Origin of the sequence: Cellulomonas sp. RIT-PI-Y (assembly GCF_025642745.1) — a bacterium.
In the GTDB taxonomy this organism is placed as follows: Bacteria; Actinomycetota; Actinomycetes; order Actinomycetales; family Cellulomonadaceae; genus Cellulomonas.
In genome coordinates, this window is the sequence record NZ_JANZKP010000029.1 from 1 (window position 1) to 43,592 (window position 43,592).

Here is a 43,592-nt window from a genome sequence, read left to right on the forward strand (position 1 = left end):
CTCGTCCTCGTGCTGGAGGGTCAGGCCGATGTCGTCCAACCCCTCCATCAGGCGCCAGCGGGTGTAGTCGTCGACGTGGAACGGCACCACGATGTCCTCGCAGCTGGCGGTGCGGGTCGCCAGGTCGACCGTGACCTCGGTGCCGGGATGGGTCTCCAGCACCTTCCAGATCAGCTCGATGTCCTCCTGCGAGACCTGCGCGGCCAGCAGCCCCTGCTTGCCCGAGTTGCCGCGGAAGATGTCCGCGAACCGGGCGGACAGCACCGCCTTGAAGCCGTAGTCCTTCAGGGCCCAGACCGCGTGCTCACGCGAGGAGCCGGTGCCGAAGTCCGGACCGGCCACCAGCACCGAGCCGGAGCGGTAGGCGTCCTGGTTCAGCACGAACTCCGGATCGTTGCGCCAGGCCGAGAACAGCGCGTCCTCGAACCCGGTCCGGGTGACCCGCTTGAGGTAGACCGCCGGGATGATCTGGTCGGTGTCGACGTTGCTGCGGCGCAGCGGGACCCCGACGCCGGTGTGCGAAGTGAACTTTTCCATCAGAGTGCTCGATTCGGGTCGGTCGGGATCAGGCGGGCTGCAGGTCGGTGAGCGGGGAGCCGTCCGGCACCTCGATGCCCTCACCGAGGTCGGACACCGACGACAGCGTGCCGCGGATCGCGGTCGCCGCGGCGACCAGCGGCGACACCAGGTGGGTGCGGCCGCCCTTGCCCTGCCGCCCCTCGAAGTTGCGGTTCGACGTGGAGGCCGACCGCTCCCCCGGCGCCAGCTGGTCCGGGTTCATGCCCAGGCACATCGAGCATCCGGCGTTGCGCCACTCGGCCCCGAACTCCAGGAAGATCCGGTCCAGGCCCTCCTCCTCGGCCTGGATGCGCACCCGGGCGGAGGACGGCACCACCAGCACCCGCACCGAGTCCGCCTTGTGCGCGCCGCGCATCAGCTTGGCCGCGGCCCGCAGGTCCTCGATCCGGCCGTTGGTGCACGACCCGATGAACACGGTGTCCACCGCGATCTCCCGCAGCGGGCGACCCGGGGTCAGGCCCATGTACTCGATGGCGCGCTCGGCGGCGATCCGCTCGTTGGCGTCCGCGATCTCCTCCGGCACCGGGACGTTGGCGGACAGCGGCAGACCCTGACCCGGGTTGGTGCCCCAGGTGACGAAGGGCTCCAGCTCGGCGGCCTCGATGATCACCTCGGTGTCGAAGGTGGCGTCGTCGTCGCTGCGCAGGGTCGACCAGTACTCCACCGCCGCGTCCCAGTCCTCGCCCTCGGGGGCGTGCGGACGGCCCTTGAGGTAGTCGAAGGTGGTCTGGTCGGGGGCGATCATGCCCGCCCGGGCGCCGGCCTCGATCGACATGTTGCAGATCGTCATCCGGCCCTCCATCGACAGGGAGCGGATGGCCTCGCCGCGGTACTCCAGCACGTAGCCCTGGCCACCACCGGTGCCGATCTTGGCGATCACCGCCAGGATGATGTCCTTCGCGGTGGCCCCCAGGGGCAGCGCACCGTTCACCGTGATCGCCATCGTCTTGAACGGCGCGAGCGGCAGGGTCTGGGTCGCCATCACGTGCTCGACCTCGCTGGTGCCGATCCCGAACGCCAACGCGCCGAACGCCCCGTGGGTCGAGGTGTGCGAGTCGCCGCAGACCACGGTCAGGCCGGGCATGGTCAGCCCCAGCTGCGGGCCGACCTGGTGCACGATCCCCTGGTCGGCGTCGCCCAGCGAGTGGAGTCGGACCCCGAACTCCCGCGCGTTGTTGCGCAGCGTGTCGATCTGGGTCCGGCTGGTCTCGTCCGCGATCGGCAGGTCGATGTCCAGGGTGGGGGTGTTGTGGTCCTCGGTGGCGAGCGTGAGGTCCGGGCGTCGCACCTGCCGGCCGGCCAGCCGCAGGCCCTCGAACGCCTGGGGGCTGGTGACCTCGTGCACCAGGTGCAGGTCGATGTAGAGCAGGTCCGGGGCGCCGTCCGTGCCTCGTCGCACGATGTGGTCGTTCCACACCTTCTCTGCCAGGGTGCCGGCCATGTCTGGTCTCCTCGCGTGGGGGCTCGCTGAGATGCTTCTCGGGTGTCGTCGTAGCGTCTCAGCGAATGAGACGCTAGTATCGACCTATGGACAACTCTAGCGGAGTCGGCGTTCTGGACAAGGCCGCGGCCGTCCTCAACGCCCTCGAGGCGGGCCCCGCCACCCTCGCGCAGCTGGTCAACGCCACTCACCTGGCCCGGCCGACCGCCCACCGACTGGCCGTCGCGCTGGAGCACCACCGCCTGGTCGGCCGGGACATGCAGGGCCGATTCGTCCTCGGGCCGCGCCTGAGCGAGCTCGCCAGCGCCGCCGGCGAGGACCGGCTGCTCGCCGCCGCCGGCCCCGTGCTCACCGCGCTGCGCGACCACACCGGGGAGAGCGCCCAGCTGTACCGCCGCCAGGGCGACCAGCGGATCTGCGTGGCCGCCGCCGAGCGTCCGATCGGCCTGCGGGACTCGATCCCGGTCGGTGCCACCCTGACGATGGCCGCCGGCTCCGCGGCGCAGATCCTGCTCGCCTGGGAGGAGCCCGACCGGCTGCACCGCGGCCTGCAGGGCTCGAAGTTCACTGCGACCATCCTGTCCGGCGTCCGGCGCCGGGGCTGGGCGCAGTCCGTCTCCGAGCGCGAGGTCGGTGTCGCGTCCGTCTCCGCTCCGGTGCGCGGCCAGTCCGGCCGCGTCGTGGCCGCGGTGTCGATCTCCGGGCCCGTCGAGCGGCTCTCCCGTCAGCCCGGTCGCCTACACGCCGCCGCGGTGGTCTCGGCGGCGAACCGGCTCACCGAGGTGCTGCGCCGCACCGCGGAGTGACGTCACGCCCGATCGCATCCGGCGGGGCCGGGCCCACCACGGGTCCGGCCCCGCCGGACGTCCGGCACAGATCGGGCGACCGCAACAGATCGGACGGCCGGAAGGGATCGGGAGACCGATCGGGCCGCGGCGGGACGACCGCACCCTTTCGCCTGGACATGAGAAAAGCCCGACCGCATTGCTGCGATCGGGCCTTTCCGTTGTACCCCCAAGGGGATTTGAACCCCTGTTACCGCCGTGAGAGGGCGGCGTCCTAGGCCGCTAGACGATGGGGGCCTGGGTGATCAGGTCCTTGCGGGCTGACCGGGAACTACTCTACCTCACTGTGCCTGTCCTGCGAAATCCGCTCGTCCGAGCCTCTCTCGCGGGTCATGCGCTGGGGTACCAGGACTCGAACCTAGACTAAGTGAACCAGAATCACTCGTGCTGCCAATTACACCATACCCCAATGCATTGCGTTCTCCCTGATCCGGCCCGCATTCCACCGCGACGAGCAACGTCACGAGGGAGGAGGACCGGCGCCGGAGTGGACGCCTTGCCGAACGAGAACATTACCGGACCATCAGGCCCGGTACCAAACCGGCCGCCCTGTGCCGCCCGTCACGCCGTGGCGAGCAGCCCCGGCAGCTCCGCCAACGAGCGGATCACCCGGTCCCGCTCCCCCGCCGCGAGCAGCTCCCCGGCGTGCACGGCGGACCCCGCGCCGGCCCGGTCCAGCCACACCCCGTGCAGCCCCGCGGCCGTCGCCGCGCGGGCGTCCACGTCCAGCTCGTCCCCGACGTAGACCGTGCGGGACGGCTCGGTGCCCAACCGCGCACAGGCCTCGGTGAACACCCGCGGATCGGGCTTGCCGAAGCCCAGGGTGTCGACGCCGACCAGCATCGGCACCCGGTCGATCAGCCCGGCGGCAGTCAGCTTGCGCACCTGGTAGGCGGTGGCGGCGTTGGACAGCGCACCGACCTTCAGCCCGTCGGCGAGCAGCCGGTCCACCACGTCGGGCGCATCGGCGTGCGCGGCCCAGGACGCGGTGAACGTCCGCTCGAACAGCCCGTTCCACTCGGCGTAGTCGGATTCGTCCAGCTCGGGTCCGCCGAAGTCGCGGTGCAGGTCGTTGGCGCGCGCCATCCGCTGCGCCTCGTAGCCGACCTCTCCCCGGGTGTACCGGCGGTACCGGCCGTTCGCGTCCGCGCGCCAGTGCGCCAGCACCTCGGGAGCGCGTTCCGGCGCCAGGTCGGGCAGCCACACCGCGGAGACCGCGGCCAGGGCCAGGGCGAAGGCGCCCCGGGTGTCGACCAGGGTGTCGTCGATGTCGAACAGGACGCCCTCGATCGCGCTCACAGGGTGGCGCGCAGGGCGGCGATCCGGGCCAGGGAGGACTCCTTGCCCAGCAGTTCCAGCGACTCGAACAGCGGCGGGGAGACCCGGCGGCCGGAGACCGCGACCCGCAGCGGGGTGAAGGCGAACCGGGGCTTGAGGCCCAGCCCGTCCACCAGGGCGCCCTGCAGGGCGGCCTCGACCGCGGCGGCGCTGAAGTCGGTCAGCGGCTCCAGGGCGGCCGTGGCGGCGTCCAGGGCCGCGGCGGGCTCGCCCTTGAGAGCCCCGGTCGCGTCGTCCTCGATCACCAGGTCCGCATCGGCGACGAACAGGAAGCCGAGCATGCCGGGCGCCTCGCCGAGCAGCTTGATCCGGGTCTGGATCAGCGGGGCGGCGGCGTCCAGCAGCGCGCGGTGGGCGGGCTCCAGGTAGGCGTAGGAGTCGGCGGGCACCAGACCGGCACGGTGCAGGTAGGGCACCACGCGGTCACGGAAGTCGTCGGCCTCCAGCAGGCGGATGTGGTCGGCGTTGATCGCCTCGGCCTTCTTCAGGTCGAAGCGCGCCGGGTTCGGGTTCACGTCGTGGATGTCGAAGGCCTCGACCAGCTCCGGGACGGTGAAGATGTCGCGGTCCGGGCCGATCGACCAGCCGAGCAGCGAGAGGTAGTTGAGCAGCCCCTCGGGGGTGAAGCCGCGTTCCCGGTGCAGGAACAGGTTCGACTCGGGGTCGCGCTTGGACAGCTTCTTGTTGCCCTCGCCCATCACGTAGGGCAGGTGGCCGAACTCCGGCATCACGGTGGCGACACCGAGCTCCAGCAGGGCGCGGTACAGCACCACCTGACGCGGCGTGCTGGAGAGCAGGTCCTCGCCGCGCAGCACGTGCGTGATGTTCATCAGCGCGTCGTCGATCGGGTTGACCAGGGTGTAGAGCGGGTGGCCGTTGGCACGCACGATCACGTAGTCCGGCACGGATCCGGCCTTGAAGGTCACGTCGCCGCGCACCAGGTCGGTGAAGGTGACGTCCTCGTCCGGCATCCGCAGCCGCAGCACCGGCTCGCGGCCCTCGGCGCGGTACGCGGCCTTCTCCTCGTCGGTCAGCGCGCGGTCGAACCCGTCGTAGCCCAGCTTGGGGTCACGGCCGGCGGCACGGTGCCGGGCCTCGATCTCCTCCGCCGTGGCGAAGGACTCGTAGGCGTAGCCGCCCTCGACCAGCCGGCGCGCGACGTCCCGGTACAGGTCCATCCGCTGCGACTGCCGGTAGGGCTCGTGCGGGCCGCCGACCTCGACGCCCTCGTCCCAGTCCAGGCCCAGCCAGCGCAGCGCGTCCAGCAGCTGCTGGTAGCTCTCCTCCGAGTCGCGTGCCGGGTCGGTGTCCTCGATCCGGAACACGAACGTGCCGCCGACGTGCCGGGCGTAGGCCCAGTTGAACAGCGCGGTCCGGATCAGGCCGACGTGCGGTGTTCCGGTCGGGGACGGGCAGAAGCGAACACGGACGGGGCTCGGAGAAGTCACGGCCGACAGCCTAGTCAGTCCGGGCGGGCTCAGTTCCGGCGCAGCACCGGGTTGCGCAGCGTGCCGATCTCCTCGACCTCGACCTCGACCACGTCGCGGGACTCCAGAAGCCCGACGCCCGCCGGGGTGCCGGTCAGGATGATGTCCCCGGGCAGCAGGGTGAGGACCTCGGAGATGTACGAGATCAGGGTCGGCACGTCGAAGATCATCTGCGAGGTGCGACCGTCCTGCTTGGTCTCCCCGTTGACCCGCGAGCGCACGGCCAGGTCCTCGACGTCCAGGCCCGGCACCACCCACGGACCGATCGGGCAGGCCCCGTCGAACCCCTTCGCACGCACCCACTGGCCGTCGGTGCGCTGGGCGTCCCGGGCGGTGATGTCGTTGGCCACGGTGAAGCCGAAGACGTAGTGCAGCGCGTTCTCCGGGGTGACGTTCTTGGTCACCTTGCCGATCACGACCGCGAGCTCGGCCTCGTAGGAGACCTCCTCGGTCCACTCCGGCAGCACGATCGGGTCGTCCGGGCCGATCACCGAGGTGTTCGGCTTGAAGAACAGCAGCGGGGCGACCGGGACGTCGTTGCCCATCTCCGCGGCGTGGTCGGCGTAGTTGCGGCCGACGCCCACGATCTTGGAGCGCGGGATCACCGGGGCCAGCAGCCGGACGCCGTCGCCCAGCGGGATCCGCTCGCCGGTGGGCTGCACCGGGGTGTAGATCGGGTCGCCGGAGATGACGACCAGCTGTTCCTGACCGGGCTCCCCCTCGACGATGGCGTAGCGGGGGTCGTCTCCGGTGGTGAATCTCGCGATGCGCACGGGCGTCAGCCTAGACCGTGCGCCGTGATCAGACCCGTGCCAGCACCTCGCCGTGCAGCACCGCGAACCAGCCACCCGGCTGCTCGCCCCACTCCCGCCAGCCCGCGGCGAGCTGCTCCAGACCGACCTCGTCCGCGAGGCCGTGGGCGACGGCCTGCCGGGCGAAGTCGGACTCGGTGCAGCGCTCCGCCCAGAGCCCGGCCCACCAGCGGCGGTCCTCCTCGGAGGCGTAGCACCAGACGCCGGCGGTGGCGACCACGGTGTCCTCGGTGAACCCCGCGGCCAGCGCCCAGGAGTGCAGCCGACGACCGGCATCGGCCTCGGCCCCGTTGGCCTGGGTGACCTCGTGGTACAGCGCGGACCACTCGTCGAGGGCGGGGTCCTGCGGGAACCAGGTCATCCCGGCGTAGTCCGCGTCCCGGACCGCGACCAGCCCGCCCGGACGGACCACGCGGCGCAGCTCGGCCAGCGCGGCGACCGGGTCCTGCAGGTGCTGCAGCAGCTGGTGGGCGTGGGCGACGTCGACGCTGTCGTCCTCGAAGGGCAGTGCGTAGGCGTCCCCGGTGGTGAAGGTGACGTTCTCGGCGCCGGCCCGACGGGCCTCGTCCCGCGCGAGCTCGATCACGGCCTCGGAGCGGTCGACCCCGATCACCTCCCCCGGCGCGACCCGTGCGGCGAGCCCGAGGGTCAGGGTGCCGGGACCGCAGCCGACGTCGAGCAGCCGCTGACCTGGCTCCAGTCCCGGGAGCAGATAGGCGGCGGAGTTCTCGGCGGTGCGCCAGCGGTGCGAGCGCAGCACGCTCTCGTGGTGTCCGTGGGTGTAGACCTCGGATGCGGGAGTGGTCACGGGCCCACGCTAGGACGTCCGCCCACGGTACGGGACCCGGCGTCTTGCCCTCTGAGACCAGGGGCGCGCACTACCGTGACGGCATGCGACGCATCGAGGGGATCGACCTGGCCCGCGGGCTGGCCGTGCTCGGCATGGTGACCGCGCACGTCGGACCGGACACCCCTCTGCTGGAGATCGCGGACGGCCGGTCGGCGGCGCTGTTCGTGGTGCTGTCCGGGGTGTCGATCGCCCTGATGTCCGGCGGCGCCCGTCCGGTCCAGGGCGTGCGACGGGTGCAGGCACGGGTGACGATCCTGGCGCGGGCCTTCGTGCTGCTGGGGGTCGGGGTGGCCCTCGCGACGCTGAACGTCCCGGTGGTGGTGATCCTGCCGACCTACGCCCTGCTGTTCGCGGTGGCGGCCTGCCTGCTGCGGACCCCGGTCCGGACCCTGCTGATCGGCGCCGGGCTGGTGGTGCTGGTCGCACCGCCGCTGCGGGTGCTGCTGGAGCGCCGGATCACCGCGACCTGGAACGGCGGCGGGATCGTCGACCTGGTGCTGGGCGAGTACTACCCCGCGCTGGTCTGGATCGGGTACCTGCTGGTCGGGCTCGCCGTGACCCGGGCCGACCTGGGTGCCGCCCGTACCCGCACCCGCCTGCTGGTCGGCGGTGCGCTCGCGACCGTGCTGGGCTACGGCTCGGCCGCGGTGCTGACCCGGGTGCTGGACGCCGGGCCGACCCTGGCCCGGCTGATCACGTCGGAGCCGCACAGCTCCAGCACCCCGGAGGTGCTCGGCAACATCGGCGTCGCGCTGCTCACCCTGGTGGCCTGCCTGTGGATCGCCGAACGGTGGCCGCGGGCCGTCTCGCCGCTGGCCGCCACCGGCGCCCTGGCGCTGACGGCCTACATCGGTCACCTCCTGGTGATCAAGGCTGTCGGCTCCCAGGTGGTCTGGCAGCCGACCACCGCGGGTTGGCTGGCGTTCCTGATCGTGATCGTCGGCGGCTGCTGGGCCTGGCGGTCCACGGTCGGCCGGGGACCGGCGGAGTGGGCGCTGCACCGGATCGCGGCCCGCGCGGCGGACACCGGTGTCACGGAGCGATCAGCCGTCGATCCCACCTGACGCCGTCCCAGCGGTAGTGCAGCCGCATGTGCCCCCGGTCCGAGACGCCCTGCCAGAACTCGACCTCCTCGGCGCGGACCGACCAGACCTGCCAGTCGTCCGCGACCAGGCCGGGTTCGCGGTCCACCCGGTCCCGGGCCCGGCGGACCTGCTGCTGCATCTGGTCCACCGAGGACAGCGACGCGCCGGGCACCCCGGCCAGCAGCGAGGCCCGGGCGCTCGGCGACCGGGCGAGGAAGTCCGCCCGGCGCTCCGCCTCGGACACCTGCTCGGCCCGCCCGACGATCCGGACCTGACGGCCGAGCGGCTGCCAGTACATGGTCAGCGCGCACCGCGGCTCGCCCTGGAGGTCCTGAGCCTTCCCCGAGCGACCGTCGGTGGCGAACCGCCAGCAGCCGTCGGCCACGTCGGTCAGCAGGACGATCCGCGAGCGGGGTTGACCGTCGGCGTCGACCGTGGACACCCCGAGCGCGTGCGGCTCGGGGGCGCCCACGTCGATCGCGGCCAGCAACCAGTCGACGAAGGCCTGCGCCGGATCGGCGGACAGGCTGAACGGATCGACGTCGGGCAGGTCGCCGGTCAGGGCGGGAAGGGTGCGCAGCTGCGCGGCGATCGAGGGCACGTGATCAGTATCACGTCGACCGGCGCCCGCCGCCCGGGACCTCAGCCGACGGTCAGCAGCGGATCGCCGGGGAGGATCGCCGTCCCGGGCACGGCCAGCCGCTCGATCGTCGAGGGGTCCGCGTCCAGCGCGATCACCGGGCAGACCGCCGGGCGGCCGGAGGCGGTGACGGCGGCCGGGTCCCACTCGACCAGCAGCTGACCCGGCTCGACCCGGTCCTGCTCGGTGGCGTGCAGGGTGAACCCCTCCCCGCCGAGCTGCACGGTGTTGATCCCCAGGTGCACCAGGACGCCCTTGCCGTCGTCGGTGGCCAGCACGAAGGCGTGCGGGTGCATCTTGACCACGGTCCCGGCGACCGGCGCCAGCACCCGGCCTCCCTCGGTGGGGTGCGGCTCGATGGCCAGACCCGGGCCGACGATCTCCTGGGCGAACACCGGGTCGTCGACGTCCTGGAGCGCGACGACGGTGCCGGCCACCGGGGCCAGCACCGAGAGCGCCGCCATCAGCGCAGGTCCTCGATGTCCGAGGCCAGGGTGTCCGCCTCGGGGCCGACGATCACCTGCACGCCGTCACCGCCGAAGACGACCGCGATCGCCCCTGCGGCCTTGAGCCCGGCCTCGTCGACCTGCCCCGGGTCGTTGACCTCCACCCGCAGTCGGGTGATGCACGGCTCGAGGTCGACGATGTTGTCGTCGCCGCCGAGCGCGGCGAGGATCTGGGCTGCCTTGCTCATGGTGTCTCCTTCGTGGGTGGTGCAGGTTCTAGAGCAGGTCGTCCAGGTCGGACGCCAGGGTGTCGACCTGGGGGCCGACCACCACCTGGACCACCCGTCCCTGGGTCATCACGCCGAAGGTGCCGGCGGCTCGCAGGCCGGGCACGTCCACCAGCGCGGGGTCGGTGACCAGACAGCGCAGCCGGGTGGTGCACGGCTCGATCTCCACGATGTTCGCCACCCCGCCGAGTCCGGCGAGGATGGCGGCGGCCTGGCCGCCGGGCGCGGGAGCGACCCGGAGTCGACGGCTGTTCATGCGCTCACCTGTTCGTCGTTGCGCTGTCGGGGGGTCAGCACCTCGCCGGGGGCACGCAGCGGCACCCAGACGCTGTACCGGTCGCCGCGGTAGGAGGCGGTCGAGTACATGCACGGACCGATGTCGGCGTAGGTGCGGCGTTCGGCGCGCATCACCACCCGGTTGCCCACCGGCAGGCCGAGCAGCCGGCTCTCGTGCTCGGTCGCCTCGCTGGCGGTCAGGGTGTCCTCGCCCCAGGACGGTGCGCACCCGGCGCCCCGCAGCGCGGCGTAGACGCTGTCCGGGGTGCCGCCGTCCAGGAGACCGGGCACCAGGGCCACCGGCACCCAGAGCCGCTCGACGCTCATCGGCAGACCGTCGGCGGTGCGCACCCGCTCCAGGTGGTGCAGGAGATCGCCGGGCGCGATCTGCAGCGCCTCGGCGATCGGCACGGTGGCGGGCACCCGTCCGGCGAACAGGACCCGGGAGTCGGGCTCCAGGCCGCGCGAGCGCATCTCCTCGCCGAAGGTGGTCAGGCGCATCTCGAAGTCGATGCGGCGCGGCGCCACGAAGGTGCCCCGGCCCTGCTCGCGGCGCAGCGCGCCCTCGGCCACCAGCGCGTCCACCGCCTGCCGGACGGTCATCCGGGAGACGCCGAACCGCTCGCACAGCACCCGCTCGGACGGGATCGGATCCCCGACACCCAGCTCGCCGACCAGCTCCGCCAGGTAGGCGCGCACGGTCTCGTGCTTGAAGCCGGACGGCTGCGTCATCGCGAGTGCTCCCGTCGTGCCGGAGTGGTCTTGACACATCCTGCTGGTCCAGACCACTCTGGCGCAACTGGTCCAGACAAGTTACCCGCGTCACACCGTGAGCGCACAGCGCACGCAACGAGGAGTGCCATGACCACCACCACACCAGACGTGAAGCGCAAGCGCGGGTTCCCCGGCTTCGCCCAGCTCCAGCGGATCGGCCGCTCGCTGATGCTGCCGATCGCCTCCCTGCCCGCCGCGGCCCTGCTGCTGCGCCTGGGACAGCCCGACATGCTCGGCGCCGACGGCGTCGCCGGATCCTGGTCCTGGGTCCAGCCGGTCGCCGACGTGTTCGCCGCGGCCGGCAACGCGCTGATCGGCAACCTGCCGATTCTGTTCGCGCTGGGTGTCGCCATCGGCTACGCCCGCAAGTCCGACGGCTCCACCGGCCTGGCCGCCCTGGTCGGCTACCTGGTGTTCAAGGGCGTCACCGACGCGCTGTCGCCGACCATCCTCGGTGCGGCCGCGGAGGGCGAGACCCAGGAGCTGATCAACTACGGCGTCCTCGGCGGCATCGTGATCGGCCTGACCGCCGCCCTGCTGTTCCAGAAGTACTCCCGGATCAAGCTGCCCGCCTATCTCGCGTTCTTCGGCGGGCGCCGGTTCGTGCCGATCGTCACCGCGGGGGCCGCGGTCATCATCGGCGTGGTCTTCGCCCTGATCTACCCATGGTTCAACAGCGGCTTCAACGCCGTCGGCGAGTGGGTGACCGGCTCCGCCGTGCTCGGCGGCTTCATCTTCGGCACCCTGAACCGCCTGCTGCTGCCCTTCGGCCTGCACCACCTGCTGAACTCGCTGCCCTGGTTCCAGTTCGGCGAGTACACCAACGCGGCGGGCGTGGTCGCTCACGGCGACATCCCGCGCTTCCTGGCGGGCGACCCGACCGCGGGCACCTTCACCACCGGATTCTTCCCGATCATGATGTTCGCACTGCCCGCCGCGGCGCTGGCCATCGTGCACACCGCCAAGAAGAAGAACCGCAAGGTGATCGCGGGTGTCATGGGCTCGGCGGCGCTGGTCGCGTTCGTCACCGGGGTGACCGAGCCGCTGGAGTTCAGCTTCGTCTACGTCGCCTACCCGCTGTACGCGATCCACGCCGTGCTGACCGGCACGTCGCTGGCCCTGGTCAACGCGCTGGGGATCCGGGACGGCTTCGGCTTCTCCGCCGGGGCGATCGACTACGTGCTGAACTTCCGGATCGCGGAGCAGCCGCTCTGGCTGATCGCGATCGGGCTCGGCTACGCGCTCGTGTACTACTTCCTGTTCCGCTGGGCGATCGTCCGGTTCAACATGAAGACGCCCGGCCGCGAGGACGACCCGGCCACCGAGGTGGCCGACGAGCAGCGGGTGGAGACCGCGGCCGCGGTCTCCGGGGACACCGGCGTCAGCGGGACGACGGTGGTCGAGCCGAAGGGCTGACCCACCGATCCGGGCGGGCGTTCAGCGAGCGCCCGCCCGGATCCGGTCGACGCCCCTGTTGGCCAGCTGGTCAGCGCGCTCGTTGCCCGGGTCCCCGGCGTGCCCCTTCACCCACTGCCAGCTGACCGCGTGCCGGGCGACCTCGGCGTCCAGCTCCTGCCAGAGGTCCTGGTTCTTCACCGGCTTCTTGTCCGCGGTGCGCCAGTCGTTGCGCTTCCAGCCCGCGATCCACTTGGTCACGCCCTGCATCACGTACTGCGAGTCGACGTGCAGCGTGACCCGGCACGGCGTGTTCAGCGCCCGGAGCCCCTCGATCACCGCGGTGAGCTCCATCCGGTTGTTGGTGGTCAGCTCCTCACCGCCGAACAGCTCCCGCTCGTGGCTGCCCGACCGCAGCAGCGCACCCCACCCGCCGACGCCGGGGTTGCCCTTGCAGGCGCCGTCGGTCCACATCTCGACCGTGGGGGTGTCCTCGCTCATGGGCTGCACCCTAATCGCCGTGCCGGGCATGACAGGATCGCTCGGTGTCCTCCCTCGCCGATCGCCTCCCCGCCGACCCGACCGACCCCGACGCGTTGTTCGAGGCCTTCGCCGGGTGGGCGGAGGAGCGCGGGCTCGCCCTGTACCCGCATCAGGAGGAGGCGATCCTGGAGCTGGTCACGAACCAGCACGTGATCCTGGCCACCCCCACCGGCTCCGGGAAGTCCCTGGTCGCGATCGCCGCGCACTTCGTGGCCCTGGCGCAGGGCCGGCGCACCTACTACACCGCCCCGCTCAAGGCCCTGGTGTCGGAGAAGTTCTTCGCGCTCGTGGAGGCATTCGGCTCGGCCAACGTCGGCATGATGACCGGCGATTCCGCGGTGAACCCGGACGCGCCGATCATCTGCTGCACGGCGGAGATCGTGGCCAACCAGGCGCTGCGCCAGGGGCCGACCGCCGACATCGGCCAGGTCGTGATGGACGAGTTCCACTTCTACGCCGACCCGCAGCGCGGCTGGGCCTGGCAAGTCCCCCTGCTGGAGCTGCCGCGCACCCAGTTCCTGCTGATGAGCGCGACCCTCGGCGACGTGTCGTTCTTCGTCGACGACCTCGAGCGCCGGACCGGGACCGGCGTCGCGGTGGTCGCCGGTGCCGAGCGACCGGTGCCGCTGACGTTCTCCTACGTGGTCGAACCGCTGCACGAACTGGTCGAGGAGCTGGTCAGCACCCACCGCTCACCGGTCTACATCGTGCACTTCACCCAGAAGGAGGCGGTGGAACGGGCCCAGGCGCTGCTGTCCATGACCCTGACCTCCAAGGAGCAGAAGGCCGCGATCGCCGAGGAGCTGGGCGACTTCCGGTTCGCCAGCGGATTCGGCCGGACGCTGTCCCGGCTGCTCCGGCACGGCGTCGGCGTGCACCACGCCGGGATGCTGCCCAAGTACCGGCGGGTGGTGGAGCGGCTCACCCAGAAGGGGCTGCTCCGGGTGGTCTGCGGCACCGACACCCTGGGCGTCGGGATCAACGTGCCGATCCGCACCGTGCTGCTCACCAGCCTGGTCAAGTACGACGGCGTGAAGATGCGTCACCTCACCGCCCGCGAGTTCCACCAGATCGCCGGGCGGGCCGGTCGCGCGGGCTACGACACCATCGGCGAGGTCCTGGTGCTCGCGCCGGAGCACGTGATCGAGAACCGCCGGGCGCTGGCCAAAGCCGGAGACGACCCGAAGAAGCTGAAGAAGATCGTCCGCAAGCAGGCCCCCGCCGGATCGGTGAACTGGACCGACAAGACCTTCGAACGCCTGCGCGACGCCGACCCGGAGCCGCTGACCTCCTCGTTCTCGGTCTCGCACGCCATGGTGCTCAACGTGCTGGCCCGCCCGGAGGGCGACCCGGTCGCGGCCATGCGGCACCTGCTGCTGGACAACCACGAGCCGGAGGCCGCCCGCGGTCGGCTGGTCCGCCAGGCGATCGCGATCTACCGGTCGCTGCGCACCGCCGGGGTCGTCGAGCGGGTCACCCTGCCGGACGGCCGGCGCTCGGTGCGGCTGACCCTGGACATCCCGGCGACCTTCGCGCTCAACCAGCCGCTGTCCCCGTTCGCCTACGCCGCCCTCGACCTGCTGGACACCGAGGACCCCGGCTACGCGCACGACGTGGTCAGCATCATCGAGGCCACCCTGGACGAGCCGCGCCAGGTGCTCGCCGCCCAGCTGAACAAGGCCAAGGGCGAGGCGGTCGCCCAGATGAAGGCGGACGGCCTGGAGTACGACCAGCGGATGGCCCTGCTGGAGGAGATCAGCTACCCGCAGCCGCTGGCCGAGCTGCTGACCGCCGCCTTCCTCACCTACCGCCGCAGCAACCCGTGGGTCGCCGACCACGAGCTGTCCCCCAAGTCCGTGGTCCGGGACATGCACGAGCGTGCCGCGACCTTCGCCGAGTACGTCTCGCTCTACCAGCTGGACCGTACCGAGGGCGTGCTGCTGCGCTACCTGGCCGACGCCTTCCGCGCCCTGCGCCAGATCGTGCCCGAGGACGCCCGGACCGAGGACCTGCGCGACCTGATCGAGTGGCTGGGCGAACTGGTCCGTGGCACCGACTCCTCGCTGCTGGACGAGTGGGAGCGCCTGGCGCACCCGGAGGATCTGGACGACGCCACCGTCACCGAGTCCCGCCCCGAGGACGACGCTCCCCCGCCGATCACCACCAACCGTCGCGCGTTCCGCGCCCTGGTCCGCGGCGCACTGTTCCGCCGGGTGGACCTGGCCTCCCGGGAGGAGTACCGCGCGCTGGGCGCCCTCGGTGATCTGGACGCCGAGGACACCCCGTGGGACGAGGACCGCTGGGGCGACGCCCTCGACCCGTTCTACGACGACCACGACGAGATCCTCACCGGCCCGCCCGCCCGCGGTCCGCAGCTGTTCCAGGTGGACGAGAAGCCCGAGTCCCACGGTGCGCGGGGCGATCTCTGGACCGTCCGGCAGATCCTGGACGACCCGGAGGGCGACCACGACTGGCGGATCGACGCGCTGGTCGACCTGCCGGCCTCGGACGCCGCCGGCGAGGTCCGGCTGCGGGTGCTGGCGGTCGGACCGCTCTGACCTGCGGCTACATGCCGCCCACCCTGGCGAGCCTTACCTGAGATAGGCCAGGCTCGCCTACGTTTGCGCAGGTCAGGCAAGGTTTTCCTTCGGTGACAGCTCGCGATTCGCGGCCTACCGTGGCGGGATGAGCACCCTGTCCGAGCACCTGATCGCCCCCGTGCTGTCCCGCCCGTCGGCCCCGACCGTGCCCACGGTCCCGTCGGCGGAACGCCTCAACTGGCTGCGGGCCGGAGTGCTCGGCGCGAACGACGGCATCGTCTCGGTCGCCGCCACCGTGGTCGGCGTCGCGGGTGCCACCGTGGGCAGCGGCGTGCTGGTGGTCGCCGGGATCGCCGCCCTGGTCGCCGGGGCGCTGTCGATGGCCGCGGGCGAGTACGTCTCGGTCAGCAGCCAGCGCGACGCCGAGCGGACCATGCGTGCGCACGGCGTCGTGCCGGAGGACACCGCGCTGACCAATCCGTGGCACGCCGCGCTCGCCTCGCTGCTGTCCTTCCTGGTCGGTGGCGTGATCCCGCTGCTGGTGGTGCTCGCCCCGCTCGGCGCCGCCCGGGTGCCCGCCACCTTCGGCGCCGTCGTGCTGGCACTCGTGCTCACCGGCGCCGTGTCCGCCCGGCTCGGCGGCTCCCCCACCGGACGGGCCGTGCTGCGCAACGTGCTCGGCGGATCGCTGGCCATGGCGATCACCTACGGGATCGGCAGCCTGGTCGGCCTCGCGGTCTGAGCGTGCCGGGCTGACTACGCTGACGGGGTGAGCCGCGCCAAGCACACCCCCTCGGGCACCCCGGCCCTGGTCGCGCTGACCACCGCCGGGGTCGACCACACCGCCCACGCCTACGAGCACGACCCGGGCTCGACCCTCGGCTACGGCCTGGAGGCGGCCGCCGTGCTCGGCGTGGAACCCGAGCGGGTGTTCAAGACCCTGATGGCCGACGTCGACGGCACGCTCACGGTCGCGGTGGTCCCGGTGACCGGCCGACTCGACCTCAAGGCGCTGGCCCACGCCGTCGGCGGGAAGAAGGCGGCGATGGCCGATCCCGCCGCCGCGGAACGCGCCACCGGCTACGTGGTCGGCGGCATCTCCCCGCTCGGCCAGAAGTCTCCGCACCCCACCGTGCTGGACGAGACCGTCTGGCTGTTCGACACCGTGCTGGTCTCCGGCGGGCGCCGCGGCCTGGACGTCGAGCTGGCCCCCGGCGACCTGGCGCGGCTCACCGACGCCGTCGTCGCCGCGATCGCCCGGGACTGAGCCCGATGACCCTCGACGCCCGGCTGGCCCGGGTGCGTGCGCGGATCGCCGCAGCCGAGGCCGCCGCCGGTCGCCCGGCCGGGTCGGTCCGCCTGCTGCTGGCCACCAAGACCCAGGACGCCGCCGCCGTGCGCGCCGCTCTCCAGGCCGACGCTGCCGCCTCCGCCACCACGGCGGGCACCGCCCACCGGGTGCTGCTGGGCGAGAACCGGGTCCAGGAACTGGTCGCCAAGGCCCCGGAGCTGACCGACCTCGCTCCGGAACTGCACCTGATCGGTCCGTTGCAGTCCAACAAGATCAACGCCGCCCTGCGCTGGGCCACCTGCGTGCAGAGCGTCGACACCCTCGAGCTCGCCGAGCGTCTCGACCGGCGGTGCGCCGCGATCGACCGCACCCTGGACGTCATGGTCCAGGTGAACGTCTCCGGCGAATCGACCAAGGGCGGTGTCGCCCCCGAGGACGCGATCGAACTGGCCCGCGCCGTCCGTGCACTGGACCGGCTCCGGCTGACCGGGGTCATGACCATCGGCGCGAACAGCCCGGACTCCGCGCTGGTCCGCGCCGGTTTCGCCCGGCTGCGGTCCGTGGCCGCAGAACTCGGCACGGTCGAGCTGTCGATGGGGATGAGCCGGGACCTGGAGGCAGCGGTGGCGGAGGGCGCGACGATCGTCCGGGTCGGCACCGCGGTGTTCGGAGCGCGGGCATGAGCGACCCGGGCCCCCGTGCCGACCGGCGCTTCCCGCGTGCGGTCTTCGCCCGGGGCGGTGAACCCGACGCCCGGTTCTCCCTGACCAACGAGCGCACCTTCCTCGCCTGGATCCGCACCGCGCTGGCACTGCTCGCGGGCGGTGTCGCCCTGGAGGCGCTCAGCCTCCCGGTCGAGCCGCACTGGCGGCTGGCCGCGTCGGTCCTGCTGATCGTGCTGGGCATCGTCGCGCCGGTCCAGGCCTGGCTCGGCTGGGCCCGCGCGGAACGCGCCCTCCGCGAACGGCTCCCGCTGCCGGCGCCCGGGTTCGGCGGACCGCTCGCGGCCGGGGTGCTGATCGCCGGGGTGCTGGTGCTGATCGGGCTGCTGCTGCGGTGACCGCGGACATGCCGGCGCCGGACGGCCGCAGGGCCCGCTCCGGTCCGGTGGCGTCGGGCGGACCCGATCCGGCGGCATCGAGCGGACCGGATCAGGCGGCGCCGAGCGGACCGGATCCGGCGACTGCGGCAGCACCGAGCGGACCGGATCCGGCGACCGCCGCCGCATTGCCGCCCGGGGTCCAACCGGAGCGGACCGCGCTGGCCTGGCGCCGGACCGCCCTGGCCCTCGCCGCCGGGTCCCTGGTCGCGGGCCGGGTCGCGGAGCCGTTGACCGGCCCCCTGATCTGGTTGTCGGCGATCACCGGCGCGGTCGCCGCGCTCGGCCTGGCCCGTGCCGGATCACGCCGGGCGGCACGCTGGGCCGCGGTCCTGGCCGACGAGCCCGCCCGGGTTCCCGGCCCCGGCGGCCGCACCCTGGCGCTCTGCGCGGCCGGCGCCCTCGTGATCGGGTGTGCCGCACTGGCGGTCGTCCTCACCCGCTGACCGGCTCACCCCACCCGCTGGTGCCGGGACCGAGGTCGGCAGCCCGCACCGAGATCGGCAGTTCGCCCCGACGTCGGCAGCCCGCCCCGAGGCCGCCAGCCCGCACCGAAGTCGGCAGTCCTCGCCGAGATCGGCAGTTCGCCCCGAGGTCGGCAGTCCGCCGCGCGTCATCTGGCCCGAACTGCCGCGTTCGGCGATCCGCTGACAGCACTCCCATCCCGCCGGGACCGGTGGGGCCGGTGGCGCGGGTCACGGGACCCGGGCGGTCCACTCCGGGTTGCCGAACTTCTCCGCCACCAGCTGTTCCGCCCGGGCGAGCTCCTCCGGCCGCAGCGCGGAGTCCACCGCGCGGTACCGGGCCCGGAACGAGGCGTCGAAGGACGCGATCACGTCCGCGCGGGCCATGCCGGTCTGCGAGCGCACCGGGTCGACCCGCTTGTTCGCGCTGGTCGTTCCCTTGTCGGACAGCTTCTCCCGGCCGATCCGGAGCACCTCGAGCATCTTGTCCGAGTCGATGTCGTAGGCCATCGTCATGTGGTGCAGCACCGCGCCGCCCGCCAGTCGCTTCTGCGCGGACCCGGCGATCTTGCCCGCGGGTGACGCGACGTCGTTGAGACCGGCGAAGGTGGCCCGCACCCCGACGTCGCCGAGCGCGCCGATCACCCAGTCGTCCAGGAACCGGTAGCTCTGCTCGAACGACAGCCCGTCGACCAGCGAGGCGGGCACGACCAGGGAGAAGGTGATGCAGTTCCCGGCCTCCATGAACATCGCCCCGCCGCCGGAGATCCGCCTGACCACGGTGACGTCGTGCTTCGCGACGCCCGCCGGGTCGACCTCGTTGCGCAGCGACTGGAACGAGCCGATGAACACCGCGCGCTCGTTCCACTCCCAGAACCGCAGGGTGGGGCCGCGTCGACCGGCGGCGAGCTCCTCGGTGAGCACCTGGTCCAGGGCGCCGAGCATGGCGGGGGGCAGCGGTCCGGGGTGGATCACCTCGAAGGTGTGGTCCTGCCACCCGGTCGCGTGCCCGAGCGCCCGGCGGACCGCAATCGCGACCGACTCGGCGCCGAAGCCGACCATCGCGACCGGCTCGTCCAGGGTGCCGTCCGACTCGGCGCGGCGCAGCGCGGACTCGATCGCCTCGGTGAGCTCGGCGACCCGCGCGTCGGCGGGCTGACCGGTCAACGCCCGGTCGATCACCTCCAGCGCGGAGTCGGGCTCCAGGAAGAAGTCTCCGCTGAGATGGACGGTGGACAGGACACCATCGGTGACCTCGACCTCTGCCGCCACGAGCTTGCCGCCGGGAACCTTGTACTCGCCTCGCACGGGATCGATCCTAGGCCCGTGGCGCCCGCGGCGGGATGCCTTCCCGGTCACATCAGCGCGGTGTGATCCCCCGGTTCCGCAGTCCCCAGATCGCGGAGTCGGTCAGTGCCTCCCACGAGGCCTCGATCAGGTTCGGCCCCACCCCGACCGTGCTCCACGCCGTGTTGCCGTCGGTGGTCTCGATCAGCACCCGGGTGATGGCGTCCGAGCCGTGCGTGGTGTCGAGGATCCGGACCTTGAAGTCGATCAGCTCGAAGTCGGCCAGCTCGGGGTACACCCGCAGCAGGGCCAGCCGCAGCGCGGCGTCCAGCGCGTTGACCGGGCCGTTCCCCTCCCCGGTGGCGACGATCCGCTCGCCCCCGGCGTGCAGCTTCACGGTGGCCTCGGCGGTGGCCTCGGTGCCCCGGGAGCCCGCCCGCTCGACGATGGTGCGCCAGCTCTCCACCCGGAAGTACCCGGGACGACGACCCTCGACCTCCTCGACCAGCAGCAGCTCGAAGGACGCGTCGGCGGCGTCGTAGGTGTAGCCCTGGGCCTCGGCGTCCTTGACCCGCTGGGTGACCCGGCCGAGCAGGTCGTGCTGCCCGGTCAGGTCCAGGCCGAACTCACGGCCCTTGAGCTCGATGGACGCGCGCCCGGCCATGTCCGAGACCAGCATCCGCATGTCGTTGCCGACCGCGGTGGGGTCGATGTGCTGGTACAGGTCCGGGTCGACCTTGATCGCCGAGGCGTGCAGGCCGGCCTTGTGCGCGAACGCGCTGGCGCCGACGTAAGGCTGCCGGGCGAACGGCGCGATGTTGGTGATCTCGCTGATCTGATAGGCGATCCGGGTCATCTCCGACAGCCCGCCGGAGCCGTCCGGCGGCGGGGCGAGCACGGCGCGCCCGGTCTTCAGCTCCAGGTTGGCGACGGTGGCCAGCAGGTCGGCGTTGCCGGTGCGCTCGCCGTACCCGTTCACCGTGCCCTGCAGGTGCACCGCACCGGCCTCGACCGCGGCGATGCTGTTGGCGACAGCGCAGCCGGAGTCGTTGTGCGCGTGGATGCCCAGCCGCACGTCCGGCAGCGCCTCGCGGACCGCGGCGACCGTGGCGAACACCCCGGTGGGCAGCATCCCGCCGTTGGTGTCGCACAGCACGACGGTCTCCGCGCCGGCCTCGACAGCGGCCCGGACCGCGCTCACGGTGTAGTCCGGGTCGTACGCGTAGCCGTCGAAGAAGTGCTCCGCGTCCACCACCACCCGGCGGCCCTCGGCGCGCAGCGCGGCCACGGTGTCGGCGATCATCGCCAGGTTCTCGGGGCCGTCGGTGCGCAGCGCGCGCACCACGTGCCGGATGTCGCTCTTGGCCACCAGCGTGACGACCGGCGCCTCGGAGTCCAGCAGCGCGCGGACCTGCGGGTCGTCCCAGGCCCGGACCCCGGGCTTGCGCGTCGCACCGAAGGCCGCGAGCACCGCGTGGCGCAGGGTGAGCTCCTTGGCGGCGCGGGCGAAGAACTCGGTGTCCTTCGGGATCGCCCCCGGCCAGCCGCCCTCGATGTAGCCGACACCGAGCTCGTCCAGCAAGGGCGCGATGGCCAGCTTGTCGGACACCGAGAGGTTCATCCCCTCCTGCTGGGCGCCGTCGCGCAGCGTGGTGTCGTAGACGTCGAAGGCGCCGGGGCGCTCACCGGCGCCGCGGGGGGCGTGCGCCCAACCGGAGGGGTTCGTGCTCACGATGACTCTTCTCGGCGAGGAGATGTGCGGCAACAAAAAAACCTCCCGGGTTCGGGAGGTCGGCGCGTCCGCGGGGGTGATGCGGACGCGCTACACGATGACGATGAGCGACGGTGTGGTCACCAGCACATCGTGGCACACCCCCCGCCCCCCGTCACGCATGTCCGCACCCCGGACACCTCTCACGCCGAGAAGCCACGACACGCCGTCGGCAAGGCGTGCACCGACGGCGGGTCGTGGCTTCTCGGCGGAGAGCGGGGAACGTGAGCTGGGCTCAGGCGAGGCGGTGCAGCCAGGAGTGGGTGTCGGCGGCCCGGCCGTACTGGATGTCGGTGAGCTGCTGACGGACGGACGTGGTGACCGGCCCGGCGGTGCCGTCGCCGATCGTCTGGTCGAAGCCCTCGCCGGCCAGGCGGCCGATCGGGGTGACCACCGCCGCCGTGCCGCAGGCGAAGACCTCCGCGACGCTGCCGTCGGCCAGTCCGGCCAGCAGCTCGGTCAGCGGGATGTCCTGCTCCTCGATGGCGTGCCCCTGCTCGGACAGCAGGGTGAGGATCGAGGACCGGGTGACGCCCTCCAGGATGGTGCCGGTCAGCCGCGGGGTGACCACGGTGCCGTCCGCCCGCACCGTGAACACGTTCATCCCGCCGAGCTCCTCGAGCAGGGTGTTCGTCTTCGCGTCCAGGAAGCAGACCTGCTCGCAGCCCTTGGCGTAGGCCTCCTGCTGCGGGAGCAGGCTGGCCGCGTAGTTGCCGCCGCACTTGGCGTTGCCGGTGCCACCGGGTCCGGCGCGGTGGTAGTCCTCCGCGACCCAGATCGACACCGGGCGCACTCCCCCGGCGAAGTACGAGCCGACCGGGCTGGCGATCACCAGGTACTCGGCCTCGAGGCTGGCGCGCACGCCGAGGAACGGCTCCGAAGCGTACATGAACGGCCGCAGGTAGAGGCTGGTCTCCTCACCGCCGGGCACCCAGTCCAGATCGGTGCGGACCAGGGCCTGGATCGATCCGAGGAAGTCCTCGACGCTCAGCTCGGGCAGCGCGAGCCGCCGCGCGGATCGCTGCAACCGCTCGGCGTTCGCCCAGGGGCGGAAGGTCCAGACCGAGCCGTCGTCGTGGCGGTACGCCTTGAGGCCCTCGAAGATCTCCTGGGCGTAGTGCAGCACCGCGGTGGCCGGGTCCAGTTGGAGCGGGCCGTACTTCTCGACGCGATGGTCGTGCCAGCCCGCGTCCTGGGTCCAGGAGATCCGGGCCATGTGGTCGGTGAACACCGAGCCGAACCGGGGTGCCGCGAGCAGTGCCTCGAGGTCGGCGCCGGTGGTGGGGGTGTCGGTGGGGTGCACCTGGAAGGTGCGGGGGGTCGTGTCGGAGATGCTCATCGCGAGGGCCTTTCACCTGGGAACGGAATGACGGTACCCGGGGCGACGGCCGGACGGACAGGCGGCGTCCCTCAGCCCGCGATGCGCGCGGCGAGGTCCTTGCCCACCTCGGCCGTCGTGCGTACTCGGCCGGCACGCTCCAGCACGTCCGCGGCGACGGCGGCCTCGACCGTAGCAGCGGCGTCCGGCAGGCCCAGGTGGTCCAGCAGCAGCGCGACCGACAGCACGGTGGCGGTCGGGTCGGCCTTGCCCTGCCCGGCGATGTCCGGCGCGGAGCCGTGCACCGGCTCGAACATGCTCGGAGCGGTCCGGTCCGGGTTGATGTTGGCGGAGGCGGCCAGCCCGATCCCGCCGACCACGGCACCCGCGAGGTCGGTGAGGATGTCGCCGAACAGGTTGTCGGTGACGATCACGTCGAACCGGGACGGGTCGGTGACCAGGAAGATGGTCGCGGCGTCCACGTGCAGGTAGTCCACGGTCACGTCCGGGAACTCGGCGTTGACGGCCTCGACGGTCCGGCGCCAGAGGTGCCCGGCGTGCACCAGCACGTTGTGCTTGTGCACCAGGGTGAGCTTCTTGCGCGGGCGGGCGGACGCCCGGGCGAAGGCGTCCCGCACCACCCGCTCGACGCCATAGGCGGTGTTCACGCTGACCTCGTTGGCGACCTCGTGCGGCGTGCCGACCCGGATCGCGCCGCCGTTGCCGACGTAGGGACCCTCGGTGCCCTCGCGGACCACCACGAAGTCGATCGGGCCAGGGGCCGCCAGCGGGGAGTCGACCCCCGGGAACAGCTTGGCCGGGCGCAGGTTCACGTAGTGGTCCAGCGCGAACCGGAGCTTGAGCAGCAGACCGCGCTCCAGCACGCCGGACGGCACGCTCGGGTCGCCGATCGCGCCGAGCAGGATCGCGTCGTGGGTGCGGATCGCGGCCAGGTCCTCGTCCGTGAGTGTCTCGCCGGTGGCATGCCAGCGCCGGGCACCGAGGTCGAAGTCGGTGGTCACCAGGGTGTGGCCGGTACCGGAGAGCGCGGCCTCCAGGGCCAGGAGCCCCTGCTCCACCACTTCGGTGCCGATGCCGTCACCCGCGACGACTGCCAGGTCGATCTGCTGCGCCATGCCGACGACCCTAGCCGCGCGTCCCATTCTGCGGGACCAGGTGATCACATGATGGACGGATCAGAATCCGGTGACCGGGGCTCCCAGCGCGGACATCGCCCGGGCGAGATCGGCCTGCGAGCCGCTCATGGTGGCCCGCACGGCGGAGTACGCGGGCACCACGGTGACCCGGGAGCTTCCGTCGGTGAGGTGCAGCGCGGGCGGCCGACGCACGCCGACCGCGCCCCGGACCGCGGTCGGCGGGAACTGCGCCCGGCGCATGACCGCCCAGCGCGGCCGGTCCTCGCGCAGCGCCCAGACCTCTACCCGGTCCGGCAGCGCGGCCAGCACCACCGGGGTGCCACCCCTCTCGTTCCAGCGCCGGTTCGATCCGCCGGAGGCGATCGCGTCCAGCGAGGTCTCCACCGTGGTGTAGGCCGGGATGACCACCGCGCCGGGCCGCAGCCGCTCGACCCGCTCGGCCAGGGCGCGGACCCGGCGGGCGACACCGAGCATCACGCCGCCGATCAGCACCGCCGACAGCGCCAGCCCCGCACCGAGGTAGACCCGGTCCTCGGGATCGAGGGCGAGGCCGATCAGACGGATCGCCGCCAGCACGCCGGTGATGAGGGCGACGGTCCGGATCACCCGGACGGTCCGCGTGGGAGTCATGCCGGCATCCCGATCTGGATCAGCGCCCGCTGCACGTCCACCGCCGCCCGCTGCGGGGAGCTCCCCCGCACCGAGTACACCGGCACCACGGTCACCCGCGACCTCCCGTCGGTGAACAGCAGCGCGGGGGTGGGCACGACGCCGACAGCGCCGCGGACCGGCAGCGTTCCCAGCACCGCGGCCGGCGGCAGCTCGGGACGGCGCAGCACCGCCCAACGCGGCCGGTCCTCGCCCACCGCCCAGACCTCCACCCGGTCGGGCAGCACCGCGAGCGCCACCGGCGAGCCGCCGAGCTCGTCCCAGCGCCGTTCCACCGCGCCGGACAGCCGCGCGTCCGCACGGGTCTCGATCGTGGTGTGCGCCGCGATCACCACGGCGCCCGGTCGCAGCCGTGACACCCGGGCGGCGAGCAGCAGCGGCCGACCCGCCAGCCCCGCGACCAGGGCCCCGGCGATCAGCACCGCCAGCGGCACCCCGATGAACAACCAGATCTGGTGCTCCGGCCCCACCACGCCACGCAGCAGGACGATCGCGAACAGCGAGCCGGCCAGGACGCTCAGAACGCGCAGCGCGACGCCGAGCCCGTGGTTCATCGGTCGCCGGTGCGCGGGTAGAGCAGCTCGAAGCGCTCGGTCACCACCGGCAGGTCGTGGGTGAACTCCACCCCCAGGGGCGCGAGCACCCGGCGCCAGTACGTCTCGTGCTCGACTCGCCAGGTGTCCAGCGTGCGGTCGTCCTCGCCCTCGGCGACCGCGTGCGCGGCCGGCACCTCGGAGAACGGCACCGTCACCACCTCGGTGGTCCGCAGCAGGGCACGGGGGTGGCCGCCGGAGTCCAGCACGATGGACAGGTCGCCCCGGACCGGCATCGGCTCGTCGGAGTGCTCGAACTCGACCAGGGCGGTGGAGGTGCCGGTCTTCTCACCCGCCAGCACCAGGGCCAGCAGCTGGTCGGCGAGCACGGCGCTGTCCCCGAACGACCAGGTCGGGGGCACCATCGCGCCGTTCACGCCCAGACCGGTCACCACCGACGTCCGCACCACGCCGGCCCGGTGCCGGGCCGCCTCCCAGAACGTCAGGATCTCGTCGGCGGCCTCGAAGTCGTCGGTCATGGACCCGATCCTGCCAGGGAACGCGGCAGGGGCCGCACCCCGGATCGGGATGCGGCCCCTGGCGGACGACGCGTCGCGGACGGTTCAGCGCGCGGCCGACCCCTCGACGTAGTCGGTGTCCGAGGGCTTGACCCAGGCGAAGAGCTTGCGCAGCTCGCGGCCCACCGGCTCGATCGGGTGGTTCTGGCCCTTGGCCCGCAGCTCCTGGAACTCCGGCGCGCCGGCGTCCTGGTCGCCGATGAACCGCTCGGCGAAGGCGCCGTTCTGGATGTCGGTCAGCACGGCCTTCATGTTCTCCTTCACCCGCGGGTCGATCACCCGGGGGCCGGACACGTAGTCGCCGTACTCGGCGGTGTCGGAGACCGACCAGCGCTGCTTGGTGATGCCGCCCTCGAAGATCAGGTCGACGATCAGCTTCAGCTCGTGCAGCACCTCGAAGTACGCGACCTCCGGCTGGTAGCCGGCCTCGGTCAGGGTCTCGAAGCCGTACTGGACCAGCTGGGAGACACCGCCGCAGAGCACAGCCTGCTCGCCGAACAGGTCGGTCTCGGTCTCCTCGGTGAAGGTCGTCTTGATCCCGGCGGCGCGCAGACCGCCGATGCCCTTGGCGTAGGACAGCGCCAGCGCCCAGGCGGAGCCGGAGGCGTCCTGCTCCACGGCGACGATCACCGGCACGCCGCGGCCGTCGACGTACTCGCGACGGACCAGGTGGCCCGGGCCCTTCGGCGCGATCATCACGATGTCGTGACCGGCCTCGGGCTTGATGTAGCCGTAACGGATGTTGAAGCCGTGCCCGAAGACCAGGGCGGCGCCCTCGTTCAGGTTCGGCTCGATGTCGTCGCGGTACAGGTGACGCTGCACCTGGTCCGGGGCCAGGATGACGACGACGTCGGCCTCCTTCACCGCCTCGGCGACCGGGAGCACCCGCAGGCCCTCGTTCTCGGCCTTGACCGCGGAGGCGGAGCCCTCACGCAGGCCGATGCGGACGTCGACGCCGGAGTCGCGCAGGTTCAGGGCGTGGGCGTGCCCCTGGCTGCCGTAGCCGATCACGGCGACCTTCTTGGACTGGATGACGGACAGGTCGGCGTCGTCGTCGTAGAACAGCTCGGCCACGATGGTTCTCCTCTGGGTTGGCGGGCGTCGTTGTCGGAAAGATCAGGCGGTGCGGGCGACCCGCTCCAGGGCGCGGTCGGTGATCGAGCGGGGACCGCGGCCGATGGCCACGATGCCGGACTGCACGATCTCCCGGACACCGTAGGGCTCCAGCGCCGCGAGCAGGGCGCTGAGCTTGGCCGGACTGCCGATGGCCTCGATGGTCACGGTGTCCGGCACGACATCCACCACGTGGGCCCGGAACAGGTCGACCACCTCGAGCACCTGGGTGCGCATCGCGCCCTCGGCCCGGACCTTGATCAGGGCGAGCTCGCGCTGCACGGAGGCGGCGTCCTCGAGCTCGACGATCTTGATCACGTTGATCAGCTTGTTCAGCTGCTTGGTGACCTGCTCCAGGGACAGCGAGTCCACGTCGACCACGACGGTGATCCGGGAGATCTCCTCGTGCTCGGTCGGGCCCACCGCCAGGGAGTGGATGTTGAAGGATCGGCGGGCGAACAGTCCGGCGACGCGAGTGAGCACGCCGGGCTTGTTCTCCACCAGGACGGAGAGGGTGTGTCGGGTCATGGTGATCAGTCCTCACGGTCCCAGGCCGGGCTGATACCCCGGGCGTACTGGATGTCGTCGTTGCTGACGCCGGCGGCCACCATCGGCCACACCATCGCGTCGCGGGAGACGGTGAAGTCGACGACGACCGGCTGGTCGTCGATCTCCATCGCGCGCTTGATCGTCGCGTCCAGGTCGGCCGGCGACTCGCACCGCAGACCCACCGCGCCGTAGGCGTCCGCCAGCTTCACGAAGTCCGGGACCCGCCGGGTGCCGTGGCCGGTGTGCAGGTCGGTGTTCGAGTAGCGCTGGTCGTAGAACAGGGTCTGCCACTGCCGGACCATGCCCAGCGAGGAGTTGTTGATCACCGCCACCTTGATCGGGATGTCGTTGATCGTGCAGGTGGCCAGCTCCTGGTTGGTCATCTGGAAGCAGCCGTCGCCGTCGATCGCCCACACCGTGCGGTCCGGCTCGCCGACCTTGGCGCCCATCGCGGCCGGCACCGCGAAGCCCATCGTGCCCAGGCCGCCGGAGTTGATCCACGAGTTCGGGCGCTGGTAGCGGATGAACTGCGCGGCCCACATCTGGTGCTGGCCGACCCCGGAGACGAAGATCGACTCCGGCCCGGAGATCTCCCCGATCCGGCTGATCACCCGCTGCGGGGCCATCAGGCCGTCCGCGGTCTCGTCGTAGCCCAGCCCGAAGGTCTCCCGCCAGGAGTCCAGCTGGTGCCACCAGGCGGCCAGGTCCGGCTTGCCGTGCTGGGCGTGCGCGGCCTCCAGCTCGGGCAGCAGGTCGGCGATCACCTCGCGCAGATCGCCGACGATCGGCACGTCCGCGACCTTGTTCTTGCCGATCTCCGCCGGGTCGATGTCCGCGTGCACGATGGCCGCGTTCGGGGCGAAGGAGTCCAGCCGGCCGGTCACGCGGTCGTCGAACCGGGCGCCCAGGGCCACCACCAGGTCGGCCTTCTGCAGCGCGGCCACGGCGGCGACCGTGCCGTGCATGCCGGGCATGCCCAGGTGCTGCGGATGGGTGTCGGGCAGAGCGCCCCGGGCCATCAGGGTGGTGGTCACCGCCGCACCGGAGGCGTCGACCAGGCGGCGCAGCGCGTCGGCAGCACCGGCCCGGATGATCCCGCCACCGGCCAGGATCACCGGACGGCGGGCGGTGGCCAGCAGCCGGGCCGCCTCACGGATCTGCTTGGCGTGCGGCTTGGTCACCGGGTGGTAGCCGGGCAGGTCGAGCTGCTGCGGCCAGCTGAACGTGGTGTCCGCCTGCATCGCGGACTTGGCGATGTCCACCAGCACCGGACCGGGACGACCGGTGCTGGCGATGTGGAACGCCTCGGCGATGGTCCGCGGGATCTCCGCCGGGTCGGTGACCAGGAAGTTGTGCTTGGTCACCGGCAGCGTGATCCCGACGATGTCCGCCTCCTGGAAGGCGTCCGTCCCGATCAGCGGCGCTGCCACCTGCCCGGTGATCGCGACCAGCGGGATCGAGTCCATGTTCGCGTCGGCGATCGGGGTGACCAGGTTGGTCGCGCCCGGGCCCGAGGTGGCCATGCAGACGCCGACCTTGCCGGTGGCGTGCGCGTAGCCCTGCGCCGCGTGGCCGCCGCCCTGCTCGTGCCGGACCAGGATGTGCCGGATCCGGGTGGAGTCCATCAGCGGGTCGTAGGTCGGCAGGATCGCGCCACCCGGGATGCCGAAGACCACCTCGGCGCCGGCCTCCTCGAGCGAGCGGACGATCGACTGGGCACCGGTCACCTGCTCGGTGATCGTGTGCGGCGTGCTCGGGGACGGTGCGGCGGCGAGTCGCGACTCCGCGGAGCTGCCGGCAGCGGGGGCTGCCGGTCGGCGGGGCGGTGCCGGGTGGGGGCCCTGGACCATCAATCTCTCCTGGCGTCGGGGGGTGGAGCGGTGGATCGGGTGCTGCCGCCGGGGGTCCGTCGGCAACAAAAAACCCCCCGGATCCTCGGATGAGGACCGATCGAGGGGTGCGCGCTGACGAGACCTCGCGGGGCTTCAGCCAGCGCGCCCGGGAAGTACTACGAGGGAGATCGTCTGCATGTCCGGCACGTTACGCCCCTGCTCGACGGGTGTCACGCCGCGGGCCGAGCCGTCTCACATCGTGGTTCGCGGGTCCGTTTCATGGACGGACCGCGACACCCGAGCAGGTTCGACGACGCGTCCCCCGCGCGGGGGATACCGTCGGCGGATGGGAGCCCACCGTCGCATCTCCGCCCTCCGGATCCTGGCCGGCACGGCAGCGGCCATGACACTGCTGGCCGCGTGCGCCACGGGTGAGTCCGTGCCCGTGGCCTCGGATGCCTCCACCGCCCCGGTCCCCACGACCACGGCGACGGAGACCGCTGCCCCGAGCGCGTCGCCGACCGCCCCCGCCGAAGACTCCGCCGAGAGCGACGTCCCCTGGGACAGTCCCACCGACGGGGTCGCGGCCTCCGCGGACGCCGCGCTGACCGCCACCGATCTGCGGATCGGTTCGCAGCTCGGCTACGACCGGATCGTGGTCGAGTTCTCCGGCACCGGCACCCCCGGGTGGCTGTCCGCGCGCAGCGCCACGGCGGTCGAGGACCCCACCGGCCAGTCCGTCGACCTCGAGAGCGAGGGCTACCTGGCGGTCATCGCGTCCGGTCTCACCACGCCGCCGGACGGCGGGATCGACCCGGGCACGACCACGCCGGGCAACAGCGTCGTCACCGGCAGCGAGTTCACCGGGGTGTTCGAGGGCGAGGCCCAGATCTGGCTCGGCCTCGCCGACCCGGAGGCGCCCTACCGGGTGTTCACGCTGGAGAACCCGACCCGCCTGGTGATCGACGTCCAGCGCTCCATGGCCTGAGACCGAGGCCGGGTCACACGGCGCGGACGACCCGGGCCTCCCACGGACGCAGCACGGTCGGCTCCTCGCCGTCCCGCGGGTGCGTGCCGAGCACCAGCTCGCCCCAGCCGCCGTCGACCAGGGGCCAGTCGTCGCCCAGATCGACCGCGCGCGTCCCACCGGAGACGTTGACCACGACCAGCAGCGCGTCCTCGCCCAAGGAGCGGGTGAAGGCGTAGACCTGCTCGTCCTCGGGCAGCAGCATCCGGAAGTCGCCGAGCGCCACGGTCGGGTCCTCGTGCCGGAGCGCGATCAGCCGGCGGTAGTGGTGGAAGACCGAGTCGTCATCCGCCCGCTCGGCTGCGGCGTTGATCTCGACGTGGTTCGGGTTGACCGCCAGCCACGGGGTGCCGGTGGTGAAGCCCGCCTGCGGGCCGGCGTCCCACTGCACCGGGGTGCGCGCGTTGTCGCGGCTCATCCAGGCCAGACCGGCCAGCAGCTGCTCGTCGGTGGCCAGGCCCAGGGTGCGTGCCTCCGCGACGTGCCGGATCGACTCGATGTCCCGGTACTGGTCGAAGCGGTCGAAGTGGGCGTTGGTCATGCCCAGTTCCTCGCCCTGGTAGACGTAGGGCGTGCCGCGGTGCAGGTGCAGCAGGGTCGCGAGCGCCTTGGCCGACTCCCGGCGGAACATCCCGTCGTCGCCGAACCGGCTGACGACCCGCGGCTGGTCGTGGTTGTCCCAGTAGAGGCTGTTCCACCCCGCGTCCGCGAGCCCGGTCTGCCACCGCCCGAAGGTGGCCTTCAGGTCGGTCAGCCGCAGCGGTCGCGGGTCGAACTTCCCACCCGGCCCGTGGTCCAGCCCGACGTGCTCGAACTGGAAGACCATGTCCACCTCGGCTCGGGACGGGTCGGTGTACAGGAGCGCCTCGTCCAGCGTCACCCCGGGGGTCTCCCCCACCGTGAGCAGCTGCGCGTCACGTCCGGCGAACACCTCCCGGTGCATCTCCTGCAGGAACTCGTGCACCCGCGGACCGTCGGTGTAGTGCGGGCTGCCGTCGCCCCAGACCCCGGCCACCACCGCACCGTCCGGCAGGGTGGTGTCCTTGGAGATCAGGTTGATCACGTCCATCCGGAACCCGTCCACCCCCCGGTCCAGCCACCAGCGCATCATGGCGTAGACCGCCTGGCGGACCTCCGGGTTCTCCCAGTTCAGATCCGGCTGCTTCACGCTGAACAGGTGCAGGTAGTACTCGCCCGTGGCCGGGTCCGGCTCCCAGGATCCGCCGGAGAAGAACGAGTGCCAGTTGGTCGGCTCCGCACCCGGCTGGCCCAGCGCCATCCCGGCCCGCGGCGGACGCCACCAGTACCAGTCGCGCTTCGGATCGTCCGCGCCCGACCGGCTGGCGACGAACCACGGGTGCTCGTCGGAGGTGTGGTTCACCACCAGGTCCATCACCAGCTTGATCCCGCGCTCGTGCACCGCGGCGATCAGCTCGTCCAGGTCCGCCAGCGTGCCGAAGCTCGGGTCGACGTCCTGGTAATCGCTGATGTCGTAGCCGTTGTCGTCCTGCGGGGACCGGTAGATCGGCGACAGCCAGACCACGTCCACGCCCAGGGCGCTCAGATGGTCCAGGTGCTCGATGATCCCGCGCAGGTCCCCGACGCCGTCGCCGTTCGAGTCGGCGAAGGACCGGGGGTAGATCTGGTAGACGGTGGCGCGGGTCCACCAGGGGGCGTCGTCGACGGTGAAGGCCATGGTCACGAGCGTGCCACGGGTCCGGCGTCGCAGAAAGCCCTCAGATCAGCACCGCCCCCGTCGAGGCCGACTGCACCAGCTTCGCGTACTTGGCGAGCACTCCCCGGGTGTACTTCGGCGTCAGCGGCGCCCAGCCCTCCCGGCGCGCGGCCAGCTCCTCGGCGTCCACCAGCACGTCGATGGTCGCGTGCGCGACGTCCAGCCGGATCCGGTCGCCGTCCCGGACGAACGCGATCGGTCCGCCGTCCACCGCCTCGGGGGCGATGTGCCCGACGCACAGTCCGGTCGTGCCACCGGAGAACCGGCCGTCGGTGAGCAGCAGGACGTCCTTGCCCAGGCCGGCGCCCTTGATCGCACCGGTGATCGCGAGCATCTCCCGCATGCCCGGGCCGCCCTTCGGGCCCTCGTAGCGGATGACCACCACGTCCCCCGCGGTGATCGTGCCGTCCTCCAGCGCGTCCAGCGCGGCCCGCTCGCGCTCGAACACCCGGGCGGTGCCCTCGAACACGTCGGAGTCGAAGCCCGCGGACTTCACCACGGCGCCGTCGGGCGCGAGGCTGCCGGACAGGATGGTGATGCCGCCCGTGCGGTGGATCGGGTTGTCCAGGGCGCGCAGGATCTTGCCGTCCGGGTCCGGCGGGTCGATGTCGGCCAGGTTCTCCGCCACGGTCCTCCCGGTCACGGTCAGGCAGTCGCCGTGCAGCAGCCCCGCGTCGAGCAGCGCCTTCATCACCACCGGCACCCCGCCGATCCGGTCGACGTCGTTCATCACGTAGCGGCCGAACGGCTTGAGGTCGCCCAGGTGCGGGACCTTGGCGGCGACCCGCTTGAAGTCGTCGAGGGTGAGATCGACCTCGGCCTCGTGCGCGATCGCCAGCAGATGCAGCACCGCGTTCGTCGACCCGCCGAAGGCCATCACCACCGCGATGGCGTTCTCGAACGCCTCCTTGGTCATGATCTGCCGGGCGGTGATCCCCTGCCGGAGCAGCTCGACGACCGCCTCGCCGGACTTGTGCGCGAAGTGGTCCCGGCGGCGGTCGGCACTGGGCGGGGCGGCCGACCCGGGGACGGACATGCCCATCGCCTCGGCCACCGACGCCATGGTGTTCGCGGTGTACATCCCGCCGCAGGCACCCTCGCCCGGACAGATGGCCCGCTCGATCCGGTCCAGGTCGCCCTTGCTCATCAGGCCACGGGAACAGGCGCCGACCGCCTCGAAGGCGTCGATCAGCGTCACGTCCTTCTCGGTGCCGTCCTCCAGCTTCACCCAGCCGGGCATGATCGATCCGGCGTAGAGGAAGACGCTCGCCAGGTCCAGTCGTGCGGCGGCCATCAGCATGCCGGGCAGGGACTTGTCGCAGCCCGCCAGCAGCACCGAGCCGTCCAGCCGTTCGGCCGACATCACGGTCTCCACCGAGTCGGCGATGATGTCCCGGCTGACCAGGGAGAAGTGCATCCCCTCGTGGCCCATCGAGATGCCGTCGCTGACCGAGATCGTGCCGAACTCCAGCGGGTAGCCGCCGGCGGCGTGCACCCCGCCCTTGACCGCCTGCGCCAGGCGTTGCAGGGACAGGTTGCACGGCGTGATCTCGTTCCAGGAGGAGGCGACGCCGATCTGGGGCTTGACCCAGTCGTCGTCGCCCATGCCGACGGCACGGAGCATGCCCCGGGAGGCGGTGGCTTCGATGCCGTCGGTGACCTGGCGGGAACGCGGCTTGATGTCCGGCTGGTCGCTCATGGGCCGACTGTAGGCGCGTCGGCACTGTTCAGCGATGGGACCGGTCAGTACATCTCGTACCACTCGATGAACTCCGGCGGGTGGAACGGACCCACCGTCGGGGCGGCCCCCGGGCCGAAGTACGCGTCCGGGTCGTCCGGGTCGAAGTCCGCCAGGTCGTCCGGGGATTCCAGGCACGGGGAATCCGCGCCGATCTGCAGCCGAGACCACCCCGCGCCGGCGGCCGCCTCCTCGGTGTTGGCGATCACCGCCAGGTCGAAGCCGTCCTTGGACAGGTAGACATGCGGACGGGTGGAGGAATCGAGGCGATCCGACGTGACCGTCCACCCGTCGTCGATGAACGACTGCAGAATCGGCCAGACCAGGTCGATCGTGCCGTCAACCGAATCGATCGCGATCTCCCGATGCGCGTGCCACGCGATGTGCGGCGGGATCTCTTCGGCACTGGGCGAGAAGTAGTCGCCCCCACACTCCGCCCAGGAGTCATCACGACCGGCGTCATAGTTCAGCGAGAAGTCGATCTCCGGGAACACCGCACGAGCATGGCTGAGCACCGCATCCACCGTGGACGTCGTCAGGGTGTACGACACCCGGGCGTCGCTGTACCGGACCTCCTGACTCTCGGTGGGCACGCCCGGGTCACCACAGCCGACCAACAGCAACGCCGCCCCAACAGCCCACACACCACGACGCATCACGATCACCGCACAGCCGCCATCGGCGGCCTGAAGGCAGGGTCCGACATCGGGTAGTGCGTGGCTGTGGGAATCCCGTTGACCACGTCGTACGTCGGCGCGGTCCACAAGCTCACCTCACCACCGGTCATGACCTCGAGCATGTTGGTCCAGGCATCCGGTCGCCGCTCCTCTTCCGGATCGCCAAACACGCCGCTGTGCGAGTCGCCGCCCTGGACCACCGGACTGTTCGGGTCGTTGGCGTCCGCCCGTCCGGTCTCCAACTGGATGAATCCCGGCAGCGTGTCCGGATCGGCACCGTGCGGGGCGAGTATCCGGCCGGATCCGCCCTGCACCATGCCAATGATGTCGCCGGGCGCCGTCATCGTGTACCGCGGCGTGTCCGGTCGCGCGTAGTCGTTCACCGAGTCCACCCCGGGCCCGGCACCGGCCGACTCGATGTGCAGGATCCGGTCGGCGATCAAGCCCGCCACCTCGGCCCGGCCGACCACCGAACCACCGTAGGAGTGACCACCCACCGTGATGGTCGCCCCGGTGTCGGCCCGCACACCGTTCACGAAGGCGGCCAGCGTCGGTGCGATGTTCTTCGCGTAGGCCGAGTCCACCGCCTGGGCGAGGGCCTGCGGCATCCGCCCACCGAGGTAGGTGATCACCGCCAGGGTGTTCTGTTCGGCACCCGTGACGAAGTCCCACGCCCGGGAGAACTGCCCGGACATCGCGGGGAGGTTCGTCCCGGTCCCGCCGACCAGCACACCGATGCTCGGCGCATCCAGTCGACCGACCAGTTCCCCGAACACATTCGCCCCGGGATCGAAGGCCACCACGTGGTGGCCCCGCACCGTGGTCGGCATTCCGTCCGGCCCGATCGCGGGCGTCTCGCCGAACAACAGGTCCTCGCACCACGCGATCGAGGTCCGCCACCCGTCGATCAACGTCTGTTGCAGCGGCGCCGGTCCCGCCTCCTGTCCGGCCACCAGCTCGTCCATGGCCGCGAGCGCCTCCCTCGATTCGACCAGGTGCGCGCTGATCGCCACTCGGTTGGCCGCGATCCGGACGGCGAGCGGTGCACCGTCCAGGTTGTGCACCACCCCGGGATAGCAGCGGGCCAGCACGGTCAGTTCCGTCGCGGTCAGCTCCGCGCACGCCGCTACCACCGCGCCGATCCGCTGATCCGGGTCGCTGAGGGCCAGTGCGGCGTCCAGCGTGGGGAACCGCGCGGCGAACGTCGCCGAGGTGTCCGCCCGCATCAACCGGACCGCGATCTCCGGGTGCTCGGCGAGCAGGGCGTCGTAGTCCGCCGCCGACAGGTGCTCGACCAGCCATCGGGTGGCGGCATCGCCGTCCCCACCCTCCGGCAGACCTGCCAGCCAGAGCGCGAGTCCGTCGGGTCCTCGATCGAAGGCCGTGACGGGCAACGTCGACGTCAACGGCCCGGTGCGCTGCCAGGCTGACGGCATCCCCTGAGCGAGAGTCGAAGCGAGGTAACTGTCCGCGCTCTGGCGCTCCATGGCCAGCCAGGACACGACGCGAGAGGCGGTCTGGCGGTCTTCCTCGGCGATCTGCACGGCGGAATGCGCCGCCATCAGATCCAGCGTGTCGTGGTCGGGGTCCGCCAGCACCTGGGTCAGTCGTCGCTGCGCGCGCTGCAGCGCGCTGCCCGCCTCGGCGAGGCCCTCGATGGCGCGGTCGGCCCTGGTCGCGATGTCCCGCACCGCCCACAGATACGCGTTCACCGCCTCTGCCCCGGGCCGCGCCTGGTGTGCGAAGGTCCGGAGGTCCGCGACGACGCCCGACACGTCGGCCTGCCATTGGTCGGACGCCGCGCCGGACCAGGCCCCGGCCAGCTCCGCGGCGGCGCGCTCGATCTCGACGGCGTCGCAGGCCAGCGTGTCGAGGTACGGCGCGAGCCGGTGGATCAGCTCGTCCAACTCGTCGGTGTCCCCGCGTCCCGGTGCGCTCTCGTCCCAGTCCCTCACCGGGCCACCTGCACCCCGGTGACGGCGCCGCCGTGCGCCCGGGCCGCCGCGCGGTCCGCCTCGACGAGCAGCCCGGCCGCCTCCGCCGCTCGGTCGCCGGAGGAGGACACCCGTGCCGCGAGCGCGCCGGACGTCATCGCCACCCAGGACAACCACTGCTCCAGCGCGACGCGGGCTGTCGGCGACCCACCATGCGGACTCACCGCGCGCAGGTCCAGCACCAGCCGGTCCGCAGCCGTCGCGCAGCGTGCCCGCGCGCGCTCAGCGGCGTCCGTGGACACCTCCAACTCCGACATCCGCATCCCCATCGCCGGTCATATCGATGCGGGAGACAGTTCCCGATGGGGATGCTCAACGGAAGATCGACGACGCAGGTTGAGTGGAGATCCGGGCCGCTCAGGGCACGTTGCCGGGCGGTATGAGTGCCGAGATCAGCCCGCTGAGTAGGAACGCTCAGCGACGGATGCGGCTCACATCGCGGACAGCGCCCCGGTCGGCGCTGGTGGCCATCGCGGCGTAGGCCTGGAGCGCGGGCGAGACGTAGCGGTCCCGGTCCCTCGGCTGCCAGGGGTTCTCGCTGGCCTCCATCTTGGCGCGGCGCTCGGCGAGCACCTGGTCCGGGACGTTGATCCGGATCAGCCGGGTCTCGACGTCGATCTCGATCTCGTCGCCGTCCTCGATCAGGCCGATGGTGCCGCCCGCGGCCGCCTCGGGGCTGACGTGTCCGACCGAGATGCCGCTGGAGCCGCCGGAGAAGCGTCCGTCGGTGATCAGCGCGCAGACCTTGCCCAGGCCACGGCCTTTGATGAACGAGGTCGGGTAGAGCATCTCCTGCATGCCGGGACCACCGGCCGGGCCCTCGTAGCGGACGACCACCACGTGACCGGGCTCGACCAGCTTGGTGAGGATCTTCTCCACCGCCTCGTCCTGCGACTCGCAGACCAGGGCCCTCCCGACGAAGTGGAAGACGTCCGGGTCGATGCCCGCGGTCTTGAGGATCGCGCCGTCCTCGGCCAGGTTGCCGCGCAGCACGGCCAGGCCGCCCTCGACGGTGTAGGCGTGCTCGACGTCCCGGATGCAGCCACCCGCGCCGTCGGTGTCCAGGGACTCCCAGACGTTGGAGGTGGAGAACGCCTGGGTGGTGCGGACCCCGCCGGGCGCGGCGTGGAACAGCTGCTGTGCGCGCTCGGTGGCCTTGCCGCCGCGGATGTCCCAGTCGTCCAGCCAGGCGCGCAGGGTCGGGGTGTGCACGCTGGTCACGTCGTGGTCCAGCAGCCCGCCGCGGTCCAGCTCGCCGAGCAGCGCGGGGATGCCGCCCGCCCGGTGCACGTCCTCCATGTGGTAGTCCGGGTGGTTCGGCGCGACCTTGGCCAGGCAGGGCACCCGGCGGCTCAGCGCGTCGATGTCGGCCAGGGTGAAGTCGACCCCGGCCTCCTGCGCGGCGGCCAGGATGTGCAGCACCGTGTTGGTGGACCCGCCCATCGCCACGTCCAGCGCCATCGCGTTGCTGAACGCGGCCCGGGTGGCGATCCCGCGCGGGGCGGCGGTGTCGTCCTCGTCGTCGTAGTACCGGCGGGCCAGGTCGACGATGGTGCGCCCCGCCTCCAGGAACAGGTCACGACGGGCGGAGTGGGTGGCCAGGGTCGAGCCGTTGCCCGGCAGGGACAGGCCGAGCGCCTCGGTCAGGCAGTTCATCGAGTTGGCGGTGAACATGCCCGAACACGACCCGCAGGTCGGGCAGGCGTTCTCCTCGACGCTGGCCAGCGCCTGGTCGGAGACGTTGTCGTCCGCGGAGTAGTTGATCGCGTTGATCAGGTTCAGGGGGGTCTTCGCGACGCCGTCCGCGATCACCGCCTTGCCGGCCTCCATCGGGCCGCCGGAGACGAAGATGACCGGGATGTTCAGCCGCAGCGCCGCGTTGAGCATGCCCGGGGTGATCTTGTCGCAGTTGGAGATGCAGACCAGGGCGTCGGCGCAGTGCGCCTGCACCATGTACTCGACCGAGTCGGCGATCAGGTCCCGGCTGGGCAGCGAGTAGAGCATCCCGGCGTGGCCCATCGCGATGCCGTCGTCGACGGCGATGGTGTTGAACTCCTTGGCGACACCGCCCGCCTCCTGGATCGCGGAGGCCACCAGGTCGCCCATGTCCTTGAGGTGGACGTGCCCCGGGACGAACTGGGTGTAGGAGTTCGCGATCGCGATGATCGGCTTGCCGAAGTCCTCGGAGCCCATGCCGGTCGCACGCCAGAGCGCGCGGGCACCGGCCATGTTGCGGCCGTGGGTGGAGGTACGGGAGCGCAGCGGACGACTCATGGCGTCACGTTACGTCGCTGATCGACGTGCTGGTGACGGCGTCCGTCCAGTGATCGACCAGCGGGCGAGACGGTTCAGTCCCGGGCCTGCCAGGTGCAGACGCAGGCCTCGTTGCCCTCGGGGTCGGCGAGCACCCAGAACGCCGGGGCGCGCCGGCCGGACAGCAGGGTGCCGCCCGCCTCGATCGCGGCGGCGACCCGGGCCTCCGCCTGGTCGTGCGGCACGGTGACGTCCAGATGGATCCGGTTCCGCTGCGGCCGAGGCGCGTCCATCTGCTGGAACCAGTAGGCCGGTGACATCCCGGTGGGGTCGACCAGCGCGTCGTCCCCGTCGTCGACGTAGCCGAGCACCGCGCGCCAGAACGGCCGGACCAGCGGGATGTCGAGGGCGTCGATCGCCACCTCGTGCACGCTCAGGGTCTCCGGCGCCCCCTCGATCCCCATCCGGTCCGCGAGGTCGCTGATCGCCGCCGCCAGCCGGAGGTCACGCACGGTCAGCCCACCCGCGTCGTGGCTGGTCAGCACGATGCCGATCCGCCCCCAGGACAGCGTCAGCCCGGGGTGGTGCTGGTGCGCCTCGGCCAGCGCGGCGATCTCGGCCGCGAAGCTCGCCCCGGTGGCGTAGTCCGCAGGACGGAACGCGGCGCCGAGGGTGCGGAGCAGCACCCGCCAGTGCCGCGGGTCGGCGTGCCGGCTGGCGGTGGCGGAGTCGATGCGGTCGGTCATCGACCCAGGGTGCCAGCGGCCACCGACATCCGCTTGCGCTTGACGCGGCGTCAACGTGCACGCTGGTCCGGTCCGCACCACACAGAGAGGGAGCGAGCATGAACGTCGACGGCGGTCCGTGGACCACCGCGGAGGTGGTCCGGCTGTCCGGGGTGACCTCCCGGGCGCTGCGGCACTACGACGCGGTCGGACTGCTGCCACCGATGGGCACCGCGCCCGGCGGGCAACGGCTCTACGGACCCGCCGAGCTGCTGCGCCTGCAAGCCGTCCTGGTGCTGCGCGAGCTCGACGTGCCACTGGCCGACATCGCCGTCGCACTCGGGTCGGCCGCCGACCGGGCCGCGACTCTCCGCGAGCACCACGACCGGTTGCTTGCCGAGCGGGACCGACTGGACCGGCTCGCCCGCACCGTCGCCCGCACCCTCGACACCCTGGAGGAAGGGAGCACCATGTCCGCCGACGAGCTCTACGAGGGCTTCGACCACACCCGCTACGACCAGGAGGCCCGCGAGCGCTGGGGCGATCCGGTGGTCGACCGGAGCACGGCCCGCTGGGAGTCGATGACCGAGGACCAGCGACGCGCTCACCTGGCCGAGGGCGAGGCGGTGAGCCGCGAGCTGGCCGACCTGCTCGCGGCGGGTGTCCCGGCGCAGGACACGCGCACCCGGCCCGCGGTCGTCCGGCACCACCGGTGGGTCGGCCTGTTCTGGACCCCCGACCCGGAGGCCTACCGGAACCTGGGCGCGATGTACGCCGACGAACCGCGGTTCACCGCCACCTACGACGCGGTCGCCCCTGGCCTCGCGACCTATCTGCGCGACGCCGTGCACGCCCACGCCGATCAGGTCGCGACGCGATGAGGGCGTGACCGGAGCAGGCCTGCCGGCGACCGACAGCTCGCGCCCACGGGCCGCCCTGTCAAGGGGCCAGGGACCCACGGGCCGCCGGCCCCGGCGGGGGACGCTGGGCGTCGCGGGCCACCGGGGCCGACCGCCCCAGCGGCCCGCACGCTCCCGGAGCGCCGACCCGCTCGCGGGGAACGAACGTCGGGGCATCACCGGCTCATCGCCCGGGCCGGTGGTGCCCCGACCCCTCCCCGCTCGGGGCACGCCGCCCGGCCGCCGGACGGCGCCCAGTCCGGGTCGCCGGGGCCGGGTCCGCTGGCTACCGTGACCCCGATGACCTCCCTGCACTGGTTCCGCCGCGACCTGCGGCTCGGTGACAATCCCGCGCTGATGGCCGCCGCCGACTCCGGTGCGGTGCTGCCGGTCTTCGTGCTGGACCCCGCCCTGTGGTCGGCTGCTGGCGACCCCCGCCGCGCCTATCTGGTGCGCAGCCTGCGCGCGTTGGACGGGCAGCTCGACGGCCGCCTGCTGATCCGGCGCGGCCGTCCGCGGACCGTGCTGCCGCATCTGGTCCGGGAGGTCGAGGCCGAGGCGGTGCACGTCGCCGAGGACTGCGCCCCGGCCGGACGCCGCCGGGACGAGGCGGTCGAGGACGCACTGGGCGTCCCGTTGATCCGTACCGGATCGCCCTACGCCGTCACGCCGGGCCGGGTCCGCACCGGCGGCGGCGAGGGCTACAAGGTGTTCACCCCGTTCCGTCGTGCCTGGCAGGACCACGGCTGGCACTCCCCCGCACCCGATCATCGTGCCGCGCTCAGCAAGCTGGACCTGGTCGACGGCGGGCGCTCGGACGACCTGCCCGACGCCGATCCGCCGGAGGGGCTGACCCTGCCGGACGCCGGCGAGGAAGCGGCGCTGGACCGCTGGGCGGAGATGCTGGACGGCCCGCTCGCGCACTACGACACCGAGCGCGACCGGCCGGACCTGGACAGCACCTCGCGACTGTCGGTCCCCCTGAAGTGGGGCGAGATCCACCCGCGCACGATCCTGGCTGATCTGGCGCGACGCCGGTCGATCGCCGCCGACACCTTCCGCGGGCAGATCGCCTGGCGGGATTTCCACGCCGACGTCCTGTTCCACACCCCGTCGGCCCGGGACACCTCCCTGACCGCCGTGCTGCCGGACGACTCCTGGGCCGAGGGCGCCGAGGAGCGGGAGGCGCTGGCCGCCTGGACCGCCGGCCGGACCGGTTTCCCCCTGGTGGACGCCGGGATGCGCCAGCTGCTGGCGGAGGGCTGGATGCACAACCGGGTCCGGATGGTGGTGGCCTCGTTCCTGGTCAAGGACCTGCACGTGCGCTGGCAGCGCGGCGCCGAGCACTTCATGGCCTGGCTGATCGACGGCGACGTCCCGCAGAACCAGCTGAACTGGCAGTGGGTGGCGGGCACCGGACGAGACGCCTCTCCGTACTTCCGGGTGTTCAACCCGGTGCGTCAGGGACAGAAGTTCGACCCGGACGGGCAGTACGTGCGCCGCTGGGTGCCGGAGCTGCGCGACATCCCGGGCAAGGCCGTGCACGAGCCGTGGAAGCTGCCGCGTTCGGCCGCCCCGGACTACCCCGAACCGATGCTGGACCACGGAGCCGAGCGGGCCGCGACCCTGGAGGCGTACCAGGAGCACCGGCGCCGCTGACGCCCGGCCCTCAGTGCTGCGCGAGGTGTCCGAGGAGCGCGGCACGGGCCCGCGCCAGATGGTCCTCCACCGCCGTCGCCGCCGCCTCGGCGTCCCGGGCCGCGACGGCGTCCAGGATCCGGCGGTGCTCGGCGACGATCGCGTCCGGGGCGAGCAGCAGGTGGGCCTGGACCTGGGCCATGCACAACCGGGTCTCCGCGAGCAGCCCGCCGTGCAGTCTGGAGAGCCGTGGGGCGTCGAGGGCGTCGATCAGCGCGCGATGGAACGCGATGTCCGCCTCCACGAATCCGACCGTGTCACCCCGGCCCAGGGCCTCGCGCAGCACCGCGTCCGCCTGCTCGGCCGCGGCGGGGACCTCGGGCAGGGCGGCGACCTGCCGGAGCGCGGCGCTCTCGACGCAGGATCGGGTGAAGTACAGATCGGCGACGTCGCGGGCGTCGAGGACCGGGACCCGAGCACTGCGATGCGCTCCCCGGGTGAGCAGCCCCTCCGCCACCAGCCGCTCGATCGCGGTCTTCGCGGTGGGACGCGCGACGTCGTACTCCCGGGCGACATCCGTCTCGGTCACCGCGGCACCGCCCGGGAGGGAGGTGCCCAGGATGCGGACGCGCAGGGCGTCGACCAGGGCGTCGACCACCGTGCGCACCTCGAGATCCCGCGCCACCTGTCCCCGCCTTCCCCGCGTGTCCGGGTCGATCCTGCCACGTCGCAATCCCGGTCGGATGATTGACAGTCATGAACACTTGTCTGACACTCTTCCCATGCAGCTCCACGACGACGTCGAGCCCGCCGGCCGGCACCGCACGACCCCGCGCGTCCTGATCGCCAGCGACAAGTTCAAGGGCTCCCTCACCTCGGTCGAGGTCGCCACCGCGCTCTCCCTCGGCCTCGCCCGCGCCGGGATCACCACCGTGGACCGCATCCCGGTGGCCGACGGCGGGGACGGCAGCCTGGCGGCCGCCGTCGCGGCGGGCGGCCGCGAGGTCGACGTCACGGCCCGGGACGTGCGCGGTCACGCACGGCCGACCGCCGTCGCCCTGCTGCCCGACGGCCTCGCCGTCATCGAGGTCGCCCGGATCTGCGGCCTCGGCGACACCCGGCCCACCGGCACGGACGCGCTGACCGCGACCAGCGCCGGCGTCGGGGACGCGATCCGTGCCGCGCTCGACCTCGGTGCCGATTCCCTCGTGCTCGCCGTGGGCGGGACGGCGTCGAGCGACGGCGGCGCGGGCCTGGTCCAGGCGCTCGGCGGACGCCTCCTGGACCGGCACGGGCGCGAGCTGGGGCCGGGGGCGCAGGCACTGCTCGGACTGGCCTCGGTCGATCTGACCGACCTCGATCCCCGGCTGTCCGCCGCCCGGCTGGTCGTCGCCTCCGATGTGGACAACCCCTTGCTCGGCGGCCAGGGCGCCGCAGCGGTCTACGGCCCGCAGAAGGGCGCCGGCCCCGCCGAGGTCGCCCGGATCGATCAGGCCCTGCGTCGCTGGTCCGGCCTGGCCGCCGCACCCGCGCTCGCGGTCGAGCCGGGCGCCGGGGCGGGGGGCGGGATCGGCTTCGGCGCGCTGCTCCTCGGCGGCCTGATCACCTCCGGGGCCGAGTACTTCCTCGACCTGCTCCGCCTCGACGGACTCCTCCGGCACGCCGACCTGGTGATCACCGGGGAGGGGCGGCTCGATGCCCAGAGCCTGCGCGGCAAGGCCCCACTGGTGGTCGCCGACCGGGCCCGCGCCGCGGGCGTCCCGGTGCACGCCGTCGTCGGACGCTGCGACCTGCCGGAGGACCTCAGCCGCACCGCCGGACTCGCCTCGGTGCACGCCCTGGCCGACCTCGACCCGCGATGCGCCGACGACCCGGACCTCAGCCGGCGACTGCTGGCGGAGATCGGC

Annotated in this window: 42 protein-coding genes, 2 tRNA genes and 1 pseudogene; 13 read left to right on the forward strand and 32 right to left on the reverse strand. The window is 72.3% G+C overall.

From position 1 onward, the window contains the following. On the reverse strand, window positions 1–537 hold a 537-nt coding region (gene leuD / locus OGL89_RS10440), incomplete at its 3' end, for a 3-isopropylmalate dehydratase small subunit (RefSeq protein WP_263120022.1). Between the two features lie 28 nt (window positions 538–565). Continuing rightward, window positions 566–2,020 carry a 3-isopropylmalate dehydratase large subunit gene (gene leuC / locus OGL89_RS10445; RefSeq protein WP_263120023.1) on the reverse strand — a complete coding sequence of 485 codons (1,455 nt, stop codon included), beginning with the start codon at window positions 2,018–2,020 and terminating at the stop codon, window positions 566–568. 86 nt (window positions 2,021–2,106) lie between these two features. Here leuC and OGL89_RS10450 point away from each other — a divergent pair, with 86 nt between their 5' ends. Continuing rightward, window positions 2,107–2,826 (forward strand): IclR family transcriptional regulator, encoded by a 720-nt coding sequence (locus OGL89_RS10450; RefSeq protein WP_263120025.1) that lies wholly within the window; start codon window positions 2,107–2,109, stop codon window positions 2,824–2,826. Between the two features lie 203 nt (window positions 2,827–3,029). Here the strand turns inward: OGL89_RS10450 and OGL89_RS10455 are convergent. The 6 genes from OGL89_RS10455 to OGL89_RS10480 all read right to left on the reverse strand — a co-directional run bounded on the left by OGL89_RS10455 (window position 3,030) and on the right by OGL89_RS10480 (window position 7,310). Then, window positions 3,030–3,102 (reverse strand) — tRNA-Glu (locus OGL89_RS10455). Between the two features lie 100 nt (window positions 3,103–3,202). Beyond that, window positions 3,203–3,274: transfer RNA gene (locus OGL89_RS10460), tRNA-Gln, on the reverse strand. A gap of 152 nt (window positions 3,275–3,426) precedes the next feature. Then, window positions 3,427–4,164 (reverse strand): HAD family hydrolase, encoded by a 738-nt coding sequence (locus OGL89_RS10465; protein ID WP_263120026.1) that lies wholly within the window; start codon window positions 4,162–4,164, stop codon window positions 3,427–3,429. Further along, window positions 4,161–5,660: a glutamate--tRNA ligase gene (gltX, locus tag OGL89_RS10470; protein ID WP_263120065.1), complete on the reverse strand. Its 1,500-nt coding sequence runs from the start codon at window positions 5,658–5,660 to the stop codon at window positions 4,161–4,163. The genes OGL89_RS10465 and gltX overlap by 4 nt, the downstream gene beginning before the upstream one ends. A gap of 20 nt (window positions 5,661–5,680) precedes the next feature. Continuing rightward, the gene (locus OGL89_RS10475) at window positions 5,681–6,463 is read right to left on the reverse strand and encodes a fumarylacetoacetate hydrolase family protein (protein ID WP_263120027.1); all 783 of its coding nucleotides are present in this window, start codon (window positions 6,461–6,463) and stop codon (window positions 5,681–5,683) included. Between the two features lie 28 nt (window positions 6,464–6,491). Continuing rightward, complete coding sequence (locus OGL89_RS10480) at window positions 6,492–7,310, reverse strand: methyltransferase domain-containing protein (protein WP_263120028.1); 819 nt, start codon at window positions 7,308–7,310, stop codon at window positions 6,492–6,494. A gap of 83 nt (window positions 7,311–7,393) precedes the next feature. On the opposite strand from OGL89_RS10480, the gene OGL89_RS10485 reads away from it, so the two are divergent. Next, entirely contained in the window at window positions 7,394–8,416 is a 1,023-nt protein-coding gene (locus OGL89_RS10485; protein WP_263120030.1) for a heparan-alpha-glucosaminide N-acetyltransferase domain-containing protein, read from the forward strand. On the opposite strand, the gene OGL89_RS10490 is transcribed toward OGL89_RS10485, so the two are convergent. The 5 genes and pseudogenes from OGL89_RS10490 to OGL89_RS10510 all read right to left on the reverse strand — a co-directional run bounded on the left by OGL89_RS10490 (window position 8,385) and on the right by OGL89_RS10510 (window position 10,818). Next, entirely contained in the window at window positions 8,385–9,038 is a 654-nt protein-coding gene (locus OGL89_RS10490) for a pyridoxal 5'-phosphate synthase (protein ID WP_263120031.1), read from the reverse strand. The two genes, OGL89_RS10485 and OGL89_RS10490, sit on opposite strands and share 32 nt — an antisense overlap. Window positions 9,039–9,079: 41 nt before the next feature. Continuing rightward, window positions 9,080–9,541, reverse strand: a complete 462-nt coding sequence (locus OGL89_RS10495) for a PTS glucose transporter subunit IIA (protein ID WP_263120032.1) — start codon at window positions 9,539–9,541, stop codon at window positions 9,080–9,082. Next, window positions 9,541–9,777, reverse strand: a pseudogene (locus tag OGL89_RS10500) (PTS glucose/sucrose transporter subunit IIB); the annotation flags it as partial. The gene OGL89_RS10495 and the pseudogene OGL89_RS10500, both read right to left, overlap by 1 nt. 22 nt (window positions 9,778–9,799) lie before the next feature. Further along, window positions 9,800–10,066 carry a PTS transporter subunit EIIB gene (locus OGL89_RS10505; RefSeq protein WP_263120033.1) on the reverse strand — a complete coding sequence of 89 codons (267 nt, stop codon included), beginning with the start codon at window positions 10,064–10,066 and terminating at the stop codon, window positions 9,800–9,802. Beyond that, entirely contained in the window at window positions 10,063–10,818 is a 756-nt protein-coding gene (locus OGL89_RS10510) for a GntR family transcriptional regulator (protein WP_263120034.1), read from the reverse strand. Before OGL89_RS10510 ends, OGL89_RS10505 begins: the two co-directional genes overlap by 4 nt. A gap of 129 nt (window positions 10,819–10,947) precedes the next feature. Here OGL89_RS10510 and OGL89_RS10515 point away from each other — a divergent pair, with 129 nt between their 5' ends. After that, on the forward strand, window positions 10,948–12,276 hold the full coding sequence (locus OGL89_RS10515; RefSeq protein WP_263120035.1) for a PTS transporter subunit EIIC: 1,329 nt from the start codon (window positions 10,948–10,950) through the stop codon (window positions 12,274–12,276). 21 nt (window positions 12,277–12,297) lie between these two features. Here OGL89_RS10515 and rnhA read toward each other — a convergent pair whose 3' ends face one another. After that, window positions 12,298–12,756: a ribonuclease HI gene (gene rnhA, locus OGL89_RS10520; protein ID WP_263120036.1), complete on the reverse strand. Its 459-nt coding sequence runs from the start codon at window positions 12,754–12,756 to the stop codon at window positions 12,298–12,300. A gap of 44 nt (window positions 12,757–12,800) precedes the next feature. Between rnhA and OGL89_RS10525 the strand changes: the two genes are divergently transcribed. The 6 genes from OGL89_RS10525 to OGL89_RS10550 all read left to right on the forward strand — a co-directional run bounded on the left by OGL89_RS10525 (window position 12,801) and on the right by OGL89_RS10550 (window position 18,174). Continuing rightward, window positions 12,801–15,356, forward strand: a complete 2,556-nt coding sequence (locus OGL89_RS10525) for a DEAD/DEAH box helicase (RefSeq protein ID WP_263120037.1) — start codon at window positions 12,801–12,803, stop codon at window positions 15,354–15,356. Between the two features lie 127 nt (window positions 15,357–15,483). After that, window positions 15,484–16,080, forward strand: coding sequence for a VIT1/CCC1 transporter family protein (locus OGL89_RS10530; protein ID WP_263120038.1), 597 nt, complete (start codon window positions 15,484–15,486; stop codon window positions 16,078–16,080). Between the two features lie 27 nt (window positions 16,081–16,107). Beyond that, entirely contained in the window at window positions 16,108–16,605 is a 498-nt protein-coding gene (gene ybaK, locus OGL89_RS10535; RefSeq protein WP_263120039.1) for a Cys-tRNA(Pro) deacylase, read from the forward strand. Between the two features lie 5 nt (window positions 16,606–16,610). Beyond that, window positions 16,611–17,312, forward strand: coding sequence for a YggS family pyridoxal phosphate-dependent enzyme (locus OGL89_RS10540; RefSeq protein WP_263120040.1), 702 nt, complete (start codon window positions 16,611–16,613; stop codon window positions 17,310–17,312). Next, window positions 17,309–17,689: a DUF202 domain-containing protein gene (locus OGL89_RS10545; RefSeq protein ID WP_263120041.1), complete on the forward strand. Its 381-nt coding sequence runs from the start codon at window positions 17,309–17,311 to the stop codon at window positions 17,687–17,689. The genes OGL89_RS10540 and OGL89_RS10545 overlap by 4 nt, the downstream gene beginning before the upstream one ends. 167 nt (window positions 17,690–17,856) lie before the next feature. After that, entirely contained in the window at window positions 17,857–18,174 is a 318-nt protein-coding gene (locus OGL89_RS10550; protein ID WP_263120042.1) for a DUF202 domain-containing protein, read from the forward strand. A gap of 249 nt (window positions 18,175–18,423) precedes the next feature. Here the strand turns inward: OGL89_RS10550 and OGL89_RS10555 are convergent, their stop codons facing one another. The 10 genes from OGL89_RS10555 to OGL89_RS10600 all read right to left on the reverse strand — a co-directional run bounded on the left by OGL89_RS10555 (window position 18,424) and on the right by OGL89_RS10600 (window position 29,017). Then, window positions 18,424–19,500 (reverse strand): biotin/lipoate A/B protein ligase family protein, encoded by a 1,077-nt coding sequence (locus tag OGL89_RS10555; RefSeq protein WP_263120043.1) that lies wholly within the window; start codon window positions 19,498–19,500, stop codon window positions 18,424–18,426. 52 nt (window positions 19,501–19,552) lie between these two features. Beyond that, complete coding sequence (gene cimA, locus OGL89_RS10560) at window positions 19,553–21,211, reverse strand: citramalate synthase (protein WP_263120044.1); 1,659 nt, start codon at window positions 21,209–21,211, stop codon at window positions 19,553–19,555. Window positions 21,212–21,485: 274 nt separating this feature from the next. Next, complete coding sequence (locus tag OGL89_RS10565; RefSeq protein WP_263120045.1) at window positions 21,486–22,589, reverse strand: branched-chain amino acid aminotransferase; 1,104 nt, start codon at window positions 22,587–22,589, stop codon at window positions 21,486–21,488. Between the two features lie 71 nt (window positions 22,590–22,660). Continuing rightward, window positions 22,661–23,704 (reverse strand): 3-isopropylmalate dehydrogenase, encoded by a 1,044-nt coding sequence (locus OGL89_RS10570; protein ID WP_263120046.1) that lies wholly within the window; start codon window positions 23,702–23,704, stop codon window positions 22,661–22,663. A 60-nt stretch (window positions 23,705–23,764) separates the two neighbouring features. Continuing rightward, the gene (locus OGL89_RS10575) at window positions 23,765–24,355 is read right to left on the reverse strand and encodes a hypothetical protein (protein ID WP_263120047.1); all 591 of its coding nucleotides are present in this window, start codon (window positions 24,353–24,355) and stop codon (window positions 23,765–23,767) included. Next, window positions 24,352–24,948 carry a hypothetical protein gene (locus OGL89_RS10580; protein WP_263120048.1) on the reverse strand — a complete coding sequence of 199 codons (597 nt, stop codon included), beginning with the start codon at window positions 24,946–24,948 and terminating at the stop codon, window positions 24,352–24,354. The genes OGL89_RS10575 and OGL89_RS10580 overlap by 4 nt, the downstream gene beginning before the upstream one ends. Further along, window positions 24,945–25,466: an ASCH domain-containing protein gene (locus OGL89_RS10585; RefSeq protein WP_263120049.1), complete on the reverse strand. Its 522-nt coding sequence runs from the start codon at window positions 25,464–25,466 to the stop codon at window positions 24,945–24,947. Before OGL89_RS10585 ends, OGL89_RS10580 begins: the two co-directional genes overlap by 4 nt. Before the next feature lie 84 nt (window positions 25,467–25,550). Further along, window positions 25,551–26,579 carry a ketol-acid reductoisomerase gene (gene ilvC, locus OGL89_RS10590; RefSeq protein WP_263120050.1) on the reverse strand — a complete coding sequence of 343 codons (1,029 nt, stop codon included), beginning with the start codon at window positions 26,577–26,579 and terminating at the stop codon, window positions 25,551–25,553. Window positions 26,580–26,621: 42 nt separating this feature from the next. Continuing rightward, window positions 26,622–27,146, reverse strand: a complete 525-nt coding sequence (gene ilvN, locus OGL89_RS10595) for an acetolactate synthase small subunit (protein ID WP_263120051.1) — start codon at window positions 27,144–27,146, stop codon at window positions 26,622–26,624. A 5-nt stretch (window positions 27,147–27,151) separates the two neighbouring features. Continuing rightward, a complete protein-coding gene (locus OGL89_RS10600) occupies window positions 27,152–29,017 on the reverse strand; it encodes an acetolactate synthase large subunit (RefSeq protein WP_263120052.1) in 1,866 nt (621 codons plus the stop codon). Window positions 29,018–29,345: 328 nt separating this feature from the next. Between OGL89_RS10600 and OGL89_RS10605 the strand changes: the two genes are divergently transcribed. Beyond that, the gene (locus tag OGL89_RS10605) at window positions 29,346–29,987 is read left to right on the forward strand and encodes a hypothetical protein (RefSeq protein ID WP_263120053.1); all 642 of its coding nucleotides are present in this window, start codon (window positions 29,346–29,348) and stop codon (window positions 29,985–29,987) included. 13 nt (window positions 29,988–30,000) lie between these two features. On the opposite strand, the gene OGL89_RS10610 is transcribed toward OGL89_RS10605, so the two are convergent. The 7 genes from OGL89_RS10610 to OGL89_RS10640 all read right to left on the reverse strand — a co-directional run bounded on the left by OGL89_RS10610 (window position 30,001) and on the right by OGL89_RS10640 (window position 39,169). After that, a complete protein-coding gene (locus tag OGL89_RS10610; protein ID WP_263120054.1) occupies window positions 30,001–31,722 on the reverse strand; it encodes an alpha-glucosidase in 1,722 nt (573 codons plus the stop codon). Between the two features lie 40 nt (window positions 31,723–31,762). Beyond that, window positions 31,763–33,460 carry a dihydroxy-acid dehydratase gene (ilvD, locus tag OGL89_RS10615; protein WP_263120055.1) on the reverse strand — a complete coding sequence of 566 codons (1,698 nt, stop codon included), beginning with the start codon at window positions 33,458–33,460 and terminating at the stop codon, window positions 31,763–31,765. A gap of 44 nt (window positions 33,461–33,504) precedes the next feature. Next, complete coding sequence (locus OGL89_RS10620; protein WP_263120066.1) at window positions 33,505–34,263, reverse strand: hypothetical protein; 759 nt, start codon at window positions 34,261–34,263, stop codon at window positions 33,505–33,507. After that, entirely contained in the window at window positions 34,161–36,131 is a 1,971-nt protein-coding gene (locus OGL89_RS17195) for an alpha/beta hydrolase family protein (protein WP_263120057.1), read from the reverse strand. The genes OGL89_RS10620 and OGL89_RS17195 overlap by 103 nt, the downstream gene beginning before the upstream one ends. Beyond that, window positions 36,128–36,427: a hypothetical protein gene (locus tag OGL89_RS10630; RefSeq protein WP_263120058.1), complete on the reverse strand. Its 300-nt coding sequence runs from the start codon at window positions 36,425–36,427 to the stop codon at window positions 36,128–36,130. The genes OGL89_RS17195 and OGL89_RS10630 overlap by 4 nt, the downstream gene beginning before the upstream one ends. Before the next feature lie 157 nt (window positions 36,428–36,584). After that, the gene (gene ilvD / locus OGL89_RS10635) at window positions 36,585–38,444 is read right to left on the reverse strand and encodes a dihydroxy-acid dehydratase (RefSeq protein ID WP_263120059.1); all 1,860 of its coding nucleotides are present in this window, start codon (window positions 38,442–38,444) and stop codon (window positions 36,585–36,587) included. Window positions 38,445–38,518: 74 nt separating this feature from the next. Beyond that, window positions 38,519–39,169, reverse strand: coding sequence for a VOC family protein (locus OGL89_RS10640; RefSeq protein WP_263120060.1), 651 nt, complete (start codon window positions 39,167–39,169; stop codon window positions 38,519–38,521). A 98-nt stretch (window positions 39,170–39,267) separates the two neighbouring features. On the opposite strand from OGL89_RS10640, the gene OGL89_RS10645 reads away from it, so the two are divergent. Together OGL89_RS10645 and OGL89_RS10650 are read left to right on the forward strand one after the other, a co-directional pair. Next, entirely contained in the window at window positions 39,268–40,029 is a 762-nt protein-coding gene (locus OGL89_RS10645) for a MerR family transcriptional regulator (RefSeq protein WP_263120061.1), read from the forward strand. A 318-nt stretch (window positions 40,030–40,347) separates the two neighbouring features. Further along, window positions 40,348–41,706: a deoxyribodipyrimidine photo-lyase gene (locus OGL89_RS10650; protein ID WP_263120062.1), complete on the forward strand. Its 1,359-nt coding sequence runs from the start codon at window positions 40,348–40,350 to the stop codon at window positions 41,704–41,706. 10 nt (window positions 41,707–41,716) lie between these two features. Here the strand turns inward: OGL89_RS10650 and OGL89_RS10655 are convergent, their stop codons facing one another. Beyond that, complete coding sequence (locus tag OGL89_RS10655) at window positions 41,717–42,370, reverse strand: GntR family transcriptional regulator (protein WP_263120063.1); 654 nt, start codon at window positions 42,368–42,370, stop codon at window positions 41,717–41,719. 97 nt (window positions 42,371–42,467) lie between these two features. On the opposite strand from OGL89_RS10655, the gene OGL89_RS10660 reads away from it, so the two are divergent. Further along, window positions 42,468–43,592: glycerate kinase (locus tag OGL89_RS10660; protein WP_263120064.1), on the forward strand; the 1,125-nt coding region annotated here is incomplete at its 3' end.

Bases quoted from the DNA above. Each gene is read 5' to 3' on its own strand.
- leuC (WP_263120023.1), bottom strand. From the start codon at position 2,020: ATGGCCGGCACCCTGGCAGAGAAGGTGTGGAACGACCACATCGTGCGA.
- OGL89_RS10450 (WP_263120025.1), top strand. From the start codon at position 2,107: ATGGACAACTCTAGCGGAGTCGGCGTTCTGGACAAGGCCGCGGCCGTC.
- OGL89_RS10485 (WP_263120030.1), top strand. From the start codon at position 7,394: ATGCGACGCATCGAGGGGATCGACCTGGCCCGCGGGCTGGCCGTGCTC.
- OGL89_RS10495 (WP_263120032.1), bottom strand. From the start codon at position 9,541: ATGGCGGCGCTCTCGGTGCTGGCCCCGGTGGCCGGCACCGTCGTCGCG.
- OGL89_RS10505 (WP_263120033.1), bottom strand. From the start codon at position 10,066: ATGAACAGCCGTCGACTCCGGGTCGCTCCCGCGCCCGGCGGCCAGGCC.
- OGL89_RS10510 (WP_263120034.1), bottom strand. From the start codon at position 10,818: ATGACGCAGCCGTCCGGCTTCAAGCACGAGACCGTGCGCGCCTACCTG.
- OGL89_RS10515 (WP_263120035.1), top strand. From the start codon at position 10,948: ATGACCACCACCACACCAGACGTGAAGCGCAAGCGCGGGTTCCCCGGC.
- rnhA (WP_263120036.1), bottom strand. From the start codon at position 12,756: ATGAGCGAGGACACCCCCACGGTCGAGATGTGGACCGACGGCGCCTGC.
- OGL89_RS10530 (WP_263120038.1), top strand. From the start codon at position 15,484: ATGAGCACCCTGTCCGAGCACCTGATCGCCCCCGTGCTGTCCCGCCCG.
- OGL89_RS10540 (WP_263120040.1), top strand. From the start codon at position 16,611: ATGACCCTCGACGCCCGGCTGGCCCGGGTGCGTGCGCGGATCGCCGCA.
- OGL89_RS10545 (WP_263120041.1), top strand. From the start codon at position 17,309: ATGAGCGACCCGGGCCCCCGTGCCGACCGGCGCTTCCCGCGTGCGGTC.
- OGL89_RS10565 (WP_263120045.1), bottom strand. From the start codon at position 22,589: ATGAGCATCTCCGACACGACCCCCCGCACCTTCCAGGTGCACCCCACC.
- OGL89_RS10570 (WP_263120046.1), bottom strand. From the start codon at position 23,704: ATGGCGCAGCAGATCGACCTGGCAGTCGTCGCGGGTGACGGCATCGGC.
- OGL89_RS10575 (WP_263120047.1), bottom strand. From the start codon at position 24,355: ATGACTCCCACGCGGACCGTCCGGGTGATCCGGACCGTCGCCCTCATC.
- OGL89_RS10580 (WP_263120048.1), bottom strand. From the start codon at position 24,948: ATGAACCACGGGCTCGGCGTCGCGCTGCGCGTTCTGAGCGTCCTGGCC.
- OGL89_RS10585 (WP_263120049.1), bottom strand. From the start codon at position 25,466: ATGACCGACGACTTCGAGGCCGCCGACGAGATCCTGACGTTCTGGGAG.
- ilvN (WP_263120051.1), bottom strand. From the start codon at position 27,146: ATGACCCGACACACCCTCTCCGTCCTGGTGGAGAACAAGCCCGGCGTG.
- OGL89_RS10600 (WP_263120052.1), bottom strand. From the start codon at position 29,017: ATGGTCCAGGGCCCCCACCCGGCACCGCCCCGCCGACCGGCAGCCCCC.
- OGL89_RS10605 (WP_263120053.1), top strand. From the start codon at position 29,346: ATGGGAGCCCACCGTCGCATCTCCGCCCTCCGGATCCTGGCCGGCACG.
- OGL89_RS10610 (WP_263120054.1), bottom strand. From the start codon at position 31,722: ATGGCCTTCACCGTCGACGACGCCCCCTGGTGGACCCGCGCCACCGTC.
- ilvD (WP_263120055.1), bottom strand. From the start codon at position 33,460: ATGAGCGACCAGCCGGACATCAAGCCGCGTTCCCGCCAGGTCACCGAC.
- OGL89_RS10630 (WP_263120058.1), bottom strand. From the start codon at position 36,427: ATGTCGGAGTTGGAGGTGTCCACGGACGCCGCTGAGCGCGCGCGGGCA.
- ilvD (WP_263120059.1), bottom strand. From the start codon at position 38,444: ATGAGTCGTCCGCTGCGCTCCCGTACCTCCACCCACGGCCGCAACATG.
- OGL89_RS10640 (WP_263120060.1), bottom strand. From the start codon at position 39,169: ATGACCGACCGCATCGACTCCGCCACCGCCAGCCGGCACGCCGACCCG.
- OGL89_RS10645 (WP_263120061.1), top strand. From the start codon at position 39,268: ATGAACGTCGACGGCGGTCCGTGGACCACCGCGGAGGTGGTCCGGCTG.
- OGL89_RS10650 (WP_263120062.1), top strand. From the start codon at position 40,348: ATGACCTCCCTGCACTGGTTCCGCCGCGACCTGCGGCTCGGTGACAAT.